Origin of the sequence: Halomonas sp. MES3-P3E, from assembly GCF_002836035.1 — a bacterium.
Classification (GTDB): Bacteria; Pseudomonadota; Gammaproteobacteria; order Pseudomonadales; family Halomonadaceae; genus Vreelandella; species Vreelandella arctica.
This window is the reverse complement of sequence record NZ_PJBT01000021.1, coordinates 115,344-171,151: the sequence shown is the minus strand read 5'-3', so window position 1 is coordinate 171,151 and position 55,808 is coordinate 115,344. Positions and strand designations below refer to the sequence as shown.

Below are 55,808 nucleotides of genomic sequence, written 5' to 3'. Positions count from 1 at the left end.
CCAGGCCCCACGATGGGGTGATACATCTGACTAGTCTGATAGCCCTTGGGCAGGTCGGGGTAAAAGTAATTCTTACGGTCAAACACCGACACTTCAGCGATATCCGCATGCACCGCCAAGCCGAACTGAACGGCCATCGCCACCGCCTGTTCATTAAGCACCGGCAATGTGCCGGGCAGGCCTAAATCGACCGCGCACGCTTGGGTGTTGGGCTCAGCGCCAAACGCCGTTGAGGCACCGGAGAAAATTTTTGAACGCGTTGCGAGCTGAACGTGGACTTCAAGCCCAATCACGGTTTCCCATTGCATTAGGCGTACTCCTCGGCAAAGGCAGGACGTTGTAGGTGCCAATCGGTCGCTTGTTGAAACTGGTGAGCGACATTTAGCAACTGCGCTTCGGCGAAGTGGGTGCCGAGAATTTGCAGGCCCACCGGCCGACCATTGGAAAAGCCAGCCGGTACGCTGATGCCGGGGATGCCCGCCAGGTTAACCGCGATGGTGTAGATGTCCTGTAAGTACATTGATACGGGATCTTTTTTAGCGCCTAGGTCGAAAGCAGGCGTGGGGGAGGCCGGTCCCATCAGCACATCCACATCTTCAAAGGCGTCTAGGAAGTCCTGGCGGATCAGGCGACGTACTTTTTGAGCCTTGGTGTAGTAGGCGTCAAAGAAACCTTCCGACAGCGTATGAGTGCCGATCAGGATGCGCCGCTTGACCTCTTCACCGAAGCCCTCAGCCCGTGAGCGGGTATACAGATCAATCAAATCGCTGGGATTGTCGCAGCGATAACCAAAGCGCACACCGTCGTAGCGTGACAGGTTCGAAGAGGCTTCGGCGGGGGCGATAACATAGTAAGCCGGAATCGCATAGTGGGTGTGCGGTAGGCTGACTTCGCGCACGGTCGCGCCCAGAGATTCGTACACTTTCACTGCTTCGCGTACGGCCTTTTCAACATCGGGATCTAAGCCATCGCCAAAATACTCTTTAGGCAGGCCAATCTTTAAGCCTGAGAGCGGAGCATTAAGGCTTTCCACATAGTCCGGCACGCCGCGGGTGACGCTGGTGGAGTCGCGTCCATCGTGACCGGCAATAACGCCCAACAGGTGTGCGCAATCTTCGGCGCTACGTGCCATGGGGCCTGCCTGATCAAGACTTGAAGCGTAGGCAATAATGCCAAAGCGAGATACACGGCCATAAGTGGGCTTCAAACCAGTGATGCCGCAAAACGCCGCCGGTTGGCGGATGGAGCCGCCGGTATCGGTGCCCATGGCGGCAGGCACCAAGCCAGCCGCGACCGCTGCGGCACTGCCGCCGGAGCTGCCGCCCGGTACTGCGTTCAAATCCCAAGGGTTTTTAACCGGACCGTAGTAGCTGTTTTCGTTGGAAGAGCCCATGGCGAACTCATCCATATTGGTTTTGCCCAGACTAATCGTGCCCGCTGCGTTCAGCTTTTCAACGACGGTGGCATTGTAGGGGGCGATAAAGCTATCCAGCATTTTTGAGCCGCAGCTGGTTTTTACATCGCGAGTACAAAAAATATCTTTAAGCGCCAGGGGGATGCCCGCCAGCGTGCCAGCGGTGCCCGCCGCCCGCGCGTTATCAGCAACTTCGGCTTGCTTCAGCGCTTGCTCAGCGGTCACGCTGATAAAACTGTTCAGTTTGCCGTCAGCTTTTTCAATGCGCTGCAAATAGTGAGCGGTCAGCTCTCGGCTTGAGAACTCGCCGCTTTTTAAGGCAGCAGCGAGTTGCGTTAATGTTTTCTCATACATGACCCGGAAGCTCCGTTCAGGGGCGAAAAAAAGAGGCGGTGTGGTTGGCTCGGGTTAGCTCGACGACGCGGTTATTCAACGACGCGAGGCACCAGATACAAGCCGTTTTCCACTGCCGGAGCACAGCGCTGAAAGGTATCACGCTGGTTAGATTCGGTGACTTCATCGGCGCGCAGTCGCTGAGTCGCATCTAACGGATGAGCGAGCGGCTTAACACCTTCAGTATCAAGGCTTTGTAGCTGATCGACCATGTCCAGAATCCGGCTTAGGTCTTCTACAAAGCCGCTGGCTTGGTCATCGCTGACGGCGAGTCGGGCCAAGTGAGCGGCCCGGCGCACATGAGATTCTTCAAGCGCCATGATCGATATTCCTCGTAAACGTAATTGAACAATATCCGCTTTAAGCGGTATACATACCGATATCAAAAAAACGTCTTGTGTAGCAGACGTGGAAAATAGCCGCAAAAGGTACCACATATTGGCCTTAACGGGCAGTATTAGGCACGACTCGTGCTTGCTGCCAGGGGGTTGCGGTGATACCGTTTGCATCCGCACAGGGTTCCCGGTCTGCACTAGGTAACAACATCCATGTTTAAACGTTTAAGGGGGCTGTTTTCCAGCGATCTATCGATTGATCTGGGTACAGCCAACACACTGATTTATGTACGCGGTCGCGGCATCGTGCTTGATGAGCCGTCCGTGGTTGCTATCCGCCAGTCAGGCAATATGCGTAGCGTCGCGGCAGTCGGTACTGATGCCAAGCGAATGCTGGGGCGTACGCCTGGCAACATTACGGCAATTCGGCCGATGAAAGATGGTGTCATTGCCGACTTCACCGTCACCGAGCAGATGCTTCAGCACTTTATCCGTAAAGTTCACCAAAGCACTTTCCTAACCCCCAGCCCACGAGTGCTGGTGTGCGTTCCTTGCATGTCAACGCAAGTCGAGCGTCGGGCGATTCGCGAGTCAGCGGAAGGTGCTGGTGCTCGCGAGGTGTTCTTGATTGAAGAGCCCATGGCAGCGGCTATTGGTGCGGGTCTTCCGGTTGATGAAGCGCAAGGGTCGATGGTGGTCGATATCGGTGGTGGTACCACTGAAATCGCGATTATTTCTCTCAATGGCGTGGTCTATTCCGAGTCTATCCGGGTGGGCGGCGACCGCTTTGATGAAGCGATCACTGCTTACGTGCGTCGTCACTACGGCAGCTTGATTGGTGAAGCGACGGCTGAGCGCATCAAAGAAGAGATCGGCTGCGCCTACCCAGGTGGCGAGCTACGTGAAATTGATGTGCGTGGCCGTAATCTGGCTGAAGGTATCCCGCGCAGCTTTACGCTCAATTCCCACGAAATCCTGGAAGCATTGCAGGAAACGCTGGGTTCCATTGTAGCAGCGATCAAAAGCGCGCTTGAACAATCTCCCCCTGAATTGGCGTCCGATATCGCCGAGCGTGGCTTGGTGTTAACGGGTGGCGGTGCTTTGTTGCGCGATTTGGATAAGCTCATTGCTGAAGAGACAGGTTTGCCGGTGATTGTGGCTGAAGATCCGTTGACCTGTGTTGCTCGTGGCGGTGGTAAAGCGCTGGAAATGATTGATCAGCACACCTTTGAGTTGCTGTCGAGCGACTAATCGCAGCGGTTAATTGCGGGGGATTGCCTATTAAGCCGCTGTTTTCGCACGGGCCACTGCCGGGCTATCGGCTGTTTTTTTGCGTATTGGCTGCCAGTGCTTTGATGTTTGTCGACCAGCGTTTCACGCGTATGGAACAAGTGCGTGCGCAACTGTCGACAGTTGTTGCCCCTATCCAATGGGTGGTTAGCGTGCCTAGTGACCTGTTGAATTGGGGGTCGCTGGCACTTTCTGATCAACAGGCCCTGGTGGATGAAAACCGTCGCCTGCGTGAGCAGATTCTTACCCTTTCCCATCGTGGTCAGCGAATGGCGAATTTAACAGCGGAAAACAGCGAGCTGCGCGAATTGCTAAGGGCCGCTGAACGTCGTGAGATTCCCTATATCACGGCGGAGCTTTTATCGCTGGATAATGACCCTTTTAGTCATCAAATGGTAGTCAATCGTGGGCACCGTAACGGCGCCTACGTGGGGCAGCCGGTTATCGACGCCTCTGGCTTGGTGGGCCAAATTACTGCTGTCTCTGCCTATTCCAGTCGCGTTTTGCTATTAGCGGATGCCAGTCATGCCTTGCCGGTCCAGCTAAACCGTAATGGGTTACGCTTTATTGTTCAGGGGGCCGGGCGTTACAGCAGTGTTAATGTGATGCATGTCCCCGATACAGCGGATATTCGTGAGGGTGACTTGCTAACCACTTCAGGGTTAGCGGGGCGTTTCCCGCCGGGGTATCCCGTCGCACGCGTAACAGAGGTTTTCCACGACCCTGGTAAGCCCTTTGCGCGTGTAACGGCCGAGCCCATGGCGCAGTTACAACGCTCGCGCCACTTTTTGCTGCTTTTCCCGCCTCCGCGTGTGGAAGTGGAAGAGCATGCGTGGGATGAAACGCTGGATATCTCGGCAGAGGCGTTACGCTCCTCGCTACGGCTTGCTAATCCCGATCAAGAGGTGCCCTGATGGCGCGTGCACCGGTTGTGCCTATTTTAGCTATTTGGCTAAGCCTGCTATTGGCGTTATGTTTGCAAGTCATGCCGCTGGCCGATGGCTGGCAGGTATATCGGCCTGAATGGCTGGGGCTTATGCTAATTTACTGGTGTATGCGAGCTCCCGACAGAGTCGGCGTTTTTCATGGCTTTGTACTAGGCATTTTGATGGATTTAATCGAAGGCACCGCGCTTGGGCAGCATGCTCTCATCTATTCGCTCTTAGCGTTCCTTTGTGCATTGGTGTACCCACGCTTCCGGGCTTATTCACTGGTACAACAGTCGGCTCTCGTGTTGGTGTTGCTCGGCTTAGTGCAGCTCGTCGCGCAGTGGCTGCGCACCATCGTGGGTGATTTTTCAATTCACCTGGCCTTTTTAATTCCCTCGCTGATCAGTGCATTTTTATGGCCGTGGTTGTCTACCATGTTCCAAGCATTCGAGCGCCGGTTGGCCGCTTCATGACCGCACCTGTTTTATGCTTAGCGTCTGCCTCACCACGCCGTCGGGCCTTGCTGGAATCTATTGGTGTGTCGGTCACGGTTAACCCCTGTGATATTGATGAGACACCACTGGTTGGTGAGTCGGCCCAAGCGTATGTACAGCGCTTAGCGATTGCCAAAGCCAAGGCGGCAGCCCCCCTAACTGACTTACCTACGTTAGGTTCAGATACCGCTGTCGTCGTTGATGGGCGAATTCTAGGTAAACCGGTGGATGCCGAGCAGGGGGCTGATATGCTGCGGCTGCTTTCCGGGAGGCAGCATGAAGTGCTGACCGCCGTGGCGGTGAGTGGGCCTGAAGGTATGCTCTCCTGCTGCGTGATCACCCAGGTGACCATGCGAGAAATAGAAGCACATGAGATTGCTGCCTACTGGCGTACCGGCGAGCCCGCTGATAAGGCAGGTGGGTACGCCATACAGGGATTAGCAGCGATCTTTGTAAAACAGATTCATGGCAGTCATTCGGCGGTGGTAGGGCTACCACTGTTTGAGACGGCACACTTGCTACGTCGACAGGGAGTCCCCATCTGGCAGCGCGTTTAACTCCCCTTGGATGAGAGCGCCGCCTAGATCGCTGGCAAGGAATACGTCAACCAACAAGGAATTTTGCATGAGCGGTGAAGTTCTCATCAATTTAACGCCAATGGAAACCCGCGTCGCGCTGGTTGAAAATGGTGTTTTGCAAGAGGCACTGATCGAGCGTTCCCGTCGGCGTGGTATCGTGGGCAATATCTACAAAGGCAAAGTAGTGCGTGTGCTGCCTGGAATGCAGGCTGCTTTTGTTGATATTGGCTTAGAGCGGGCGGCGTTTATTCATGCCCATGAAGTAATGCCGCCAGGTACGCCTCCAGATGAGCAGCAAACTATCGGTCAGTTGCTTCACGAGGGGCAGGCGCTGGTGGTACAGGCCACTAAAGATCCTATTGGTAGCAAAGGGGCGCGCTTAACCACGCACCTTTCGATCCCTTCCCGTTATTTGGTCTACATGCCGGACTCGCCGCACCATGGCGTATCGCAGCGCATTGAAGATGAGCGTGAACGCGAGCGCTTAAAGGCACTGCTGGATAGCAGCGTAGCAGAGCAAACGCTGGAAGTGACGGGTGGCTTTATTGTTCGCACCGCCGCTGAAGGGGTGGGCGATGAAGAACTGAAAGGCGATATGTATTTCTTGCTGCGTCTATGGCGCAAGGTAAGTGAGCGTAAAGTTACCGCGACGCCACAAAGCGTGATTTATGATGATTTACCGCTCTTTATGCGTACGCTACGCGACGTTATGCGCGACGATATCGAAAAAGTGCGTATCGACTCACGAGAAAACTTCGTCAAGCTGGTAGAGTTTGCTGAAGAGTTTATGCCTGCTGCGGTTGAGCGTATTGAGTACTACCCCGGCGAGCGCCCCATCTTTGATCTCTACAGCGTCGAAGATGAGATCCAGAAAGCGTTAGGCCGTAAGGTACAGCTCAAGTCTGGTGGCTATTTGGTCATTGACCCCACTGAGGCCATGACCACCATTGATGTGAATACCGGTGGTTATGTGGGGCACCGCAATCTTGAAGAGACCATTTTCAAGACCAATCTTGAAGCAGCGACGGCGATTGCCCGCCAGCTTCGGCTGCGTAATCTGGGCGGCATTATCATTATCGACTTTATCGATATGATTGATGTTGAGCATCAGCGGCAGGTATTGCGGGTGCTGGAAAAAGCCTTAGAGCGCGATCACGCCAAAACCAAGTGTACCGGCGTCACCGAACTAGGCCTTGTTCAGCTTACTCGTAAGCGTACCCGGGAAAGTTTGGAGCAGACGCTCTGTGAAGCCTGCCCCACTTGCAGTGGCCGTGGAACGCTGAAAACCCCGGAAACGGTCTGCTATGAAATCTTTCGCGAGATTCTCCGAGAGGAGCGCGCCTACAGTGCCGAAACTTACATGGTGCTTGCCTCGCAGTCAGTCGTTGATCGTCTATTAGATGAGGAGTCAGCTGCGGTAGCAGACCTGGAGACATTTATTAATAAAACGATCCGCTTCCAGGTTGAACAGCACTACTCCCAAGAGCAGTACGATATCGTACTGATGTAATCATGCAGACTAGTTCGCTGGTGCGTTGGAGTTTACTGATAGCGGCTTGGCTGCTGGGTAGCGCCGCTGTGTTGCTGCTACTGCTTCGCTTGGCTTTTAGTCAATCCGACGCTCTTACCCCCCGCATTGAAGCGCTGCTTGAAGCGCGTATTGGCGTGCCGGTTACTATTGAGCGGTTATCGCTTTCCTTCGCCCGGAGCGACCTGCTGTTACGCCTTGATGGGTTGAACGCAGAAACGCCTGATGGCCAAGCACTGTTTTCCCTGGACCATGCGGGGCTGCGTTTGGATACCTGGGCGTCGCTTGTCAATATGGCGCCGATTTTTAGCGACGCACGCATAAGCGGAACCGAGTTTCATCTCTATCAAGGCACGGGAGCCTCTTGGCAATGGCCTGAGCCGGCCGAGTTGCCGCTATTAATGGCGGCTGAACCGGAGGTCGATCTGGCCGCTATTGATGACTGGGCTGAACTCATATTGCGCCAGCGTCTATGGGTAGATGACACCCGCGTGGTGCTGCATGGTAGACACGATACCGTGATGTTGCATGCCGAGACGCTGCTGCTGACTGGCGATGAACGGCGCACACGGCTGGAAGGCGCGATCAATATTGCAGAATCCCTCCAGCAGGCGCGCAAGGTTGCCCTTCCCGCGGCTGAAATTAAGGTTGAGATGCAGCCCGGTCAACATGGCTTGAGCGACTTTTCTGCAGCACTGCAGCTGGATATTCAGCTTGACCAATTGGTAGTGTTGGCCGCTATGTTCCGTCCTGATCATGCCGCCTATTTAGAGCAGGCTGGGGGGAGTGCGCGGTTATGGGGCCGCTGGAGCGCTGGACGTCTTGAGGAAGCCCGTGTTGCCGTCAATGTGCCCCAGTTAACCCTTCGCCATAATGTTCAATACGCGGTGCTAAGGGATATTGCAGCGAATGGCTTATGGCAGCGTGACGGCGACGGGGGCGAGGCCTGGCTAAGTGGTGACGCCGAGAGCGTCGAGTGGGCGCAACCCCCCGGGGGCAGCGTTGGTCCGGCCTTGCCGCGATACTGGCACGCCACCCATCAACCAGGGATGTGGGAAGTTCGCACCAGTGCCTTTGAACTCGCCTCGCTGACAGCCTGGCGCGATTATGTATTGCTACCTGAGTCAGTAACGCGAGTATTGCAAACCCTTGCCCCCCGCGGGCAAGTGCAGGGGTTGCACGTTGGGCAGCAAGATGGTCGCTGGGGAGTCAATGCGGCCCTAACCGGTGTCGAGGTCTCGCCTTGGCAGCAGGCCCCAGGCGGTGGCCCGTTGGATGCCTGGGTGCAGGCGCGGGATTTTCGTGGCCGTGTACTGTTTAGCAGCGACGGCGACAGTACCCTCTATTTCCCCGAGTTTTTTGCCGCTCCCATGCAGTTAAGACGTGCCGAAGGAGAAGTAGAGTGGGTATACGATGGTCCCAATACCATGGTGAGTGGCAAGAACCTCAGCGTTGACTGGGATGGCGCTCAGGTGTCGGGTGGTTTTGGTTTAGTCACCGGTAATCAGCGCGGCCATTTTGGCTTAGATCTAGATTTTAGTGAGGTGGACGCGCTAGACAGACCACTGGCTCAATGGCTGCCGCTTAGCGTGATGGATGAAGGGCTACGCGATTGGCTGCTCAACGATATCGGTGGCTATGTCACCGAGGGGTCGTTACAGCTAAGCCAGCCCTTAGGAGAAACGGTAACCGTTGAGGATTTTACCGCCACACTTGCGCTGGCAATTACACAAGGCCATTTGCCGATTGCGCCAGGCTGGCCACGCCTTGATGACGTTGAGGGTCGTCTGAAATGGCAAAATAAGGTGTTAAAGGCTGAAGTTGAACATGCTCAAAGCCATGGTGTTACTGCTTCAGAGGGTGAAGTGGTGATGGAGAATGAGATACTTAATCTATCGGGCCAGTTGAAGGCGGATGGTTCGGCGTTAACGACCTTTTTACAGGCGATGCCCGATATTGATCTTTCCCCACTGAGTGATCTGCGCGTAACGGGCGATGTTAATGGCGATATTGCCTTGTCGCTACCGCTGGAAACGCCTGATGCGCTGCAACTGGAAATTAACGCCTTGCCACGCTTCTCCGAAGTGGTTTACCAGCCGCTGGGTTTACGGCTTCAGTCGGTCCAGGGTGACCTCGCTTGGCTGCAGGACGGAGAGAGCAGCGGGCTGGTGGGTGACGCCAGTGGCCAATTGCTAGGCGGACAAATAGCCGCAGATATCCACACCCAAAACGACAGAATACAGCTGCAGGGTAATGTAGCGACCTCTGCACTTTTTGAGCTTGCTGGGTTAAATGACAGCCAAGGGCGCCTGCCGTTAGAAGGGCAGCTACAGTGGCAAGGCAATGTCAGCTTAATGCCCACGCCAACCCTGCGCCTGGAAAGCCGTTTACTCGGTGTCACCAGTCATTTACCGGCACCCTTTGCCAAGTCGGCCCAGCAGCCATGGCCCTGGAGCGTGACGGCTGACATTGAAGCTGGACAGATCGAAAGCCGTTTGGCTGATATTGCTTCCGCGCGACTTCAGCAGCGCAATGGCTCTATTGCTGGGTCGCTATATCTAGGCAATGAGGCAACGCGCACGCACACTTGGCCTACGCAGGCCGGGTTAAGCATTGATGCCGATGTGCCGCGTATTGACCCGCTGGCTTGGCAGCAGGCGATTGCACCGTTAATGGCAAAAGGCGCATCTACGCCCAGCAGTGGCAACGGTCAGGTGCCCTTAACAGTAGCGTTAACGACACCCTGCGTGGTTTATCAAGATGAGTGTTTAGGCAGCCTTAGTGCCACCGGTGGTATGAACGGTGACCTCATTGATATGGATTTAAGCGGTAATCTTGTGACCGGGCGTTTGCAGTATAATGTGCAATCGCCGCAGCCTTTGGATATGACGATTGAAGCGTTGTCGCTTGATCGTTTGCTGGTGTTAGCTAACAAGCAACATGATAGTGATTCGCCTACGCCAGACTCCTGGATGCAAGCGGTTAAAACCCAGCGCGAGGCGCCAGCCGCCATTCCCGATTGGCTGGCCGATGTGCCTAATGGGCGATTACGGTTAGCCGAAATTTCCATGGGGCCCCGCCGTTTCGGTCCGTTGACCGCCTACTGGAAAACCGATGGAGAGCGCTTTTCGCTCACTCCGGTTGGTTTGACCCTGGGCCAGCTCTCCGCACGAGGCGAGCTGCACTGGGAGGGTAACGCCGCATCCAGCCACACCCGTGCGGACATCTCAATTCAAGGTGGGGATATCGGCACCGCCCTTGAGCGCCTAGACCAGCCTGTGGCCATGCGCAGCCGCAGCACCGATGTGGTGGCCTCGCTGGATTGGCCGGGCGCCCCCTGGCAACTGGCGTTAAGGCATGCCGATGGCTATATCAGCACTGACATTCGTGACGGCAGCTTTGTCACCCTGGAATCGGCACCGGCGCGGTTAATCGGCTTGCTCAATTTCGATAACATCTTACGACGGCTGCGCTTGGATTTTTCTGACGTTACCGGCCAAGGCACTGCATTTGACCGTGTCAACGGTACCGCCGATGTAACCGGTGGACTGCTAACACTTCGCGGCCCATTGCAAATTGACGCCCCGGCCACCACCCTAACGTTGACAGGCAACGTCGACCTTGTAACGCGTGAACTTGACCAGCGGCTTGGCGTCACACTGCCAGTGACGCAAAGTTTGCCGATTGCGGCCATTGCCGTTGGTGCGCCCATCGTCGGCGGCGCGCTATTCCTCGCCGATCAACTGTTTGGCGATGCCCTAGATCGCGCCACAACGCTTCATTATCGCGTGCGAGGCCCTTGGACCTCGCCGCAGGTTACTTTAGAAGGCCCCCAATGACCGCATATAAAAGTGATGTAGATACCGCTGCAGCCATCCTGTTGACTCCCGGAGGATTGGATTTAGACGCTCTGGAAACAGGGCTAGGCTACGCCATGGGCGCGGGTATTGACTACGCCGACCTTTATTTTCAGCGGACTTGGCAAGAGGGCTGGGTGCTGGAAGATAGCGAGGTAAAAGAGGCCAGTTATAATATCGATGGCGGTGTCGGCGTGCGTTCGCTGGCGGGTGAGAAGACCGGTTTTGCCTACTCCAACCAAATTACCGCTGATGCATTGATGGATACCGGTCGCACCGCGGCTGGCATTGTGCGCAGTGGTAAGCGCTTGCCTGGGCAGCTGGTTAGTCCAGTGTCCGCCATGTCGCGCTATGCAGGGATTGATCCCTTGGCCGGCCTGAGTGCTGAAGAAAAAGTCGCCATGCTGAAACAGGCTGACCGTGTGGCGCGTGCTGCCGATCCCAGTATTAGCCAGGTAAGTGCCTCCTTATCGGGCACTTATGAAGTGGTGTTGGTACGGGCTAGTGATGGCACGTTGGCGGCCGATATCCGCCCGCTGGTGCGCTTCAATGTCAGCGTGATTGCAGTTAAGAATGGGCGTCGCGAACGCGGCAGCGCCGGTGGTGGCGGTCGTTACTCCATGGCTAAACTGCGCGATGATCAAGTGGCGGAGCATTACGCCAAAGAGGCGGTGCGTCAGGCATTGGTCAACCTGGAAGCCATCGATGCACCCGCAGGGCAAATGCCTGTGGTGTTGGCATCCGGCTGGCCGGGGATCTTGCTGCATGAAGCGGTAGGGCACGGCCTGGAAGGTGATTTCAATCGTAAAGGCAGTTCCGCCTTTGCCGGCAAGATGGGCGAGCGCGTGGCCGCTAAAGGCGTCACCATTGTCGATGATGCGACGATATCGGATAGCCGTGGCTCAATGAGCGTGGATGACGAAGGGACACCGGGTCAGTATACGCCGCTTATTGAAGACGGCATTTTAACGGGCTATATGCAGGATAAGCTCAATGCCCGATTAATGGGCATGGCGCCCACAGGAAACGCGCGACGTGAATCTTTCGCCCACTTGCCGATGCCACGCATGACCAATACAGTCATGCTGGCTGGTCAGGATGAGCCTAGCGATATTATCAAAAGCGTAAAGCGCGGTATTTACGCGGTCAGCTTTGGCGGCGGCCAGGTGGATATTACCTCGGGTAAATTCGTGTTCTCCGCCAGCGAAGCCTACCTCATTGAAGATGGCAAAGTAACGGCGCCGGTGAAAGGAGCCACGTTAATTGGTAACGGCCCAGAAGCGATGCAGCGGGTATCCATGATTGGTCATGATATGGCGTTGGATACTGGTATCGGCGTGTGCGGTAAAGAGGGGCAGGGCGTGCCGGTCGGTGTCGGCCAGCCTACCCTCAAATTGGATGAGCTGACCGTTGGCGGCACGCAGTCTTAAAAAAGTTTTTTTAAAGCGCTAAGGTTTCGCGAAGGTGTTTGAAGAGCTTACGCGAGCTGGTCGGTGGTTTGCCCTGCTCGCGTTCCCGCTGGGCGTTGCGAATTAATTGACGCAGCGTTTGGCGGTCCGCATCGGGATGCTCCTCCATGAACAGGTCAACAGCATCATCGCCTTCGTCAATTAAGCGTTCACGCCATTTTTCGAGACGGTGAAACGCGTGGTCGCGCTGTTCCTGCTCTTGATCAATGGAGTCGAACACGCCTTGGATGGCGGCGAGGTCCTCTTTACGGATAAGTTTGCCGACGTACTGCATATGGCGGCGGCGGCCTTCATGAGAACGAATGCGCGAGGTTTCCTCGATAGCGCGCAGCATATCGTCAGAAAGGGGAAAGCGGGCGCGCTCTGCCGGTCGCATGGCGATTAACGTTTCCCCAAGTGCCTGTAAGGCATGCATTTCGCGTTTGAGTTGCGACTTGCTTGGGCGTTCTTCCTGCTCTTCTACTTCAACGGGGTCGGGACGTTGCTTACGCATAGTGTGGCTCACAGATAAAATTCGTTGCGGCATTATACCAGCTGCGAGTACAACATTGATTCGCCGAAGACATTCTCTTGGAGACATTCGGTTGAGAAAGGAGGCCATATGGCACAGGCATTTGATGCATCCGCGCAGCAGTCGTTACTGACCGCGCGGGCCGAAGAGGCGCTAGCGCTGGCAAAGCGCTTGGGCGCGGATGCTGCCGAAGTAGGCGCAAGCGTCGATCAGGGAATAGGTGTGAGCGTACGCCAGGGCGAAGTTGAAACGGTTGAGTTATCCCGTGATCAGGGCATCGCCGTGACGCTTTACGTAGGCCAGCGTAAAGGTAGTGCCTCATCAACGGATGCTAGCAGTGCCTCGATCCAGGCTGCGGTAGAAAAAGCGCTGGCGATTGCCCGCTATACCGGAGAAGATCCGGCCGCCGGGTTGGCCGATGCATCGTTGATGGCCACCGAGTTACCCGATCTGGAAGTGCATTACCCCTGGGCACTCACAACCGATGAGGCGATCGAGCTAGCGCTTGCTTGCGAGCAGGCGGGGCGTGATGTTGACGGTATCTCTCAGTCGGATGGCGCATCACTTTCGAGTGGCGAAGGCGTGCGCGTTTATGCTAATAGCCACGGCTTTTTAGGCACCCAAAAGGGCAGTAGTCACTCTCTTTCATGCATGCTGATTGCACAGGATGCGAGCGGTATGCAGCGCGACTACGACTACACTTCTGCACGCGATCCCAAGGCACTGCGCGACCCCGCCGAGGTGGGCCGTGAGGCCGCCGAGCGTACGCTGCGCAGGCTCGGCGCAAAACGTCCGCCCACGGGTACCTTTCCAGTGCTATTTGACCCGTCGCTGTCCAGTGGCTTGATTGGTCATTTACTGAGTGGTTTAGCCGGTGGTGCTTTATATCGCCAAGCCTCGTTTCTGTGTGATCGGCTTGGCACGCCGCTGTTTCCCGATTGGTTCAGCCTTGAAGAACGTCCAATGGAAATCGGTGCCACAGCGAGTTCGCCGTTTGATGGCGAGGGCGTGCAAACCCGTAATAATCGTTTTATCGATCAGGGTAGCATTGCCAGCTATATGCTCTCTTCCTACAGCGCTCGTCGGCTGGGTATGCAAACCACGGGTAATGCCGGTGGGGCACGAAATGTGCGTTTGGTGGCACCACTGCAATCCCGTGACAGTCTATTAAAAGAGATGGGCCGGGGTATTTGGGTAACCGAGCTGATGGGGCAGGGCGTTAACGGCGTGACCGGTGATTACTCACGTGGCGCTGCAGGGTTTTGGGTAGAGGATGGAAAAGTACAGTACCCGATCGAGGAGTTTACGATCGCTGGGAACCTGGAGCGGATGTTTGCCGGGTTAGTGGGGATTGGCGATGACACCGATACCCGTGGCAGTGTTCACACGGGTAGTTGGTTAATTGATGCCATGACCGTAGCGGGAGATTAAAAGCTACTGATCTTCCTCAAAACGAGCATCGAACAGCGCTTGAATAGCATCAAGCGCCTGTTCGGCGTCATCGCCTTCAGCGTTGATGGTTAGCTCGGTACCGCAAGGGGCCGCGAGCATCAGCAGTGACATGATGTTGGCGGCGTCAGCGACCTGTTGCTGTTTTTGAACACGTATTGTCGCCGTGAACTGTTGGCCGCATTTTACCAGTTTGGTCGCCGCGCGTGCATGCAGGCCGCGTTGATTGGTAAGTGTGAGAATTCTTTCTGGCACCCTGGTTCCTTTTCGCCGAGTGGTGTCATTAATGGATAGAAGCGCTTAAGACGTTGCTTGCTGCTCGTCGGTTTGGGATGTGCTGGCGGGCGGAGCAGCTAGCTGTTCATTTAATGTGTACTGCAAGCCTAACTCGCGATGACGTAATTGAATTTCGCCCATACTGTGTACTAATCGCTCTGCTAGCTGTTCGACCATATAGACCGAGCGGTGTTGCCCACCGGTACAGCCAATCGCGATAGTCATGTAGCTACGCTGGCTATCTTGGTAAGCGGGCAGCCAGCGCTCAAGCCAAGCCTGAATATCGTTAGTCATGGCGTCTACGATGGGATAACCGCTTAAGAAGGCCACTATGTTCGCATCGCGGCCTGTGAATTGGCGTAGCGTTGGGTCCCAATATGGGTTTGGCAGGCAGCGCACGTCGAAAACCAAATCAGCATCCAACGGTACACCGCGCTTATAACCAAACGACTCAAGCGTCAGCGTGAGCTTGTCGCGCCGCTGATGGGCGACTTGGTCGGTAATGCGACGACGCAAATCGTGAACTGATAGCCTCGAGGTATCGATCAATAAATCGGCTAGATCACGAATGTCGAGCAGCGTTTCTTCTTCTTTATTGATAGCCTCTTCAAGCGTCATTTCGCTATCGCGCGTCAGCGGGTGCCGCCGCCGTGTTGCGGAGTAACGCTCAAGTAGGATGCGCGCATCAGTGGTCAGATAGATCACTTGAAAATCAATTTTACGTTGCCGCAAATCCTCTAATAAAGAGGGCAGTCGTGCCAGGGCGCCAGGCAAGTTACGGGCATCAATACTGACCGCCAAATGGGCGCGGTCGCCCTGGTCGCGTAATTCGTCCACCAACGACCCCAGCAACATGGCAGGGAGGTTATCAATCGCATAGTAGCCAAGATCTTCAAGCGCTTGTAAGGCGATAGATTTACCTGACCCGGAGCGGCCGCTAATGATCACCAGTTGCATAGAGTCTCGCTTTGCTTAGATCAAGCTGCATTGGGGGTGGTGGGCGAAGCATCAACTTAGCGTGTAAAATACCATTAGTTGGCTTTCACAACTTAAATTGGCGTTAACGACTTAGGACGTTGAATGCTCACGCATTTTGGCGGTAATAAGCTCAAGCAGCTCGCGCTGACTGCCTGCCTTGCGCAGCTGGTGGCGAGTATCCGCATCATTCATGATGGTCGCTACCTGGCCGAGTAGGGATAGGTGCGTGTCGTCTGCCTCTTCGGGTACAAGTAGGACAAACACCAGATCAACTGGGTCGCCATCAATGGCGTCGAAATCAATCGCTTCTGACAGTTTTAAAAAACCAGCGATAGGCGCCGAACAGTGCGGGCTGCGTGCGTGTGGGATAGCCACGCCATTGCCGATACCGGTGCTGCCTAAGCGTTCTCGACCGATTAACCGGCTAAACACTTCTTGGCTGTCCAGGCTGGGCGTATTTTGTGCGATAAAGGTGCTGAAAAATTCCAGCACCCTTTTTTTGCTGCCCCCGGGGACGTCAAAGAGAACTCGTTCCGGGGGGAGTATGGTTTCCAACGTCATTGAATTAACGCACGCCTGCGCCTTGGGCGCGAGCTTGTGCTTTTTCCTTATGTTTAACGAGTTGCCGATCAATTTTGTCCGCTAATGCGTCAATAGCGGCGTACATATCACTGTCTAGGGCTTCCGCATGTAAATCAGCACCTGCTGCGTGCAGCGTACAGGCGGCCTGCTGGCGCTCTTTCTCCACAGATAAGGTGACTTGCACCGTGGTTATGTTGTCGTAATGGCGCTCTACACGTTCAAGCTTTTCGTTGACATAGTCACGCAAGGCGTCAGTCAGTTCTACGTGATGACCAGTGATATTAACTTGCATTGACGTACTCCTTATCCATCGGACTGTACTTCGATTGTAACCCTTTTTGCCGCGTTGCAAAGCCCTTGTCGAGAGTTTCCCTAAAACGTTGATTTGTGCTAGCGCAAACGACGTCGCTCGCTAGAGGAGGGAATGCCCATGGCTTCACGGTATTTAGCCACCGTTCGACGCGCTACTTGAATTCCCCCCTCCCCTAATAGCGTGACTAAGCGGCTATCAGAAAGCGGCTTGCCTGGCGGCTCCTCTTGAACCAATTTCTTCAGCCGAGCGCGGATAGCGGTGCTTGAATGGCTGTCACCATCCTGGCCGCTGACTTGGCTTGAGAAAAAGTATTTGAGTTCAAATACGCCGCGAGGCGTATGAATAAATTTCTGAGTGGTTACCCGGGAAATAGTCGATTCGTGCATTTCCACGGCCTCGGCGATATCGGCCAATATGAGCGGCTTCATGGCTTCTTCGCCGTGTTCTAAAAAGCCAATTTGCCGGGTGATAATCTCGCGGCCAACGCGCAGTAGCGTATCGTTGCGGCTAGAGAGGCTCTTGATCAGCCAGCGTGCTTCCTGCAGGTGTTCTTTTAAAAACTGATTGTCCTGACTTTTATCCGCACGCTTTATTAAGCTTGCGTAGTCGGGCTGAATGCGAAGCCTTGGCAATGCCTCAGGATTGAGCTCTAAGTGCCAGCCTTCGTGGTCATGGCGTACGACCAGGTCGGGCGTTACATAACTATCATCGGTATCGCCATAGGCGCTGCCTGGGCGTGGATCAAGGCTACGAATGAGGAGAATGACATCAGCCAGCTGGTTATCATCGAGTCCCAGACGGCGTTTAAGTAAGCGCATGTCATCTTTGCCTAGTGCTTCCAGAAACTGCCGTACTAAGCGGCGGGCAGGAACCAGCAACGGCGTATCTTCGGGAAGAATGGCCAGCTGCAGCATCAGGCACTCACGCAGGTCGCGGGCGAATATCCCTGTTGGCTCAAATTGCTGAAGCTTAAGCAGAATAGTTTCTACTTCGCGCTGGCTAAGCCCATCGACACCTTGGGCGCGAAGCCCTTCACGGATATCGTTGAGCGGCTGAGTTAAATAGCCATTAGCATCTAGCGCGTCGATAAGACTTTCTGCGACAAGTTGCTCTCGCGCGCCAAAATCAGTCATGGCGAGCTGCCACAGCAAGTGCCCATGAAGACTCTGGCCAGCCGCTTGGCGCTCAAAATCAGGTCCTTCGCTGCTGGAGCCACCGTGACTGCCTATATCTTGGTAGGTGTCAGACCAATCACTATCTACCGAGAGCTCGGTGGGAATGCTCTCTGACCACTCTTCCTCTTTGGGCTCGCTGGCAGCCTGTTCGCCAAATTCATCCTCTTGTTCCAGCATGGGGTTGGCATCTAGGGCCTGCTGAATTTCTTGACGTAAGTCCAGCGTTGATAGCTGTAACAGAGCAATGGCCTGCTGCAGCTGAGGTGTCATGGTCAGCTGTGTGCCCATGCGCAGTTGAAGAGAAGCTTTCATGACCATCTGAGAACCACTCGTTAATCAGAATGCTCCACCCTAGTGTGAGTAGGTCTCCGGTGCAAGTGCAATAAGCATGCCATTGGTAGTAAAGTTGTTGTAGAGCGCTAATTAGAAGTGAAAAATAAGCTAGAGGCGGAAATCAGCGCCTAGATAAACCTCCCTCACTTTCTGGTTAGTGAGTATCGAGGCTGGAGAGCCGCTGGCGATGATTTGACCATCGCCCACGATGTAGGCGATATCACAAATATCCAGGGTTTCGCGAACGTTGTGGTCGGTGATCAGTACGCCGATGTGGCGCTGCTTTAATGCCCGAATAATGGTTTTGATCTCGCCCACCGAAATGGGGTCTACGCCAGCAAAGGGCTCGTCCAGCAGAATGAATGCGGGTTCTGTCGCCAGTGAGCGAGCAATCTCCACACGCCTGCGTTCACCGCCTGAAAGGCTCATGCCCAGGTTGTCGCGAATATGGGTAATGTGAAAATCTTCAAGTAGCGCTTCCAGGCGCTGCTCGCGGTCGCTACGGCTGAGTTCTTTGCGTGTTTCGAGTATCGCCATAATATTATCGGCAACCGATAATTTACGAAAAATAGACGCTTCTTGCGGAAGGTAGCCGATACCCGCCGCAGCGCGTTCATGCATTGGCGCGCGGGTTAGATCTACATCGTCGATACCCACTTTGCCAGCATCGGATTTCACCAGCCCCACAATCATATAAAACGAGGTGGTTTTGCCCGCGCCGTTAGGGCCCAGTAAGCCCACGATGCTGCCTTGGGAGATCTCTAAATTGATGTCTTTTACGACTCGACGTCGCTTATAGCTTTTGGCCAAGTGATGGGCATATAGGGTTTTGATTGGCGCAGTGTCTGTAGTTGCCAAGGCTTGGCTCCCTATTGTTCAGGCTGAAGGGTCATACGTATGCGCTGGGGCTCGCTGCCGTCAACGTCAGAGCGTGCTTGAATCACTTCACGGTCAATAAAATACTCAAGGCGCCCGCCGGTGAACGTATCCTCGAGCTGGATCAGCTCGGCTTGGTCAATCAGCTCTACGCGGCGCTCAGCGACGTGATAAATAATCCGTCGCGCCCAGCCTTCAGTGGGGCCATCTTGGCCTTCAACTTGATGACGCAGGTAGGCGCGTTCGCCGGTGGATGTCGCTTTCGATAGTTCGCCAGCCTCGTTGCGTTCGATCTCTACCCGTTCGCCTCGCAACTGCATTTCGCCTTGGCGAATATCTACATCCCCGGTGTAAACGGCGGTGCCTGCCCGCTGGTCCAGATCTAAGCGGTCGGCTTCTACTTCTACAGGGGCTTGTTGTGACGTTTGGGCCATTGCCGATAACGGCATCGTGAGGGCAAAAAGAGTGGTGGAGAAAAGGGCTGTATAAATAATGGCTTTCATGGCGGCTCCTCTTAAGGTTGCGTGGCCGGGGGGTGTGTGCCGCGCACATTATCATTTAGGCGGACCTGGCTGGTGTTAAGCCACGCGTCCATACGTGAAGCGCTCATTTGCTGGGGTGGTTGCTGCAGTAATACCGGTGTTTCACTCCAAGCATGTTGATTAAGGCCATCATAATGCAATAGCTCGGTATCAAGCTGCCAGCCTTCATCCGGGGCGATCAGTCTGGCCGAGCCAGACATCAGCAGGGCCTGTGTAACAGTGTTGAGCGTGCCTACTTCGGCGCTAGCCAGCCACTGACGATTCTCACTATCATACAGTACCGCTTGTGGTTCTTCCGTCCAGGTTTCGCTTCGCTGCGGCGTATGAATAAGCCGCGGCGTTTTTAGCGACTGCATAACGTTGCCGTTATCGCCGAACAGGGTGATTTCAGCATTTTCCAGTACGTGGCCTGGCTCTTGAGCCTGCGCGTCGGGATCGATGCTAATGTCTTGAGGCCCGCGGGGGTCAAGCCATACCAATAAAGCCCCTAAGGCAATCACCAGTCCGGCTAACCAGATGCGTACTTTAAAGCGTTTAACCATTTAATTGCGGCCGTGCAGGTAGGTGTCGAGCACCGCGCTCCAGTGCCCTTGAGCTTCAAGCAGCGTATCGCAGATTTCGCGGACGGCACCGTGGCCACCTAGACGTTCCGTGGTCCAGTCGGCGTGGGTATGCATGTAATCTGGCGCATTAGGGACGGTAATGCCGACGCCGCAACGCTTAATAGCGGCCAAGTCAGGTAGGTCGTCACCACAGTAGGCCACCTGCTCTAACTCTATATCGAGACGCTGGCAAAGCCCGCGCAGGATGGCAAGCTTGTCTTCACAGCCTTGATGGACCAGGTCGATGCCCAGTGATGCGGCGCGCTGGCTCACCATGGGAGAGTCGCGGCCCGTCACCAGCGCTACATGTATACCCACTCGCTTGAGAAGCTTCAGCCCATGACCATCCTGAGTATGAAATGCTTTGATTTCGATACCGTCAGCCTGGAAGTAGAGGCGGCCGTCGGTCAGTACGCCGTCAACATCCAACGCTAATAGGCGCACGCGGCGGAGTCGATCAAGTAGCGCATTAGGTAAGGTCATAGAACCTCCTTATCATTAAATTCGTAAAGCGGGTCGGTAATATTGCTGAATGACGCCGCTGTCTTAAATAACGCCGCTGGCAAGCAGGTCATGCATATGTAGCGCCCCGATAGGACGCTGTTGTTCATCAACCACTGCTAGCGCCGTAATGCGGCTCTCTTCCATGATGCGTACCGCTTCCGCCGCCAGGATATCGGGGCCGATGCGCTTGCCCGGCCGGGTCATTACATCGTCAACGATGACATCGCGCAGGTTGTGAAACTGGTCGAGCGTGCGTCGAAGGTCACCGTCAGTGTATACCCCGGCCAGGCGGCCATCGCTATCTACCACGCAGGTAAAGCCTAGCCCTTGACGGGTGATTTCCAATAACGCGTCGCGCAGCGGGCTTCCCAGGGGGACTTGGGGCAGTCGCTCACCGTCGTGCATAAGATCTCTAACGCGCAGCAGCAAGCGTTTGCCTAAGCTGCCACCAGGGTGGGAAAGGGCAAAATCTTCAGCGGTAAAGCCGCGCGCTTCCAGCAGCGCCACAGCCAGAGCGTCGCCCAGGGCGAGCGCCGCCGTGGTGGAGCTGGTGGGGGCCAGGTCGAGCGGGCATGCCTCACGCTCTACGCCGCTGTTCAGGTGCGCATCAGCGTGTTTAGCCAGCGTGGAGTTGGGGCGGCCTGTCATACTGACTAGCGGCGTACCCAGGCGTTTAAGCAGCGGTAAGAGCGCAGTGACTTCGGCGGTTTCACCCGAGTTAGACAGCGCCAATACCACATCGGAACGGGTGATCATGCCTAAATCGCCGTGGCTGGCTTCACCAGGGTGAACGAAAAAAGCTGGTGTGCCTGTGCTGGCAAGTGTGGCCGCCAGCTTACCAGCGATATGCCCCGACTTGCCCATGCCGGTCACCACCACGCGGCCTTGGCAGGCGAGAATTAGCTCGCAGGCACGGTCAAAACTTTCGTCTAGTTTGGCTTGAAGGCCGCCAATGGCTGCCTGCTCAATTTGCAGCGTACGCAATGCACTTTCGCGTAGTAGGCTGGGTGGAGCGAGAGGCTGGCGCATAGCGTTTTCTCTTAATCCTTGAACATATAAAAAGTAGTAACCACCAAGAATAACATCTTGGCACCCTTTATAGGCAGTCGTTGAGATAGTAGTTGGAGACGTTAGCCCGGGTGCGTTTTGACGATAAGGCGGCCTGCTACCGGTTCGCTATCAATAAATGGGTAGGCCAGTAGAAACACTCAAGCGTGCCGACGTGTTTTGTAGCGTTATAGTACAATGTTTGATAATGTTTTAGAAACACTGTTTTATAATCGCGATAGCCGCAAGTAGGGTATGATGGCTAACCCAAGTGCGCCTCGTTAAGAGTCAACTGATCCATGATAGATGCTCCATTTATTGAAATTGAAGACCTCCATTTTTCACGTGGCGATCACGAGATTTTTCGCGGCATAAATATGACGATTCCTCGCGGCAAAGTAACCGCGATTATGGGGCCAAGCGGTACTGGTAAAACCACACTGCTTAAGCTAATCGGCGGGCAGTTGACCCCTGAGCGTGGGCGGATAGTGATTGATGGGCAAGATGTTCATCGGCTATCTCGTAAGGCGCTATTTACGTTACGTAAGAGAATGGGAATGCTATTTCAAAGTGGCGCGCTGTTTTCCGATTTAGATGTATTCGAAAACGTTGCCTTTCCGTTACGCGTACATACTGATTTGCCCGATACCATGGTGCGCGACCTAGTGCTACTTAAGCTTCAGGCGGTCGGGCTGCGCGGTGCGCGTCACTTGACGCCCGCAGAACTGTCGGGAGGCATGGCGCGTCGGGTCGCACTGGCTCGCGCCGTGGCGCTGGATCCGGAGTTGATCCTGTATGACGAACCTTTCGTTGGTCAGGATCCCATCTCTATGGGCGTTTTAGTGCAGCTTATCAAGCGCCTTAACCAAGCGCTGCAACTCACCTCTGTGGTGGTATCTCACGATATTAAAGAAACTCTGAGCATTGCAGACTATCTCTATTTAATTGCTGATGGTCAGGTGGTTGCCCATGGTACGCCGCAAACCTTAGATACGAATCAAGACCCCAGGGTTAGCCAGTTTATTCATGGCGAGCCCGATGGCCCAGTGCCGTTTCACTATCCCGCTGAGGCGTTTTATCGCGATATTTTGGGCGAGCCCCCGATGACAAAGACAGGCTAATGGCTTCAATGCAGGGTAAATACAGGGCAAGGACAAATGCAGTCAAAATTTTCTAACGGTACCGCGCGTATTACCCGATTGGGGCGTCGAGGGTGCGATTTAATGGAAGCATTAGGCCGTGCGGGGGTGTTTCTCTTCCAATCAGCTGTCGGTGTGCCATCCCGTGCGGGTTGGCGCTTATGGTTGCATCAGATGCATTTTGTCGGTGTGCTTTCGCTCGCCATCGTGTTGGTGTCTGGGCTGTTTATCGGCATGGTGCTGGCACTGCAGGGCTATACCATTCTGGTCGATTTCGGCGCTGAACAGGCGCTTGGGCAGATGGTGGCGCTGTCATTGCTGCGTGAGCTTGCGCCTGTGGTGGCCGCGCTGCTGTTTGCTGGCCGTGCGGGCTCGGCATTGACTGCTGAGATTGGCTTGATGAAAGCCACCGAGCAGCTCACCAGTATGGAGATGATCGGTGTTGATCCGCTGCGCCGGGTGGTCGCTCCGCGGCTATGGGCGGGCTTTGTGTCGCTACCCATTCTAACCGTAGGTTTTAGTGTGGTGGGTATCTGGGGTGGCTACTTGGTGGGCGTAGAGTGGTTGGGTGTTTTTGAGGGCTCCTACTGGAGCAACATGCAGGCCAATGTGGCTTTTGTCAGTGATATTGGCAATGGCATGATCAAAAGCGCTGTGTTTGCGCTGGTGGTGACCTGGATTGCTGTCTTTCAGGGCTACGACCTGGTGCCGACCTCAGAAGGCATCTCTCGTGCTACCACACGCACGGTAGTGTATTCGTCGCTTGCAGTTCTGGGGCTTGATTTTGTGTTGACTGCCGTCATGTTTGGCGGCCTTTAATGGGTGGAGCAGTTTCATGAGACGCAGTAAAACCATGGAGTTCGGTGTTGGCCTGTTTATGATTGCTGGCATTTTGGGACTTGTATTCCTCGGCTTGCGTGTTAGTGGACTGACACTCTCCGCACCCGCTCAGTCGTTTCAGTTGGAGGCCAATTTTGCCAATATTGGCAGCTTAAAACCTCGCGCCCGGGTCACTATGGCGGGGGTGACGGTGGGGCGCGTTGAATCTATTGAGTTGGATACGCAGTGGTTCGATGCACGGGTGGTGCTAAGCCTGGACAGCGAGCTGGAAGGCCAGCTCTCCAGAGACACGATAGCGTCTATTCTTACTGCTGGCTTATTAGGTGAGCAGTATATCGGCCTTAGCGTAGGCGGTGACCCTGAGGTGTTGGAGGAGGGTGACACGATTCGTGATACCCAGTCGGCGCTGGTGTTGGAAGAACTTATCCAGCAATTTGTGTCCAACATGGCAAGTAATTAATGTTTCAAATAATGAGACACGAACCCAGTGCGTTAACGGGTCGGGAGATAATGGTTATGAAAGGAGTAAACGGGATGGTAAGTCGTTGGTTGCTGGTGGGTATGATCATGGTGGGGTTAGTGGTGCCGTTACAGGCCCTAGCACAGAGCCAGTCCCCTGAAGCATTGGTTCGCGATAATGTTGAATCACTAATGGAAGACCTTGAGGGTCGTAAAGATTATTACGCTAATAATCTTGGTGAGCTTGAGGCATTAGTGGATAGAAATCTCGATCAAGTGGCTGATTTTCGCTATATCGGTGCCAGTGTGATGGGTAACTATTTCCGTAACGCCACCCCAGAGCAGCGCAGCCGTTTTGCCGATGTGTTTCGTCAAACATTGATTGATACCTATACCCGTGGACTGGTGACATTTGATTATGACGAGCTGCGAGTGCTGGATGCCCAGCAAGCACAGCGCTATGACGATCAAGCCAGTGTCGCGATGGAAGTGGTGGCGAATAACGGGCAAGTATATCCCGTGAGCTATAGCTTAAGGCTTTCTAATGGCGAGTGGCGGGTGGTCAATGTGATCGTAAATGGCATTAACCTGGGCTTGACGTTCCGCAATCAGTTCGACCAAGCCATGCGTGATAATAATCGCGATTATGATGTTGTCATCGACGGTTGGTCGCCTGAGGTGGGTGTTGAAGAGCTTGAGCAGGGGGGCGATGCGTGACAACCCTTTTTTCACGCCCCGGTGTCACGGTGGATGCTGAAGACGCTACCTTGCAGGTAGTCGGTGATGTGGATGTGACGTTGGCGGCCGATTTGGCCGCCAGCGGCGTTACGTGGCTCAAGCAAGCCGAGTTAACTTCACTAACACTGGATTTTAGCCGCGTTGAAAAAGCCAGCAGTGCTGCCATCAGCGTGCTGTTTGAATGGTTGCGCACGTGTCGGCAGCGTGAAATCCAGGTTCAGGCTATCCGCTTTTCAGCCCCTCTACGCCGACTGGCCTCATTAGCCGAACTGGATGCATTAATTGATCATCCATCAGCGACCTTGGCTGTTTAAAGCTACGCCATCGCCAAGCGCGTTGCTTTTCTTTATTATGTCGACCCAATTACGTTTATTAATATCGACGACCCCAAAGGAGTTTTTTGCGCCATGCAACCCAACGAGGTAAAAGCACTGCTTGAATCCCGTATAGACGGATGTCAGTTCCATATTCAGGGTGAAGGCTGTAATTTTCAGGTGATTGCGGTTGGCGATGCCTTTGAAGGTCTCTCTCCAGTCAAACGTCAGCAGCTCGTCTACGCTGCTCTCAGTGATGAGATCGCCTCTGGCGCGCTCCACGCCATTAGTATCAAAACGTTTACTCCGGCGCAGTGGCAAACTGCACCGGAAAACGTCCAGTAACGGTCGCTCCATGGATAAATTAATCATTACCGGCAATGGTTCGGTAGACGGTGAAGTGTGGGTGAGCGGTGCCAAAAATGCAGCGTTACCCATCTTGTGTGCCAGCCTGTTGGCCGACGGCCCCGTAGTGATTGGTAATTTGCCGCACCTGCAGGATATTACCACCACCTTAGAGCTGCTTGGTCGTATGGGGGTTGAGCCGGTAATGGGTGAGAAGCTGAGTATCCAGTTAGATGGTTCTCAGGTGACCCAATGCCACGCACCTTATGAGCTGGTTAAAAAGATGCGTGCTTCCATCTTGGTGTTAGGGCCACTGCTTGCCCACTTCGGTAAAGCCGATGTGTCGCTGCCAGGTGGCTGCGCGATTGGTTCGCGCCCGGTGGATTTGCACATTCGTGGTTTGGAGGCCATGGGTGCTGAGATTCGCGTTGAAGCGGGCTACATCCGTGCGCGGGTCGATGGCCGCCTGAAAGGCGCGACGATTTACTTTGATACCGTGACAGTAACCGGTACCGAAAACCTATTGATGGCGGCGACGTTGGCCGATGGCAAAACCGTTCTAGAGAACGCTGCCCGCGAGCCAGAAATCGTCGACTTGGCAGAGTGTTTGATCAAGATGGGCGCTAAAATCAGCGGCCAAGGTACTGACACTATTACCATTGAGGGCGTTGAGAAACTTCACGGCTGCGAACACGATGTCATGCCCGACCGTATTGAAACGGGCACGTTTCTGGTAGCCGCTGCCATGACAGGTGGGCGAGTGAAGGTAAAGCGCACCCGGGCGGATATCCTGGATGCGGTCATCGCCAAGTTGGAAGAGGCGGGTGCTGAGATTACCAGCGGTGACGATTGGATTGCTCTGGATATGCACGGCAAACGCCCAAAGGCGGTGAATATTCGCACGGCGCCATATCCTGCGTTTCCAACCGATATGCAGGCGCAGTTCGTAGCTATGAACGCAGTGGCCGTGGGGCACTCTCGAGTGGTCGAAACGATCTTCGAGAACCGCTTTATGCACGTTCAAGAGCTTAATCGCATGGGCGCCAATATAGTGCTGGAAGGTAATGCCGCATTAATAGAAGGAGTCGAGAAGCTTTCCGGCGCGCCTGTCATGGCGACCGATCTACGCGCTTCCGCTTCGCTGGTGATTGCAGCGATGATGGCCGAAGGCGAAACCCTGGTCGATCGTATCTATCACATTGACCGTGGCTACGAGTGCATCGAAGAAAAATTGCAGTTACTAGGCGCGCGCATTCGCCGTATTCCTGGCTAAACTATGCGACCAAACTCGCTTGCTACTAATTCTGCATGCTACTGGCGCTGCATGCTATTAACCACTGGCCTAAACGATGAGTAAGCAACTGATTTTAGCCCTCTCGAAGGGCCGCATTCTGGAAGAAACGCTGCCACTGCTGGCCGATGCGGGCATCACGCCCGTCGAGGATCTGAGCAAAAGCCGTAAGCTGCTGTTTGACACCAACTTGCCAGACGTCAAGCTGGTGATTATCCGCGCAACCGACGTGCCCACCTACGTTCAGTTGGGTGCCGCGGATGTCGGTATCGCTGGGAAAGATGTACTGCTTGAGCACGGCGCTGAAGGGTTATACGAGCCGCTGGATTTGGAGATTGCTCGCTGTAAGTTGATGACGGCGGGCGTTACTGGCCAGTTGCCTGCGCGTGCCCGGCGCCGGGTAGCCACTAAGTTTGTGAATGTGGCCCGTCGCTATTACGCCGAGCAGGGCATTCAAGCCGAAGTGATCAAGCTTTATGGCGCCATGGAGCTTGCGCCCCTGATGAACCTAGCGGACGAAATTGTCGATATCGTTGATACCGGCAATACATTGCGGGCGAATGGTATGGAGCCGCGTGAGCTAATCGCCCATATCAGCACCCGACTAGTAGTGAATAAGGCGGCCATGACCATGAAGCATGAGCGGATTAAGCCGTTACTGGCTCGCCTAGACAGCGCGGTCAAAAAGCGTCAGGCACAGCTTGCCGAATGACATGAGGTGACCCATGAGCGAACCCAATAGCAAACAACGTAATGCCACCATTTCACGCCTGTCGACAAGCGATGCAGACTTTAACCATCAGCTTGATGCGCTGTTAGATTGGGAGGGGGTGTCAGACAAAGCAGTTCAGGCACGCGTAGAAGAAATTCTTGCCAGTGTTAAACAGCGAGGCGACGCCGCAGTAATTGAAGCTACCAACCGCTTTGATCGGCTTTCTGTTAGCTCAATGGACGAATTGCAACTCACACCTGAGCAGTTGAAGCAGGCGTTTGATCACCTGCCTTCTGAACAGCGTGAGGCGCTATCCAGTGCCGCCGAGCGCATTAAGCAGTATCACGAGCGCCAAAAGCCCAGCTCCTGGCAATACGAAGAGGCTGACGGCACGGTGCTGGGGCAGAAAGTCTCACCACTGGATCGCGCCGGTATCTATGTGCCGGGTGGAAAGGCGGCTTACCCCTCTTCGGTGCTGATGAATGCGATTCCTGCCCATGTGGCCGGTGTACGTGAGATCGTCATGGTAGTACCTACGCCGGATGGCGTGCTCAATGAGTTGGTGCTGGCGGCGGCCCATCTGGCCGGGGTCGACTATGTGTTCACAATTGGTGGGGCTCAGGCGGTGGCTGCGCTTGCTTATGGCACAGAAACAGTGCCTCGCGTCGACAAGATAGTGGGCCCAGGCAATATTTATGTAGCCACGGCTAAGCGCGCGGTGTTTGGTCAGGTGGGGATCGATATGATTGCCGGCCCTTCGGAAATCATGGTGGTGTCCGATGGGCTGACTGATCCTGATTGGTTGGCAATGGATCTGTTCTCCCAGGCCGAACACGACGAAGATGCTCAGGCGATCTTGGTGAGCTGGGATAAAGCGCACTTAGCTGCCGTTGAGGCCGCGATTGAGCGCCTGCTGCCGACTTTAGAGCGCGAAGAGATTGTGCGTGAATCGCTGCGCCGACGTGGAGCGCTAGTACACTGTCAGGACGCCCAAGAAGCGATTACGCTAATTAACCGGATCGCCCCTGAGCATCTGGAGCTTTCGGTGGCTGAGCCAGGCACTTGGTTGGACGATATTCGTCACGCCGGGGCGATCTTTATGGGACGTTACACTGCCGAAGCGCTGGGAGATTATTGCGCGGGCCCCAATCACGTGCTGCCTACCTCTGGAACGGCACGTTTTTCGTCACCGCTGGGTGTCTATGATTTCCAGAAGCGCTCTTCGATTATTCACTGCTCGGCAGGCGGTGCGTCTGAGCTGGGTAAAATTGCCTCGGTATTGGCGCGGGGCGAGTCATTAACCGCCCACGCCCGCTCAGCTGAGTACCGTATTCGCGATTGATGCCCCCTAGCACCTTGTCAACGCGCTCAAGCTGTTACCGCTATGAGTCGCGTTGGCCGGGCACCTCTTCATTAATCGGAATAGCGGGAAGCGGGCGTTCGCCTACTTCCAGTGTCATTTCCATACGCTCACCGCTGCGCACAATGGTTAATGGTAGCGACGTGCCGGGCGGTATTGAGGCGATCTCGCTCATCGTGGAGCGAGCATCCAGAATGGGCTCTCCGTCCACGGCGAGTAGTACATCGCCAGGCTCTAGGCCTGCTAGCGCAGCCGGGCCGCCGCTGACGACACCGGCAACAATAACGCCTTGAGGTGTTTGCAGCCCAAAGGAGGCCGCTAGCTCACGTGACAGCGCTTGTGCCTCTATACCCAGCCAGCCACGAATCACACGCCCTTGCGTAACCAGTTCATCTAGGATGCTGTGGGCAAGGTTGGCGGGGATCGCAAACCCAATACCCTGGGAGCCACCTGAACGTGAGAAAATGGCGGTATTAATACCCACCATGGCACCGTTAGGGTTGACCAGCGCGCCGCCAGAATTGCCTGGATTGATCGCAGCATCTGTCTGAATAAAATCTTCATAGGCGTTGAGCCCTAGATGATTACGCCCCGTGGCGCTAATAATGCCCATGGTGACGGTTTGGCCGACCCCAAAAGGGTTACCAATGGCCAGCGCTACGTCGCCCACTGCTACATCGGCAGAATCGGTCAGTTCAATAACCGGCAAGTCGTCCAAATTAATGCGCAGCACGGCTAAATCACTTTCAGGGTCGGTGCCAATCACTTCGGCCAACGTTTCGCGCCCATCACGTAACGCCACCTGAATTTCGTCGGCGCCATTGATAACGTGGTGATTGGTTAATACGTAGCCGTCTTCACTCACAATAACCCCAGAGCCTAGGCTGGAAAGCATCCGCTGGTGAGTCGTCGCATCGTCGCCCTGGCTATCAAAAAATTGCTGGAAGAAGGGGTCCGACATCAGTGGGTGCTGATCGCGTTCCACAATACGTGATGAATAAATGTTAACCACGGCCGGCGCTGCTTGTTCGACTGCTCGTGAATAGCTCACCGGGCCCTTATTGCGGGATAGAGGTGCAGCTTGGTGTATTTCTGGAGCTGGGCGATTAGGGTTGGGTTCCACTGCCGCTGGGACCGTAGAGATCACCGGGGCCGGAGATTGAGGCGCCTGTGGCGGTGAATCACGAAATGGGTTGGGAAGTTGCTCGGGGAGCGCAAACAGAATCACCACAGCGAGCAGTACGCCAGTAACAACAGGCCATAGGTAAGGCAGCACATAGCGTCGCATGTAATAAATTCCTTAACGAGTCAGTCTCACTGTTCGCGATAAAAAGCCGCGAGTTTTACAATGTTTTAATGGTAACACTTTCTTAGCAAGTTCCTCACGGGTGCAGTTAAATCAATAAAAGGACGCAATATGATTCATCGTGACCAATTAGTGGCAGCCTGTGACCATCAGCTGCGCGCTGCTCAGTTTAAAGATTATACGATTAATGGTTTGCAAGTGGCGGGTAGTGAGCACGTTAAACGCGTTATGACGGGAGTGACAGCCTGTCAGGCTTTGCTGGACGAAGCCGTTGCTTGGCAGGCGGATATGGTGTTGGTCCATCATGGCTATTTCTGGAAAAACGAACCCGTTGCGATCACCGGTATGAAGCAGAAGCGGATTAAAACACTGCTTGATAACGATATCAGCCTGCTGGCGTACCACCTACCGTTGGATGCTCACGCCGAAATGGGCAATAACGCCGAATTGGCCAGGCGCCTAGGCTGGAAAGTGGAGGGGTGTATTGATGGCGAGCTAGGAGAAGGGCTTTTATGGTCAGGACGTTTAGCGCAGCCACTTTCTGTACAGGATCTCGCAGCGCAAGTTGCGCACACCCTTCAGCGTGAGCCTTTGGTCATTGAAGCCCCGCAGGTGGGTGATATTGAGCGCATTGCCTGGTGCACCGGTGGGGCGCAAGACATGATTACGGCAGCCTTTGAAGCGGGGGCGCAGGTTTTCGTGTCGGGTGAAATATCAGAGCGAACCACCCACTTGGCGCGCGAAATGGGAATCCATTACATCGCTGCTGGCCATCACGCTACCGAGCGTTATGGAATCCAGGCCATGGGTGAGTGGTTAAGCGATGAGTATGATGTTGAGCATCGCTTTGTGGATATTGATAATCCTGCTTAACACATTAAGCGCCCCGAAAGATCGTTGACGAGAATCGGGGCAGCTTACTGTGGTTTGGTTACTTAATAGCGAGGTGGTTGAGGCGTTGCCACCTCATTACTTTTCAAGCCAAAATCCTCAGATAGCGTGCCGCCTTTACCGTCGGCATAGTCGCGCGGGGTAGCGGGAGCCGCTGTATCAGCCTGTGCCTGCTGTTCAGAGGTGGAATTGATGCCAGAAAGATCAAGGCTTGGCTGAATCGCTGCATCGCGAATATCCCATTCCTCAGCGTCCTCTTTTAGCTGAAGTTCTAGTTGGTTGGCTTCATCGCGAATATTGCTGAGTCGCTGATAGATCCCGGTCAAATGGCTGCCCACGCTGTTCTTCATTTCAGCGATTTGATGTTCGCGTTCGAGTAGCTTTTGACGCATGGAAGCAGCCTCACGCTGGCTTTTGCTGAAGAGGCGGTAACTGCCCAATCCAACGATTAAGCCGACGATAAAACCGATAATGGCAAAGGTTAATGGTGAGCTTGCGTCCACAGTGTTCTCCCTGGCGCCTTGAATATAACCGCAGACTGCATTAGCCAGCAGCTTTTGAATTAAACAGGCTGCCATTATAGGCGTCAGTCTGCCAGTTGGGTCAATCCACTCATGCGCTTAGACGTCTCTACGGGTATAATCGCAGCCTTCTTAGGGTTGCCAGTCATTGTGCTGGCTGCTGCCTTACATGCTGTGGGAGGCGATTGCATGTCATCAACATCTGCGGATAGGGCAATGTCCAAAACACGCCCAGCATCGCCTATTGAGCGCTACCGCGCGGATTTAGAGCGTGAGGATTTTCAATATGATGCGGCGCAGGAATCAGCAGTAAAACATTTGCAGCGGCTTTATGATGAGCTTGTAGCTGCACCTACGACCGTGCCAAAAACCTTGATTGCCCATAAGGGCTTGAAAGCCAAAATGGCCGGCTTAATGGGTAAAAAATCTTCTTCTGCCGATAAACCGGTCTTGCCTCAGGTAAAAGGGCTCTATTTTTGGGGAGGGGTAGGGCGTGGTAAAACCTATTTAGTGGACACGTTTTACGAATCCCTTCCTTTTCCTGACAAAATGCGTACCCATTTCCATCGCTTTATGCAGCGCGTCCATAATGAGCTGACACACTACAAGGGTGAAAAAAATCCCCTCACGCTGATAGCGGGTAAATTTGCCACTGAGGCGCGTGTGATTTGCTTTGATGAATTTTTCGTCAAAGATATTACCGATGCTATGATACTTGCCAACCTGCTGGAGGCGCTTTTTGAGCGCGGGGTGGTGCTGGTGGCAACCTCAAATATCGTGCCTGATGACCTGTATAAAGAGGGTCTGCAGCGGGCCCGTTTTCTGCCTGCCATTGAGCTTGTCAACCGGCATTGCAGCGTGGTGAACGTCGATTCAGGCGTTGATTATCGTCTGCGCGCACTTGAGCGGGCTGCTATTTTTCACTCACCGCTGGAAGAAGCGGCTGAGCATGAACTTTCGCGTAGCTTTCGTGAAATAGCGGGGCAGGCGGGCGAAGTAGATGCGTCGCTAGAAATTAACCATCGTGTGCTCAAAGCCCGCCGTTTGCATGATGATATTGCTTGGTTTGAATTTCTTGAGTTGTGTGACGGTCCGCGTAGTCAAAATGACTATATTGAGCTGGCCCGTGAGTTTCACACCGTGTTGGTCTCCAATGTAATGCGAATGGATGCCAAAAAAGACGATCAGGCGCGACGTTTCATCAATATGGTCGATGAATTTTATGACCGCGGTGTGAAGCTGCTAATGTCGGCAGAAGTGCCGATTGAGCAACTTTACAGCGATGGCAAGCTGACGTTTGAGTTCCAGCGTACGCTTTCCCGGCTACAGGAAATGCAGTCAAAAGAATACTTGGCGTTGGCGCATAAACCCTAGAAGGCAAAGAGTCTATCGGGCAAGTAAAAAAGTCACGATACGGCTTAACTTGTCGCTGTCCTTACTGTAGAATGCCGCCTCGCTACATGTTGCTTGCGTAAGCTGGCAACCAAAAAGAATAGGGATGGTGCTTCGCCGTATAGCGGTGTGAGTCACCCAATACATTTAATCTGGTGATTTTATCCATGAAGACGTTCAGTGCTAAGCCGCAGTCCGTCCAGCGCGACTGGTATGTTGTCGACGCTAAGGACAAAACGCTCGGTCGCCTGGCAACCGAGATTGCTCGTCGCCTACGCGGCAAGCATAAGCCCGAATTTACCCCTCACGTTGATACTGGCGACTACATCGTTGTTATCAACGCAGAGAAAGTCCATGTGACCGGCAACAAGGCGAAGGCTAAAACCTACTACCGCCACACTGGTTACCCGGGCGGTCTGCGCTCTATGACATTCGACAAGATGCTTGATCATGCGCCTGAGCGCATCATTGAGTCTGCCGTTAAAGGCATGTTGCCGAAAGGTCCTTTGGGTCGCGCCATGTACACTAAGTTAAAAGTGTACGCCGGTGCCGAGCATCCGCATGCTGCCCAACAGCCGCTTGAACTAGACATCTGAGGAAATCTTCGCCATGACACAGCAGTATTACGGTACCGGGCGCCGCAAGACTTCCACCGCTCGCGTGTTTATGAAGCCAGGCTCTGGCAAAATTACTGTCAATAACCAAGACCTAGACCTTTACTTTGGTCGCGTTACTGGTCGTATGGTTGTTCGTCAGCCGCTTGAGTTGACCGAAACGCTAAGTCAGTTTGACATCTTCGTGACTGTCGCTGGCGGCGGTGGTTCATCTCAAGCAGGTGCTATTCGTCACGGCATTACACGTGCCCTGATGAACTACAATGAAGACCTGCGTCCTTCGCTACGTGCCGCTGGCTACGTAACGCGTGATGCACGTCAAGTTGAACGTAAGAAAGTCGGCCTGCGCAAAGCACGTCGTCGTCCGCAGTTCTCTAAGCGTTAATTCTTTACGCTATGCGGCAAAACGCCCAGGTCATCGACCTGGGCGTTTTTTATTGAAATATCATAAAATTATATTGCTCGTACCACTATGGTCACGGGCGGTTGTTCTTGTGCATAGCGCTTTGTTTTTTTACCATAGAGCGTATTTGATATTCGTCGCCGCAAGACGCCTTTGCGGCGAAGCGGGTAAGCTGATGGGAGAAACCTGAAATGGCAGATAACGGCGTAAACAAAGGCCGACGCCGTTTCCTCGTAGGCGCCACCTCCGTTGTGGGTGCGGTAGGTGCTGTCGGGGTTGCGGTACCCTTTGTGGCTTCTTGGCAGCCTAGTGCCAGGGCAAGAGCGGCGGGTGCTCCTGTTCAAGCGGATATATCGAGGCTTGAACCAGGACAGCGTATGACCGTTGAGTGGCGTGGTCGTCCTATATGGATTATCAATCGTACACCAGAGATGATTGAGCGCACTGAATCGCTGGGTAGTGACCAGTTAGCTGATCCTGATTCGGAAGTGCCGCAACAACCTGCGTACATTGATGGTGGGTTGCGGTCGATTCGACCTGAGATTGGGGTGCTGATTGGTATCTGTACGCACTTAGGTTGCTCGCCACTTTTTCGCCCTGAGCCTGATGCAGAGGGCGTAGGCGTCGATAATTGGCCGGGTGGTTTCTTCTGTCCTTGCCATGGTTCTCGCTTTGACTTAGCTGGTCGTGTGTTCAGTAACGTTCCTGCGCCGACTAACCTCGAGGTTCCACCCTACCGCTTTGAGAATGACGACATCATTGTCATCGGCGAAGATGAGGAGAGTGCCTAATGGGTAACCCGAATAAAGCCAAAGCGGAAAAGGGCGTCATGCGGTGGGTAGATGATCGCTTTCCTGCGACTCAAATGTGGCAAGAGCATCTATCTAAATATTACGCGCCAAAAAACTTCAACTTCTGGTACTTCTTTGGCTCGTTAGCGCTGCTGGCGCTAGTTAACCAAATCCTAACCGGGGTTTGGCTGACGATGAGCTTTAATCCCTCGGCTGAAGGTGCGTTCGATTCTGTCGAATACATCATGCGCGATGTGGAGTGGGGCTGGTTGATTCGCTATATGCACACCACCGGCGCCTCTGCTTTCTTCCTCGTTGTTTACCTGCATATGTTCCGTGGCCTGTTATACGGTTCTTACAAAGCCCCCCGCGAGTTAGTGTGGGTCTTTGGCATGACGATTTACCTGGTGCTAATGGCGGAAGCCTTTATGGGCTACCTGCTTCCTTGGGGCCAAATGTCCTATTGGGGCGCGCAGGTTATCATTTCGCTATTCTCTGCCATTCCCGCTATTGGCCCTGATTTAGCGCAGTGGGTGCGCGGTGACTTCCTGATCTCAGGGATTACCCTTAACCGTTTCTTTGCGCTGCACGTGGTGGCCCTGCCCATCGTTATTTTGGCGCTTGTAGTGCTGCATATCATTGCCCTGCATGAAGTCGGTTCAAATAACCCCGACGGTATTGATATCAAGCAGAAGAAGGATGAGGCCGGTGTTCCGTTGGACGGGATTCCTTTCCATCCCTACTACACGGTTAAAGACTTGGTAGGTGTTGCGGTATTCCTGTTTGTTTTCTGTGTGGTGGTGTTCTACTTCCCAGAAGGCGGAGGTTACTTCATTGAACGGCCTAACTTTGATCAGGCTAACCCACTGCAAACACCTGATTACATTGCGCCCGTTTGGTACATGACGCCGTTCTACGCCATTCTTCGCGCTATAACTTTCTCGGTGTTTGGCTTAGACGCCAAGTTCCTGGGCGTTATCTTTATGGGCGCGGCGATTGCCATATTGTTTGTGCTGCCTTGGTTGGATCGTAGTCCGGTGCGCTCTATGCGTTATAAAGGCTGGATGTCGAAAGTGATGTTGCTGCTGTTTGCCATCAGCTTCGTTATTCTCGGTGTTTTAGGTGTGTTGCCATCAACGACAGGGCGAACCATTCTGGCGCAAACATGCACCGTGATTTATTTCGCCTTCTTTGTCTTGATGCCTGTCTACACCAAGCTTGAGAAGACTAAACCCGTTCCAGAAAGGGTGACTGGCTAATGAAAAAGCATCTATTAGGACTCCTTTTCGCCTTAGTGCCAGTAACCGCGATGGCTGCAGGGGGTGCAAGTGTGCCTCATTCGATGGAGCCTGATCTTCACGATCAAGCCTCGCTGCAAAACGGCATGAAGCTCTACGTTAACTACTGCATGGGTTGCCACTCGCTTCAGTACCAGCGTTTTGCCCGTGCGGCTGACGACTTGGGGATGCCTCAGGATTTGGTGGAAGAGAATCTGATTTTTTCACCTGAGTTGGCCTATAACGATCAAATGCACATTGCTATGGACAGTGGCGATGCAGAGGGTTGGTTTGGTGCGCCGCCGCCTGATCTGTCGCTGAAAACACGTGTGCGAGGAACCGATTGGATCTACTCCTATCTGCTCGGTTTTTATAAAGATCCCAGCCGTCCAACCGGCGTCAACAACACGGTATTCGATTTGGTAGCAATGCCTAACGTGTTGGAGCCTCTGCAGGGCGTGCAAGAGCTGGTGTGCGCTGAAACGGATCATCCGGTAGAAGGGCAAGAGCCGGATGCGCTATCAGGTAAGTATCAGTCTTGTGACGTGCTGCAAGTCACAGAGCCTGGTGAGCTCGAGCCTGCTGAGTTTGAGGAAGCGGTGTATGATCTTACTAACTTCCTGGCTTATGTAGGCGAGCCCTCCAAGCTCCAGGCCCAGGCACTGGCGCCTAAGGTGCTGATCTTTATTTTCATTTTTGGTGTGATTGCTTACCTGCTCAAGCGTGAGTATTGGCGAGATATCCACTAATTAGTAGTAGCTGATCGTCAGTAGGGCGCACGGCGTGAGCTGTGCGCCTTTTTCTTGTCAGCTTGACAATAAAGCAAAGCAAGCTAGCTTCCCCTAAGGGTGTGCTGGCGTGTTATTATCCAAGATTGTTTTGAAGTGAGGATGCTTTCATGGGTGTTGTGGCCAAGCGGTCGTCGATGATCTTTTACTCAGGTGGTGATGATCATTTCAGTCATCGTGTGCGCATTGTGCTGGCCGAGAAGGGGGTCGCCGTTGATATCGTCGATGTTCTCGACGAAAAACCACCAGAAGAGCTGGCAGACCTCAATCCGTACAACAGTGTACCGACACTGTTAGATCGTGACCTGGTGCTTTATGAGTCCAAAGTCATGATGGAGTATCTGGATGAGCGTTTCCCGCATCCTCCGTTATTGCCTGTTTACCCAGTGGCTCGGGCGCAAAGTCGTCTATGGATGCACCGCATTGAGCGTGAGTGGTGTCCAATGGTTGATCAGATTCGCAGCGGTGGAAAGAAAGAAGCGGATAAAGCGCGTAAAGAGCTACGCGAAAGCTTAATTGGTATATCACCAATTTTTGAAGATATGCCGTATTTCATGAGCGAAGAGTTTACGCTAGTGGATTGCTGTTTGGCGCCTGTGTTGTGGCGTTTGCCGGATCTCAATATTGAACTGCCTGAAAAGCAGGTTAAGCCGTTGCTGGCATATATGTCACGTGTATTTGAGCGTGAAGCGTTTAAGGCATCTTTAAGTGAGCGTGAAAAAGAGATGCGCGCTTGAATTCATTCGGCTCCCGTTCGCTTGTTAGAGGCAGGGAGCCTTACTTGTAAGGAGGAGGGAGTCTAGATGAAATCGAGTCGCCCCTATCTCGCCAGAGCGCTTTATGAGTGGCTGCTGGATAATGAGCTAACGCCTTATCTGGTGGTGGATGCTACTTTGCCAGGCGTCGAGGTGCCTCGCCAGTTTGTTCAGAATGGCCAGATCGTTTTGAACGTGGCACCTACTGCCGTGCGCGATCTTTTTATGGAGAATCAGGCAATAGGCTTTAATGCCCGCTTTGGTGGGCAGCCGATGCAGGTGATGATTCCGACGTCGGCTTTGATTGCTATCTATGCCCGGGAAAATGGCGCTGGAATGGTTTTTGGCCATGAGCCTGAGCTGGGTGAAGACGCCGAATCTTTTGGGGATATTGAGGACGACGAGAAAGCCTCTGGTAAGCCTGAGCTTTCAGTCACTGAGCCAGTTCATGATGAACATGGCGATCCCAAAACTTCAGCCGAAACCTCTGATAAAGCTTCTAAAGCTAAGAAAAAACCAACGCTACGGGTTGTTAAATAACGTGAGTTAAATAACGCCAGTGGAGTGGATTAAAAAGCCTCGCTTTTATCAAGCGAGGCTTTTTTATGCGAGTTGGCAATAAAAGTACGTACAGATTAGTCGATGTAGTCAAACACCTTGACGATTCGTTGTACGCCGCCAACTGCGGAGGCTGCATTGACGATGCGGTCGGCTTCTGCGCGCGTCACGGTACCCATCAGGTAAACGCTGGCGTTTTCTGTAGTCACTTTTAGTTTAGAGGAATCAATGTGGTCATTAGTTGCCAGGTGGCTGATGACGTTGGTGGTTAGCCATGTGTCCGTCAGGCGCTGGCTGGCCGGTAAGCGAGCGGCAATGGTGAGTTCGTTATGAACTTCATTGACCCCGCGTAAGCTGCTGGTGACTTCGCCCGCCATCGCGCGTAACTCTTCACTAGGCACTTGTCCCACCAATAGCACCACACCGTTATAGGCATGGGCGCGGATACGAGCGTCGCCGAGTCGCGCATCGGCACGCTCAAGTGCGTCGTCAACTTCACGCTCTATGGTGGCATCAATGGCTTCAACGTCGTCGCTACGTTGGGCATAGTTTGACTGATTGGAAGCGGAGTTATTGGCACAGCCGCTGATAAACATTACCGCGCAAAGCGCAGCAGCGATAAAACCGCGAGAGGAGAGGTGCTGGGGCATCGGTATGACTCCTTGGTGCTAGCTAGCTGTTAAAAATTTATCAAAGTCCGTTTATGTTAACGCTATAAACAAGGACTGCTGGTGTTTAAGCGCTGCCAAACAGTTGTTCGTCGATAAGGTCGCATAGGCAGTGAATGACCAAAAGATGAACCTCTTGGATGCGCGCCGTCGAGGTGGCAGGAACGCGGATTTCACAATCATCCTGGCCTAGCAGCGAGGCCATATCGCCGCCATCGCGACCGGTAAGAGCGACAACGGTCATATCACGATCATGCGCCGCCTGGATAGCTTGCACAATATTGCCTGAATTGCCGCTAGTTGAGATAGCCAGCAGCACGTCTCCCGGTTGGCCCAGTGCCCGGATCTGCTTTGAAAATACCTCATTATAGCTATAGTCGTTAGCGATAGACGTTAGCGTGGATGTGTCGGTGGTAAGCGCTAACGCAGGCAGGCTTGGCCGTTCGCGTTCGAAACGGTTGAGCAGTTCAGAGGAGAAGTGCTGGCTGTCGCCTGCACTGCCGCCATTGCCGCAGCTAAGTATTTTTCCTTCGCTAACAAGGCACTGCACCATCATTTGGCTTGCCACTTCAATAAAGGGCGGAAGCACTTCGCTGGCATACGTTTTAGTGTCGATGCTGGCGTTAAAGTGGCCGAGTATCCGAGATTGAAAGTCCATCAGGGCTTCCTGGTTAAATTAAAGTGTAAAGACCGTTTTTAAAGACAGTCAAAAGGCATCAAAAGCAGCTTTCACCCAGTGAAACTCAAGATCGGGGGGCTTGCCGGTAATCGCCAGGATATCAAAGCGGGATGGCGATGAAAGTCCACCGCGAGCGATATATAACCTAGCTGCACGAACCAATCGCTGCTGTTTCTGGTGGGTGACCGTTTCTAGAGGATGTCCATAGCGCGTCGTCGTGCGATGTTTAACTTCGACAAAGACGAGAATATCGCCATCTCGCATTACCAAGTCAAGCTCACCCCCTTTCACGTGATGATTTTGCGTGACGAGGGTGAGTCCCTGTTGGCGCAGCCATTGAGCAGCTATCTGCTCAATGGCTGCGCCGCGGGCACGAGCGGTATGGGCGTTATTCGTCACTGACGTTACGGTTAGGGATCAAAATAGGCGATGGAACACCGTTTTGGAATTTTGCCCAAGGCAGCTCACGGTAAATGCGGCCGTCGTCGTTTAAGTAAAGCATGCCGGTACTGCCGTTCAAGCCGTTGAGCTCGTTAAGATTTGAGAAGCGAATTGCCAGCTCGTAAGCATCAACACCCATGGCCATTAGGCGGAACATAGACGCATCCGATTCATCGCGTAGGCTCTGATAGGTGGATGCAAAAGGAAGCGCTTCTTCACCACCAACCGCAGCATCGGGGATTTGCCAGGGGATATCCATAAACATGACATCGTTTAAATCTTGATCAAGGCGCGTTTGCAAGCGGCCTTCATGTAAATGCGATGTGGCATAAATTGGCAGATCGGGGGCGTAATAATAGTCCATGGTGGGCGGCACTTGGCGCGCATATTCCGGTAACGCGAGTAGGAAAAGTGCGTCAATATTGTTTAGGCGGGCGCGTTCGCCGCTGACATTGAGAGCGGTTTGTACCGCATTAGAGACTGAGCTATCAGGGTTATAGCGTACGGCGTTGGCAACTTCACCGCCTTGGCTATGCCACTCATTCCAAAAGGCTTCACCTACGCGGCGCCCCCAATCGTTATCAGGCACCATCATGGACATTTGGCGGTGGCCATCCTGCCACGCACGGCGAGCCGCTTGGCGTGCTTCATCTTCAGCGGAGAGGCCGTACTGGAATAGCCGCTGTGCTTGGTTGTTATCGCCACTGCCATAGTTGAGCGCCAGCGTAGGAAGGGGAACACTATCGCGTTGCTCTAGCTGGGTGACTTGGCTTTTATCTAATGGGCCAATCATTAGTTGCGCGTTCATTTGCTGGGCGCGGTCATAGAGCTCATCAAGTGAGTAGCGCGACGCGTCGAGAAAGCTGAGTTCGGTATTGCCCCCTTTAACATCATGGTGCTGACGCATGGCGGTAGCGATGGTGTTAGCGACGCTGCTAAGTGGGCCAGATTCGGGCAGTGCAACCACGATACGGCGTATTGCCTGACCTTCAAGCTCAGGCAGTGCGACCGTTACCGCGCCAGGTTGGTCAAGCGCTTCACGAGCCCAGCGCTGACGCTCTGCAAGCCTCTCTTGCTGGCTAGCCTGCATTGGTAGTTCGTCGTCGAGTACTTGTGTGGCGCGTAACACGGCGCGTGGTTCGTCCAGTGCGCGGGCAAGTTCGGAAAATAGCAACGCCCAGCGCACACGATCAGGCTCTGATAGCAGGCTTTCATCGATTCCGTCGGCGGTTTCAAAGGCTCTGTCGCGCTCACCCTGCCTCGCCAGAATGTTGGCTGCTTCCAGGCGCGTTTTAGCTGCTTGTTCGGGTGCCTGCTGTTCCGCTTGGTTGAGTAATTGACCTGGGTCTTCAACAGGCACGCGGTCTACCACGCTTGGCGACTGCATCGCACAGCCAGCAACGAGAAATGCCACAAGGGCAGCGGCGAGTAAGCCACGTAATGACTGTTTCATGTATCCTTCCTTAAGTTTCCATTTGCGCTGTCGCTGCTTGCCAGCGTTTGCCGAGGCTACGGCACAAGCATAGCGCACCGATAGAGCAAGCCATCAACGAATTGAGAGTCAACAATGCCAGACCATAATCCGGGTACATTGTACGTGGTTGCCACGCCAATTGGGAATTTGGACGACTTAACCGCACGTGCCGCTCGGGTATTAGGGCAAGTCGCGCGGGTTGCAGCTGAAGATACCCGCCATAGCGGCCGCCTGTTGGCGCACTTAGGCTTGAATAAGCCGATGGTCTCCTTACACGAACACAATGAAGCGCGTCGTGTGGATACCTTGGATAGCTATCTCGCCGCAGGAGAAGATATTGCCTTAATCAGCGATGCAGGAACACCGTTGATTAGCGATCCAGGTTTTGTGTTGGTTCGGGAGCTGCGGGCGCGAAACCGCCATATCGTGCCGATTCCTGGCCCCTGTGCGCTGATCACCGCGCTGTCAGGAGCCGGGCTGCCCACCGACCGATTCGTATTTGCTGGCTTTTTGCCCGCTAAGCCAGGTGCTCGACGTCAAGCACTAGAAGGCTGGAAAACCCGTGAAGAGACGTTGGTGTTTTACGAGTCGCCTCACCGTATTGTGCACACCCTTGAGGCGCTGCAGGAGCAAATGGCCGGGCGGGATGTGGTATTAGCGCGTGAGCTAACCAAAACTTTTGAGACGTTTTTGCACGGAACGCCTGAGAGTTTGCTTGAGCAGTTGGCGGCTGACCCTAATCAAGCTCGCGGCGAATTCGTCATTATTGTGGCTGGCGCTCCGCCGGTTGAGCAGAGTGAACATCAGAATATATCAGCGGAGGCCTTGCTAGAGGCACTGCTGGCAGAGGGCGTGGGCGTTAAGCAGGGCGCTGCGATTGCCTCGCGAATGCTCGGTGGGCGTAAGCAAGCTTGGTACGCTCGTTTGCAAGCAATTAAAGGCGAGCATTGAGGCAAGTCGAGGGCGCTGGTATGCTTGCCGCCGGAGTTGGCCAGACAGTCGCCGCTAATACCCCTTAAAAGGTGTTGGGGGAGGAAAGTCCGGGCTCCATAGGGCAGAGTGCCAGGTAACGCCTGGGCGGTGTGAGCCGACGGAAAGTGCAGCAGAGAGTAGACCGCCTAAGCCCCTGAAATAAACCTCTGGGGCCGGTAAGGGTGAAAGGGTGCGGTAAGAGCGCACCGCGCGCCTGGTAACAGTGCGTGGCATGGTAAACCCCACTCGGAGCAAGACCAAATAGGGACCCAATGGCGTGGCCCGCGCTGGGTCCGGGTAGGTTGCTTGAGCGCTGTGGTAACGCAGCGCCTAGAGGAATGGCTGTCCACGACAGAACCCGGCTTATCGGCCGACTCCCCCATTTCCACATCAGGGCGTGCATGCACGCTCTTTATTACGTTGTCTCTAACATCTTGTGTGAGAAAAAAATGCCTTCTCCTGACGCTGAACAGGTTGCTTCCCGCTTTCGCCATACCAGCGTACTACTGGAAGGTGCTATTGATGCCCTGGTGCATGACGATCAAGGCGTTTATTTAGACGGTACTTTCGGGAGAGGCGGTCACTCAAGGGTAATTCTTGACCGTCTGAGCGAGCAAGGTCAGCTGCTCGCCATGGATCGCGACCCCCAAGCCATTGCCGCAGCGGCTGACATTGATGATTCGCGTTTCCAGATTACCCAGCGTGAGTTTGCCCAGCTTGCCGAGTTTGCTCGTGAGCAAGGCGTGTTCGGTAAGCTTTCAGGGGTGCTGCTTGATGTAGGCGTTTCCTCCCCTCAGCTTGATGATCCCGAGCGCGGTTTTAGTTTTATGCGTGATGGCCCGCTGGATATGCGCATGGATCCTACCCAGGGACAAAGTGTTGCTGAATTCTTGGCGCGTGCCAGTGAAGCTGATATTGCCTACGTGTTTAAAACCTATGGTGAAGAGCGTTATGCCAAGCGTTTAGCCCGGGCGGTGGTCACTCGTCGAGTCGAGAAGCCATTCACCCATACGGTGGATTTGGCTGAAGTACTTAAAGTTGCTCACCCCGCCTGGGAAAAAGGGCGTCACCCAGCCACCAAAGCGTTCCAAGGGCTGCGTATATTCGTCAACGGTGAGCTTGAGCAGTTAGACAGTGCGCTTGATGCGGCGCTTGAGGCGCTTGCCCCCGGCGGTCACTTAGTGGTGATCAGTTTTCACTCGCTGGAAGATCGCCGCGTGAAGCGTTTTATCCGTCATCATGTGCGCGGTGACACTGACCTTCCGCGTGGGGTGCCTATTCGCGACGATCAAATGAATCGGCGTCTTGAGGCGTTAGGCAAAGGCGTGCGGCCAAGTGAGGAAGAAGTGGATGCTAATCCTCGCGCACGAAGTGCCGTCATGCGGGCTGCACGCAAACGGATGTAATCACGGATGTAATCATGAGCATGGATCGGATTGAGCAGTGGGCAACCACGCTACGCACCGAATGGCCTTTCAAGCTACGTCTGCGCGCCTGGCCAGTGGTTATTAGCCTGTTATTTTTACTCTGCATGGCCTCTGGGTTAGCTGTTGTCATTACTACGCATATGACGCGGGTGCAATTTGCTCAGCTGCAACAGCTAGAGCAAGAAGAGAACCAACTGCAAACAGAGTGGGGGCAGCTGCTGCTTGAAGAGGGCGCATGGTCAACGCCCGCCCGCATTGAGCAAATTGCCACCGAGCGCCTGGGCATGCGAATCCCCGATGTCCATGATGTTGAGGTGATTAGGCCATGAGAAGCGAGCGTCGCGGAGGCACCTCTCGTCAGGCCCCGATTGCACCTCCTCTTGGAGGCGGCCGGTTCGTATTTATTTTATTGGCGATTGGTTTGGCATCCGCTATTTTAATCGGCCGCATTACGCTGCTTCAGGTTATTGACCGTCCGTTTCTGCAAAGCCAGGGGGATGCACGGACCCTCCGCCATGAAGCGATTCCCGCCCACCGCGGCATGATTACCGATCGTAATGGAGAGCCACTGGCTATTTCTACGCCGGTCGTCACACTCTGGGCGAATCCCCAGGAGTTGCCCGAGGATGCCATACAGCGCGTTATGCTAGCCCAGGCGTTAGGGATGACGCTGGATGACTTTGAGTCGCGTGTAGCACGCTTTAGCGAGCGTGAATTTATGTATTTACGCCGCCAAATGACACCCGCCGCGGCCCAGCAGATCCTTAACCTACGAACCCCCGGTGTTTATCCCCAGCGTGAATACAAGCGCTACTATCCTGCTGGCGAAGTGGCGGCGCAATTATTGGGCGTCACCAATGTTGATGACATTGGACAAGAAGGTTTAGAGCTCTCCTATCAGCCCTATTTGGCTGGCCACCCTGGACAGCGACGGGTAATTAAAGATCGCCGTGGGCGTCTGGTGCGTGAGCTTGGCGTGATTAACGAAGCCCAGCCGGGTGGCGAGCTCACTTTGGCTATCGATCAACGTATTCAGTATATGGCGTACCGTGAGCTGCGTGCGGCAGTCGCTGAGAATGAGGCTGATGGTGGCGTACTGGTAATGATGGATGCGCGCACGGGGGAGGTGCTGGCAATGGCGAACTTGCCCTCCTATAACCCTAATAACCGGGCAGGACTCGATCCGCGTGGGTTGCGTAACCAAGCACTGGTGGATGTATTTGAGCCTGGTTCGGTCATGAAGCCGCTGGCCATGGCGGCTATTTTGGAGAGCGGGGTGGTTGACCGCGATGTCATAGTGGATACATCACCCGGTTGGATGCGGCTGGATCAATTTACGATTCGCGATTTCCGTAACTATGGCGAGTTGGATCTGGCCGGTATCCTGGAGAAGTCATCGAATATCGGTATGTCACGCTTAGCACTGCAACTGAGCGATACTGCCCTTTGGGAAAAATATAACCAGTTAGGGTTAGGGCAAGCGCCCGGCACAGGCTTTCCTGGTGAGTCGACGGGTAGTTTGCCCGCACCGGTGCGCTGGTCGCGCAGTGAGCGAGCGGCGCTCTCTTATGGCTATGGACTCTCTGTTTCCGCGGTGCAGCTAGCGAGTGCTTACACAGCGTTAGCTAATGATGGTGTTCGTTTGCAGCCCTCTCTTTTACGCCTTTCTGAACCCCCTCAGGGCATTCCTGCTATATCGCCTACGGTTGCGAATGATCTGCTCAATATTTTGGAAACCTCGGTAGCCGCTTATACCGGTGGTCGGCGAGCCCGTGTGGAAGGTTATCGCGTGGGAGGGAAAACGGGCACCGTGCGTAAGACCGGACAGCAAGGCTATACCACCGATGCTTATCGCAGTGTGTTTGCAGGGATTGCGCCTATTTCTGATCCGCGTATCGTCACTGTAGTCATGATTGATCACCCCAAGGCCGGCGAATTTTATGGTGGTGCTGTCGCCGCCCCGGTTTTTTCCAGCGTAACGGGTAATGCTTTGCGCTTGTTGGATGTTCCGCCGGATCACGATGCCGAGTAGTTTTTCTAAGGAGTTTGCATGACGCTGAGTTCAGTCGATGTGGTGTCGGCGCTTGCGCACGTATGGCCTAATTCACCACTGCCCGCCGACCTGCCTGAGCTGCCGGATCTAGTACGCATAGAAATGGATTCCCGCAAGCTACAAACGGGCGATGTTTTTGTGGCAGTACCGGGCAGCCAGCGTGATGGTCGCGATTTTATCGAGCAAGCGCTCGAGGCGGGTGCTGTGCTTGTGTTAGCGCAAGGCGAGCCCGGTCAGGTGTTGCTTGAAGGCCGCGTGCTGAAACTGCCGCATCTTTCGGTGCGCTTGGGTGAGTTAGGGCGCGCCATGTTTAAAGTGCCTAATGATCTTGAAGTGATTGGCGTGACCGGTACCAACGGTAAAAGCTCCGTCACTCACTATATCGCTGCACTTAGCGAGACATTAGGAACGCCCACCGGATTGATTGGTACGTTGGGTGTAGGGCGCCCCGGTGAGTTGCGCGATGGCGGCTTAACCACGCCTGGCGCCTTAACGCTGCAGGCGACATTGGGTGAGCTTGCCAGCCAGGGTGTGCGGCGTGTGGCGCTTGAGGCCTCTTCCCATGCGCTGGATCAGTACCGCTTGGAAGCGGTAAACGTAAGCGTAGGCGTGTTTACCAATCTGACTCGCGACCATTTGGACTACCACGGCAGTATGGCCGCCTATGCGGCATCCAAAGCGAAGCTTTTCCGGCGCTCTGAGCTCCGTCTAGCGGTAGTCAATGGCGATGACCCCTTAGCACGCTTAATGCTGGCAGGTTGCAACAGTAATGTACGGGTGCTGGCGACGGGTAAAGATGAAGCCGTTACCTTGCGCGTGCTGGACTGGCAGGCATCTGAGCAGGGGCAGCAGGCAATGATTGCGACACCCGATGGCGAGAAAATGCTCAGCTTAGGCTTAATGGGGCGTTTTAATTTAGATAACGTGCTGTTAGCGATGGCTGTGTTGTACGGATTAGGCGAATCACTCGACGACCTCTTCTCCGCCGCCTCTTCGCTGACACCGGTGCCGGGCAGGATGGAGCGCTATGGTGATGACAGCACGCCTACCGTGGTGGTGGATTATGCGCACACGCCGGATGCGCTTCATAGCGCGCTACAAGCGCTGCGTGCCCATCTGGGTGATGCTGGCAAATTGTGGTGTGTATTCGGCTGCGGGGGGGAGCGTGATACGGGTAAACGAGCCGAAATGGCTAAAGCTGCCGAGGCGCTGGCCGACCACATTATCGTTACCGATGATAATCCTAGGCACGAGTCCGCTGAGCAAATCCGCCAACAGATTTTGTCTGGGTTCTCTGATACCGCGCACCCTATTGAAATAGGGGGCCGCCAGAAGGCCGTGGCCACCGCTATTCAGCAGGCGGCTGTTCAGGATGTCGTGCTTATCGCCGGAAAAGGCCATGAGGCGTATCAGGATATCCAAGGGGTTCGCCATGCCTATGCCGATAGCGAAGAGATCCAGCGTGCCTTCGCTGGGCGGAGAAGCGACTAATGCAGTGGACACTTGGCCAGCTCGCCTCAGTGCTGGGTATTGAGACGCTTGTTGATAGGGCGCAGCTGCTAGTCAGTTCAGTCGTAACCGATAGCCGCAAGATCGAGCCTGGCTGCCTGTTTGTTGCCCTTAAAGGCCCCCGCTTTGACGGTCATGATTTTGTTGCGCTTGCCCACGAGCTCGGTGCCGTAGCGGCATTGGTAGAGGCGCCCGTTGCTGTCGACTTACCCCAGCTGGTATGTCCGGATACACGTTTGGCCCTGGGGCTGATTGCCGGTGCGCACCGGCGCGCATGGCATGGTCCCGTGGTAGCCGTCACCGGCAATAGCGGTAAGACGACCGTCAAAGAGATGTGTGCTGCTCTGCTAGCGCCTTTAGGCGACGTATTAGCCACTCAAGGTAATCTGAATAACGACTTTGGCGCGCCGCTGACCTTATTACAATTGCGGCCGCATCATCAAGCCGCGGTGATTGAGCTGGGCGCTAATCATTTAGGTGAAATCGCCTGGACAGCCCCGCTGTCCAAGCCCGATGTGGCGATTATTACCAATGTCACCGGTGCCCATGTGGGCGAGTTCGGTGGCATGGGGCAGATTGCCCAGGCGAAAAGTGAGCTGCTGGTCGGGCTGGGCGAGCAGGGTACTGCTGTTCTGAATAGGGATGATCACTATTTTACGTTTTGGGCTGCTCGTGCGGCTCCGCGGCGGGTGGTGAGCTTTGGTTTTCACCCCGAGGCGGATGTGAGCGCCGCAGCGCTTTCCTGTGATTCGCAAGGGCGGTATGCTTTCACGCTATTGCAGCATGGTCGAGCGCTGGGCCAAGTGCGTTTGCCTTTACTGGGCAAGCACAATGTCAGTAATGCGTTGGCCGCTGCAGCTGCGGCATTAATGCTCGGCGTGCCGGAAGAGCAAGTTATATCACGCCTGGAATCGCTGCAAGCGCTTGCCGGTAGGTTGGTCGTGGTATCCGGATTGCGGGGTGTCACTGTGCTGGATGACACTTATAATGCCAATCCTGGCGCGGTCAAAGTGGCCCTGGATACCTTGGCCAGCTTTCCTCCGCCACGCTGGTGTGCGTTAGGGGCGATGGGCGAACTGGGGGAAGCATCGGCTGCGCTGCACGCCGATATCGGCCACTACGCCGCCGAGCTTGGTATTGATGAGCTGTTAACGCTGGGCGAGGCCGCACGTCCCGCCAGCGAAGCCTTTGGTCGTGGGCTGCACTTTAACGATCACGAGACGCTAACGCGTTATGTCACTCATACTTTGCCGCCTGACACTACGTTGCTGGTGAAAGGGTCGCGCAGTGCGGGCATGGAACATGTCGTTAATGCACTGCGTTCGGATAAATAAGGTAAACGCCGTTCATGTTACTTCACTTGGCGAATTTTCTGTCGCAGTACCAATCTGATTTTCAGGTCGTTAACTATTTAACCCTTCGCGTAATTTTAGGCGCTCTCACGTCGTTAATGCTCTGTTTATGGCTGGGGCCATGGATGATTCGGCGCCTCGTGGAAGGCCAGATCGGGCAATCCGTGCGTGACGATGGGCCGCAATCCCACCTCTCAAAAGCGGGCACCCCCACCATGGGGGGGGCAATGATTTTGCTGGCCATTGCCATCAGCACCTTGTTATGGGGTGACTTAACCAATCTCTATATCTGGGTGGTGCTGGGTGTCACGCTCGGCTTCGGCGCCATCGGCTGGGTCGATGATTACCGCAAAGTAGTGGAAAAAAATCCACGCGGTTTACCCGCTCGCTGGAAGTATTTCTGGCAGTCGGTGGTGGGTTTGGGGGCGGCGCTGTTGCTCTATTTAACCGCCTCCACGCCGGTCGAGACCAGCCTGCTGGTGCCGCTGTTCAAAGAGGTGGCGCTGCCGCTCGGGGTCTTCTATATCGTGCTTACCTATTTCGTGATTGTAGGGAGCTCCAACGCCGTCAATCTAACTGATGGCTTAGATGGCCTAGCTATTATGCCGACGGTGCTCGTGGCCATGGGCTTGTCGGTATTCGCTTATGCCAGTGGCAACACCGTTTTCGCCGAATATCTGCATATTCCGTTTATTGCCGGAACCGGTGAATTAGCCGTGTTCTGCGCAACGATTGCTGGCGCTGGGCTGGGGTTTTTATGGTTTAACACTTATCCCGCCCAGGTCTTTATGGGCGACGTAGGTGCCTTGGCGTTAGGGGCTGCGCTGGGTGTGGTGGCCGTGATCGTACGCCAGGAGATTGTGCTGTTTATCATGGGCGGTGTTTTTGTCATGGAAACGGTGTCGGTCATCCTTCAGGTGGGATCCTACAAGCTCACCGGGCGTCGTATCTTCCGAATGGCGCCTTTGCATCATCACTATGAATTGAAAGGCTGGCCTGAGCCGCGGGTCATTGTCCGCTTTTGGATTATTACCGTGGTGCTAGTGCTGCTTGGCCTCGCAACGCTCAAAGTTCGTTAATGCATCTGACCATGAGTGCGTCGACTGATCGTTGGCATGATGCGAGAGGGAGCTTGTAATGGTTCAAGTAGCTAAGGGAGTAACGCTGGTTGTCGGGCTGGGGCTTTCCGGTCGGGCGATCTGCCGTCATTTAAGTCGCTTAGATGTACCTTACATGGTAGCGGACACGCGGGCCGAACCGCCGGGGCTTGATGATTTTCGCGCCGCGCATCCGGGGGTGGAAATTCACTGCGGCTCGCTTACTGAGCTGGACCTGCGCGATGTGGAAGAGGTGGTGGTAAGCCCTGGGCTTGACCCAAGAATGCCGGGCTTAAAAGAGCTGGCGGATCAGCTAAATCCTCGCACTGGGGAGCCGATGGTGGTGGGTGAGATGGCCCTGTTCGTGCGTGCCGCGAAGGCGCCCATTGCTGCTATCACCGGTTCTAATGCGAAGTCGACGGTGACCACACTGCTCGGTGAAATGGCAGCGGCGGCAGGCGTGAATGCGGCAGTGGGCGGTAATTTGGGCACCCCCGCGCTGGACTTGTTGGCCAGCCACCCGGATGCCGCGCTCTATATCCTTGAACTCTCGAGCTTTCAGCTGGAGACGACTCCTTGTCTGGGGGCGAGCTGTGCCGCGTTCCTGAACCTGTCCGAAGATCACCTTGATCGTCACGGTGATATGCACGGTTATCGAACTGCAAAACAACGTATCTTTATCGGTGCCCAGCACGCGGTGGTGAATGGGGATGACCCTCTAACATGGCCTGACTATCCCGTTGACCAAGTGGCCTACTTTTCCCATGACGCTCCGGTGGAGGGCCAGTGGGGGCTGGCGCGTGATCAAGATAAATTAATGCTGATGCAGGGTGACACGCCCTGGTTGTCCATTGATGAGTTATGCATGACTGGGCAGCACAATTACCTTAATGCACTGGCTGCACTGGCGATGGGGCAGGCATTAGGGTTTGCAGCGGCGCCCATGTGTCGCGCACTGCGTGACTTTAAAGGGCTGGCACATCGCAGCGAAATGATAGCGCGTATCAACGATGTTACCTGGGTTAACGACACCAAGGGCACCAATGTGGGCGCTACTCTGGCGGCCATCAATGGCATTGGCGCTATGCTGGGAGGACGCTTGATTCTATTGGCCGGCGGGGTTGGTAAGGGCGCGGACTTTACCCCGTTGGCCGAGCCTTTGAAGAAGTGCGCGCGTCATGTGCTGCTGTTTGGGTTGGATGCTCCGCGATTGGCAGAGGCGTTGGATGGTCACGTGACGACTCAGCAAGTAGACGATCTAACTCAGGCCATGCAAGCAGCGTTTGAAATCGCTCAGCCTGGAGACTGCGTGCTGCTATCACCTGCCTGTGCAAGCCTGGATCAGTTTGCTAATTACCAAGAACGCGGCGAGGTATTTCGCCGCTGGGTGCATCAACAGGCAGAGTCCACTACTGGGGGAGCGTCATGAGCCGACTTCAGCGTCTGCGTACTGTTCTTACCACGCGGGATCTGCCCTGTGATATCTGGCTGGTGATGGCGGCAGTAGCCTTAGCGGGTTTGGGCTGGGTAATGGTGAGTTCGGCATCAATTGGCTTACTGGAAGATACCTACCACTACTCCCGCCAGCACGGCATTTTCCTAGTACTCGCTATCATGGCATGTGTATTTATGCTCTGTGTGCCGCTGGAAGCCTGGCGCCAGAATGCTGCGCTTATTCTGCTTGCCTCTATCTTTCTGTTGGTTCTAGTACTGATTGTTGGCCAGGAAATTAACGGCAGTAAGCGCTGGATAGCGTTGCCGGGGCCATTGCCTAGTTTGCAGGTCTCTGAATTTGCCAAAATTGGGCTGATTTTTTATATGGCGGCATTTATGTCGCGTTTCACCTACGATTTGCGCCGGCGCGCATTCAGCATGTGGCGCCCCTTAGCGGTGCTGGCGGTGCCTGCCGGGCTGCTTTTTTTAGCACCGGATTTTGGCGGCATGGTGGTCTTTACCGTTTGTGTCATCGGTATGTTGATGATGAGTGGCGCTTCGCTAGTGCTGCTCGTGGGCAGTGGAGCGCTGCTTGGCTCAGGGGCAGTGATGATGGTGGTGATAGAGCCCTATCGACTGGCGCGTTGGACGAGTTTTCTTGACCCCTGGGCGGATCAATTTGCGACAGGTTACCAATTAACCCAGGCGCTGATTGCCTTCGGGCGGGGGCACGTGACCGGTACCGGGCTGGGCAACAGCGTGCAAAAACTACACTACCTGCCGGAAGCGCATACCGACTTTATATTTGCGGTGATCGCCGAGGAGTTGGGAATGATCGGTGCGATTATTGTCGTGCTGCTGTTTACGCTATTTATTGCACGCGCTATGTGGGTAGGACGCAGAGCGGAGGTGGCCGGGCATCTTTTTGGCGCTTATGTAAGTTACGGCATTGGGTTTATTGTGGCAGCGCAGGCGTTTATTAATATGGCGGTCAGTTCCGGGCTATTGCCGACCAAGGGGTTAACATTGCCGCTAATGAGCTATGGCGGTTCTAGTCTATTGGTGACTGGCGTGATGGTGGGGCTGCTGCTGCGCACGGATGCCGAAACGCGCCATCGTCCCCGGCGTGCGTCCACCCCGTATAAATCGCGCCATGAACCGCGGTTATCGTAACGTTATGCGGCTTGGTGCTATCAGGAGTTTGATGTGAAGACTAATGTTAGGCGGCGAGTGCTGATAATGGCAGGTGGCACCGGCGGCCATGTGTTTCCAGCGCTTTCGCTCGCCAACGCACTGCAGGCGCAGCAGGTAGACGTTGAGTGGCTGGGAAGCCCCAGGGGTATTGAAAACCGTCTGGTACCTGAGGCGGGTATTAAATTGCATACTATTGCCATCAGCGGTCTGCGTGGCAATGGCATAACCGGCTGGCTAAAGGCGCCGTTGAATCTCTCCCGTGCAGTCTTAGAGGCGCGTACGGTGATTCGAGAGTTCAAGCCGCATGTTGTGGTAGGCCTGGGTGGCTTTGCCAGTGGCCCTGGCGGGTTGGCAGCTTGGTTGACACGCATTCCTCTGGTTATCCATGAGCAGAACGCGGTCGCAGGGCTGACAAATCGCGTTTTATCGCGACTGGCTAAACGTACCTATGCCGCTTTCCCAGAAGCATTTGGCTCACGCGCCGAAGTGATTGGTAATCCCGTGCGTGACGATATCGCCGCCTTGGGTAGCACGCCACGAAGTGCCGACGCGCTCACTGCTCGGCCACTGCGTCTGCTAGTGGTGGGGGGCTCGCTTGGCGCAGTGGCGCTAAACGAACGCTTGGCGCCAGCGCTTGCTGAACTGCCTGTTGAGCAGCGACCCGAGGTCCGCCATCAGGCGGGTAAGGATCGTGATGTTGCGACTGCCGAAAATTATCAGCAGCACGGCGTAAACGCTGAGGTTAGTCCCTTTATTGATGATATGGCTGCTGCTTATGAGTGGGCCGATTTAGTGGTATGCCGCTCTGGTGCGCTCACCGTGGCCGAGCTGGCCGCCGCCGCCAAGCCTGCATTGCTGGTGCCTTTTCCCTTTGCGGTCGATGACCATCAGCGTATCAACGCGCAGGTGTTGGTTAAGGCGGGGGCCGCCAAGTGCGTTGTACAGTCTGAGCTGACGGTTGAGCGGTTAAGTGAATTTTTAAATGAATTGCTCGTCCCCAATACCCTGGCTGCGATGGCGGCGAAAGCACGTCAGGCCGCGCATTTGGATGCGACTCAGCGCTTGGCTGAAGGGTGTTTGGCGATGATAAAGCTAGGAGACTCTGCGTGATCGATAAAGACAAACCCATGACTCCCTCACGTGGCACTCCCGCTGGCCCAGGCATGCGTCGCATTCGGCGCATTCATTTTGTGGGTATTGGTGGCGCAGGTATGTGCGGTATTGCAGAGGTGCTGGCTAACCAGGGCTATATCGTCAGCGGTAGCGACATGAAAACCTCTTCAGTCGTAGAGCGGCTGCGCCAATGCGGTGTATGCGTGGCGATCGGTCATGCTGAAGAAAACGTGGAAAATGCTGACGTGGTGGTGGTGTCCAGCGCCATTGATGAAACCAACCCTGAAATTCGCTGGGCCCACGAGCATCGTGTACCGGTCGTGCGCCGGGCTGAGATGCTCGCCGAGCTGATGCGCTTTCGTCACGGGATTGCCGTGGCGGGTACCCATGGCAAAACCACCACGACCAGTTTGACGGCGACCCTGCTGGCCGAGGGAGGATTAGACCCGACCTTTGTGATCGGCGGTAAGCTAACCAGCGCCGGTACCAATGCTCGCCTGGGCGAGGGCGACTACCTCGTTGCCGAAGCCGATGAGTCCGACGCCTCGTTTCTGCACCTGCAGCCAATGGTATCCATCGTTACCAATATTGATGCTGACCATATGGCGACCTATGGTGGTGACTTCGAGCGGCTGAAAAGTACCTTTATCGAATTTCTGCATAATCTACCGTTTTATGGCCTAGCGGTACTGTGTATTGATGACCCGCATGTCCGCGTACTGTGCGATCAGGTGAAGCGGCAGTTTGTGACCTATGGTTTTGATAGCGATGCTGACTATCGCATTGTCGATTTTGCCCAGCGCGAAGGAGAAGTTTCGTTTACTGCGTTACGCCCAGGCGGCGCTGAGCCGTTAACGGTACGTTTGGCCATGCCGGGTCGCCACAATGCTCTTAACGCCATGGCGGCGATTGTTGTGGCTACTGATGCGGGTGTCAGCGATAGTGCGATTTTGAGTGGGTTGGCGAGCTTTGCAGGCGTGGGTCGGCGGTTTCAGGTGCATGGGCATTTCCCTGCACCAAAAGGCGGCGGCGACATCATGCTGGTGGATGACTATGGTCACCACCCACGTGAAGTCGACATGGTTATTCAGGCCGTTCGCGCTGGGTGGCCCGAGCGCCGTCTGGTGATGCTTTACCAACCCCATCGCTATAGCCGTACCCGCGATTTGTATGAAGACTTTGTACGCGTACTTTCCCAAGTCGATACGTTGGTGCTGCTTGATGTTTACAGCGCCGGTGAAGCTATTATTCCTGGTGCCGAGGGGAGAACCCTGGCTGGGTCGATTCGCCAGCGTGGAGAAGTCGATCCGCTCTTTGTCGAGCATAAGCACGAGTTGCCGGTGCTGTTAGCCAATGTGTTACGGCCAGGCGATATTTTAATTACCCAGGGTGCTGGTGATGTGGGAGGGATTTCCCAGCGTCTTGCACAGGCACAGCTAGCGATGAACGAGGTAGATCTGTGAGCGTTGACGTAACAAACCCTGAGTCGCACGGAAAAGTCGTTGTCGTTTACGGCGGTACGTCTGCTGAACGCGAGGTATCGCTTAAAAGCGGGGCGGCAGTACTTGAGGCCCTTCAGCGTAAGGGCATCGATGCCTGTGGTTATGACCCCCGCGACAACGGCCTGGTGGGATTAGAGCAGCTGGCTCCTTCGGTGGTCTTCGTTGCCTTGCATGGACGCGGCGGTGAAGACGGCACGCTTCAGGGGGCGCTGGAGCTGCTCAATATTCCCTATACCGGCAGTGGCGTGCTTGCCTCAGCGTTGGGTATGGATAAGCAGCGCACCAAGCAAGTATGGAGTGCGGTTGGCTTGCCGACGCCAGAGAGCATCATGCTGGATGCCGGTTCGGATTGGTCAGCCGTGGTCGCTCAGCTTGGCTTGCCGCTGATTGTGAAACCCGTGCATGAAGGCTCAACGCTAGGTATTAGCATTGTCAAAAGTCAGGCGGCGCTTGAAGCTGCGTATCACGAGGCGGCGCAGTTCGACGCACGCGTAATGGCAGAGCGCTTTATCGTCGGCGACGAGTACACGGTCGCGCTGCTTGGTAGCCAGGTATTGCCAGCGATTCGCGTTGAAGTGCCGGGCGGTTTCTACGACTACGAAGCGAAATATATCGCTAATACCACTCAATATCATTTGCCGTGTGGACTGCCCTCGGAGCAGGAAGCTGCGCTTGCGGATCTATGCCAACAGGCGTTTGCCGCGATTGGCGGCGTTGGCTGGGGGCGGGTGGATGTCATGCGCGATAGCGAAGGACGTTTCTGGCTACTGGAAGTTAATACGGTGCCTGGGATGACCGACCATAGCTTGGTTCCTCAGGCAGCGGCACATGCGGGTATCTCTTTTGACGAGCTAGTGATGGAAATATTGAATACCGCTGGCAGGCAGTTATCGCTATGACGAGTTTGTTATGAAGGGTGCCTTA

General features: G+C 54.6%; 59 protein-coding genes and 1 other RNA gene (2 of these 60 cut by a window edge). 40 read left to right on the top strand and 20 right to left on the bottom strand.

The window, feature by feature from the left end:
• The 3 genes from gatB to gatC all read right to left on the bottom strand — a co-directional run.
• Positions 1 to 308 carry the 5' portion of an Asp-tRNA(Asn)/Glu-tRNA(Gln) amidotransferase subunit GatB gene (gene gatB, locus CXF87_RS08005; RefSeq protein ID WP_101146249.1) on the bottom strand. The gene continues 1,147 nt to the left of window position 1, outside the view, so 308 of the gene's 1,455 nt are visible here — the first part of the coding sequence; the start codon lies at positions 306 to 308; its stop codon lies beyond the left edge, outside the window.
• Positions 308 to 1,768, bottom strand: a complete 1,461-nt coding sequence (gatA, locus tag CXF87_RS08000; RefSeq protein ID WP_101146248.1) for an Asp-tRNA(Asn)/Glu-tRNA(Gln) amidotransferase subunit GatA — start codon at positions 1,766 to 1,768, stop codon at positions 308 to 310. The genes gatB and gatA overlap by 1 nt, the downstream gene beginning before the upstream one ends.
• A 71-nt stretch (positions 1,769 to 1,839) precedes the next feature.
• Positions 1,840 to 2,127 carry an Asp-tRNA(Asn)/Glu-tRNA(Gln) amidotransferase subunit GatC gene (gatC, locus tag CXF87_RS07995; protein WP_008958637.1) on the bottom strand — a complete coding sequence of 96 codons (288 nt, stop codon included), beginning with the start codon at positions 2,125 to 2,127 and terminating at the stop codon, positions 1,840 to 1,842.
• A 228-nt stretch (positions 2,128 to 2,355) separates the two neighbouring features.
• Here gatC and CXF87_RS07990 point away from each other — a divergent pair, with 228 nt between their 5' ends.
• From CXF87_RS07990 to tldD, 7 genes are all read left to right on the top strand, one after another.
• Entirely contained in the window at positions 2,356 to 3,393 is a 1,038-nt protein-coding gene (locus CXF87_RS07990) for a rod shape-determining protein (RefSeq protein WP_008958638.1), read from the top strand.
• 23 nt (positions 3,394 to 3,416) lie between these two features.
• Positions 3,417 to 4,346 (top strand): rod shape-determining protein MreC, encoded by a 930-nt coding sequence (mreC, locus tag CXF87_RS07985; RefSeq protein ID WP_101146247.1) that lies wholly within the window; start codon positions 3,417 to 3,419, stop codon positions 4,344 to 4,346.
• Positions 4,346 to 4,834 (top strand): rod shape-determining protein MreD, encoded by a 489-nt coding sequence (gene mreD, locus CXF87_RS07980; RefSeq protein WP_008958640.1) that lies wholly within the window; start codon positions 4,346 to 4,348, stop codon positions 4,832 to 4,834. The genes mreC and mreD overlap by 1 nt, the downstream gene beginning before the upstream one ends.
• Positions 4,831 to 5,412: a Maf family protein gene (locus CXF87_RS07975; RefSeq protein WP_101146246.1), complete on the top strand. Its 582-nt coding sequence runs from the start codon at positions 4,831 to 4,833 to the stop codon at positions 5,410 to 5,412. Before mreD ends, CXF87_RS07975 begins: the two co-directional genes overlap by 4 nt.
• Before the next feature lie 67 nt (positions 5,413 to 5,479).
• Positions 5,480 to 6,943 carry a ribonuclease G gene (rng, locus tag CXF87_RS07970; RefSeq protein WP_008958642.1) on the top strand — a complete coding sequence of 488 codons (1,464 nt, stop codon included), beginning with the start codon at positions 5,480 to 5,482 and terminating at the stop codon, positions 6,941 to 6,943.
• Positions 6,944 to 6,945: 2 nt separating this feature from the next.
• Positions 6,946 to 10,800: a YhdP family phospholipid transporter gene (locus CXF87_RS07965; protein WP_101146245.1), complete on the top strand. Its 3,855-nt coding sequence runs from the start codon at positions 6,946 to 6,948 to the stop codon at positions 10,798 to 10,800.
• Positions 10,797 to 12,248: a metalloprotease TldD gene (gene tldD / locus CXF87_RS07960; RefSeq protein ID WP_008958644.1), complete on the top strand. Its 1,452-nt coding sequence runs from the start codon at positions 10,797 to 10,799 to the stop codon at positions 12,246 to 12,248. Before CXF87_RS07965 ends, tldD begins: the two co-directional genes overlap by 4 nt.
• 10 nt (positions 12,249 to 12,258) lie before the next feature.
• On the opposite strand, the gene yjgA is transcribed toward tldD, so the two are convergent.
• The gene (gene yjgA, locus CXF87_RS07955) at positions 12,259 to 12,780 is read right to left on the bottom strand and encodes a ribosome biogenesis factor YjgA (protein WP_101146244.1); all 522 of its coding nucleotides are present in this window, start codon (positions 12,778 to 12,780) and stop codon (positions 12,259 to 12,261) included.
• Between the two features lie 108 nt (positions 12,781 to 12,888).
• Between yjgA and pmbA the strand changes: the two genes are divergently transcribed.
• Positions 12,889 to 14,229: a metalloprotease PmbA gene (gene pmbA / locus CXF87_RS07950; protein ID WP_101146243.1), complete on the top strand. Its 1,341-nt coding sequence runs from the start codon at positions 12,889 to 12,891 to the stop codon at positions 14,227 to 14,229.
• A 3-nt stretch (positions 14,230 to 14,232) separates the two neighbouring features.
• Here the strand turns inward: pmbA and CXF87_RS07945 are convergent, their stop codons facing one another.
• The 10 genes from CXF87_RS07945 to CXF87_RS07900 form a co-directional block, all read right to left on the bottom strand.
• Complete coding sequence (locus CXF87_RS07945) at positions 14,233 to 14,502, bottom strand: HPr family phosphocarrier protein (protein WP_008958647.1); 270 nt, start codon at positions 14,500 to 14,502, stop codon at positions 14,233 to 14,235.
• A 45-nt stretch (positions 14,503 to 14,547) separates the two neighbouring features.
• Positions 14,548 to 15,480: an RNase adapter RapZ gene (gene rapZ / locus CXF87_RS07940; protein WP_008958648.1), complete on the bottom strand. Its 933-nt coding sequence runs from the start codon at positions 15,478 to 15,480 to the stop codon at positions 14,548 to 14,550.
• 111 nt (positions 15,481 to 15,591) lie between these two features.
• A complete protein-coding gene (locus CXF87_RS07935; protein WP_101146242.1) occupies positions 15,592 to 16,062 on the bottom strand; it encodes a PTS sugar transporter subunit IIA in 471 nt (156 codons plus the stop codon).
• A gap of 4 nt (positions 16,063 to 16,066) precedes the next feature.
• The gene (hpf, locus tag CXF87_RS07930) at positions 16,067 to 16,375 is read right to left on the bottom strand and encodes a ribosome hibernation-promoting factor, HPF/YfiA family (RefSeq protein ID WP_007114683.1); all 309 of its coding nucleotides are present in this window, start codon (positions 16,373 to 16,375) and stop codon (positions 16,067 to 16,069) included.
• A 98-nt stretch (positions 16,376 to 16,473) separates the two neighbouring features.
• Complete coding sequence (locus tag CXF87_RS07925) at positions 16,474 to 17,889, bottom strand: RNA polymerase factor sigma-54 (protein ID WP_101146241.1); 1,416 nt, start codon at positions 17,887 to 17,889, stop codon at positions 16,474 to 16,476.
• A gap of 123 nt (positions 17,890 to 18,012) precedes the next feature.
• The gene (gene lptB / locus CXF87_RS07920) at positions 18,013 to 18,762 is read right to left on the bottom strand and encodes an LPS export ABC transporter ATP-binding protein (protein WP_008958651.1); all 750 of its coding nucleotides are present in this window, start codon (positions 18,760 to 18,762) and stop codon (positions 18,013 to 18,015) included.
• Between the two features lie 11 nt (positions 18,763 to 18,773).
• Entirely contained in the window at positions 18,774 to 19,283 is a 510-nt protein-coding gene (lptA, locus tag CXF87_RS07915; RefSeq protein ID WP_008958652.1) for a lipopolysaccharide transport periplasmic protein LptA, read from the bottom strand.
• 11 nt (positions 19,284 to 19,294) lie between these two features.
• Complete coding sequence (lptC, locus tag CXF87_RS07910) at positions 19,295 to 19,864, bottom strand: LPS export ABC transporter periplasmic protein LptC (protein WP_008958653.1); 570 nt, start codon at positions 19,862 to 19,864, stop codon at positions 19,295 to 19,297.
• Positions 19,865 to 20,407, bottom strand: a complete 543-nt coding sequence (locus tag CXF87_RS07905; protein ID WP_008958654.1) for a KdsC family phosphatase — start codon at positions 20,405 to 20,407, stop codon at positions 19,865 to 19,867.
• Positions 20,408 to 20,470: 63 nt separating this feature from the next.
• Positions 20,471 to 21,457: a KpsF/GutQ family sugar-phosphate isomerase gene (locus CXF87_RS07900; RefSeq protein ID WP_101146240.1), complete on the bottom strand. Its 987-nt coding sequence runs from the start codon at positions 21,455 to 21,457 to the stop codon at positions 20,471 to 20,473.
• A gap of 317 nt (positions 21,458 to 21,774) precedes the next feature.
• Between CXF87_RS07900 and CXF87_RS07895 the strand changes: the two genes are divergently transcribed.
• The 9 genes from CXF87_RS07895 (at position 21,775) to hisD (ending at position 28,655) form a co-directional block, all read left to right on the top strand.
• Entirely contained in the window at positions 21,775 to 22,596 is an 822-nt protein-coding gene (locus CXF87_RS07895) for an ABC transporter ATP-binding protein (protein WP_101146239.1), read from the top strand.
• Between the two features lie 36 nt (positions 22,597 to 22,632).
• Positions 22,633 to 23,433, top strand: coding sequence for a lipid asymmetry maintenance ABC transporter permease subunit MlaE (mlaE, locus tag CXF87_RS07890; RefSeq protein ID WP_035587056.1), 801 nt, complete (start codon positions 22,633 to 22,635; stop codon positions 23,431 to 23,433).
• 16 nt (positions 23,434 to 23,449) lie between these two features.
• Positions 23,450 to 23,914, top strand: coding sequence for an outer membrane lipid asymmetry maintenance protein MlaD (mlaD, locus tag CXF87_RS07885; protein WP_008958658.1), 465 nt, complete (start codon positions 23,450 to 23,452; stop codon positions 23,912 to 23,914).
• 74 nt (positions 23,915 to 23,988) lie between these two features.
• Complete coding sequence (locus CXF87_RS07880; RefSeq protein WP_008958659.1) at positions 23,989 to 24,630, top strand: MlaC/ttg2D family ABC transporter substrate-binding protein; 642 nt, start codon at positions 23,989 to 23,991, stop codon at positions 24,628 to 24,630.
• Positions 24,627 to 24,965, top strand: a complete 339-nt coding sequence (locus CXF87_RS07875) for an STAS domain-containing protein (RefSeq protein WP_008958660.1) — start codon at positions 24,627 to 24,629, stop codon at positions 24,963 to 24,965. Before CXF87_RS07880 ends, CXF87_RS07875 begins: the two co-directional genes overlap by 4 nt.
• Before the next feature lie 93 nt (positions 24,966 to 25,058).
• Positions 25,059 to 25,310 (top strand): BolA family protein, encoded by a 252-nt coding sequence (locus CXF87_RS07870; protein ID WP_007114696.1) that lies wholly within the window; start codon positions 25,059 to 25,061, stop codon positions 25,308 to 25,310.
• A 10-nt stretch (positions 25,311 to 25,320) separates the two neighbouring features.
• On the top strand, positions 25,321 to 26,583 hold the full coding sequence (gene murA / locus CXF87_RS07865; protein ID WP_101146238.1) for a UDP-N-acetylglucosamine 1-carboxyvinyltransferase: 1,263 nt from the start codon (positions 25,321 to 25,323) through the stop codon (positions 26,581 to 26,583).
• A gap of 76 nt (positions 26,584 to 26,659) precedes the next feature.
• Complete coding sequence (hisG, locus tag CXF87_RS07860; protein ID WP_008958662.1) at positions 26,660 to 27,313, top strand: ATP phosphoribosyltransferase; 654 nt, start codon at positions 26,660 to 26,662, stop codon at positions 27,311 to 27,313.
• Positions 27,314 to 27,326: 13 nt separating this feature from the next.
• Positions 27,327 to 28,655 carry a histidinol dehydrogenase gene (gene hisD, locus CXF87_RS07855; protein WP_101146237.1) on the top strand — a complete coding sequence of 443 codons (1,329 nt, stop codon included), beginning with the start codon at positions 27,327 to 27,329 and terminating at the stop codon, positions 28,653 to 28,655.
• A gap of 40 nt (positions 28,656 to 28,695) precedes the next feature.
• Here the strand turns inward: hisD and CXF87_RS07850 are convergent, their stop codons facing one another.
• Positions 28,696 to 29,961, bottom strand: a complete 1,266-nt coding sequence (locus CXF87_RS07850) for a Do family serine endopeptidase (RefSeq protein ID WP_101146236.1) — start codon at positions 29,959 to 29,961, stop codon at positions 28,696 to 28,698.
• 129 nt (positions 29,962 to 30,090) lie between these two features.
• Here CXF87_RS07850 and CXF87_RS07845 point away from each other — a divergent pair, with 129 nt between their 5' ends.
• Entirely contained in the window at positions 30,091 to 30,852 is a 762-nt protein-coding gene (locus tag CXF87_RS07845; protein ID WP_008958665.1) for a Nif3-like dinuclear metal center hexameric protein, read from the top strand.
• A 62-nt stretch (positions 30,853 to 30,914) separates the two neighbouring features.
• On the opposite strand, the gene CXF87_RS07840 is transcribed toward CXF87_RS07845, so the two are convergent.
• A complete protein-coding gene (locus CXF87_RS07840) occupies positions 30,915 to 31,373 on the bottom strand; it encodes a ZapG family protein (protein WP_035587068.1) in 459 nt (152 codons plus the stop codon).
• A 207-nt stretch (positions 31,374 to 31,580) separates the two neighbouring features.
• On the opposite strand from CXF87_RS07840, the gene zapE reads away from it, so the two are divergent.
• From zapE to CXF87_RS07800, 8 genes are all read left to right on the top strand, one after another.
• Entirely contained in the window at positions 31,581 to 32,765 is a 1,185-nt protein-coding gene (gene zapE, locus CXF87_RS07835) for a cell division protein ZapE (protein WP_101146235.1), read from the top strand.
• 185 nt (positions 32,766 to 32,950) lie between these two features.
• On the top strand, positions 32,951 to 33,379 hold the full coding sequence (rplM, locus tag CXF87_RS07830) for a 50S ribosomal protein L13 (protein ID WP_008958668.1): 429 nt from the start codon (positions 32,951 to 32,953) through the stop codon (positions 33,377 to 33,379).
• Positions 33,380 to 33,392: 13 nt separating this feature from the next.
• Complete coding sequence (gene rpsI / locus CXF87_RS07825) at positions 33,393 to 33,782, top strand: 30S ribosomal protein S9 (RefSeq protein ID WP_008958669.1); 390 nt, start codon at positions 33,393 to 33,395, stop codon at positions 33,780 to 33,782.
• Positions 33,783 to 33,991: 209 nt separating this feature from the next.
• Positions 33,992 to 34,591, top strand: a complete 600-nt coding sequence (gene petA / locus CXF87_RS07820) for a ubiquinol-cytochrome c reductase iron-sulfur subunit (RefSeq protein WP_008958670.1) — start codon at positions 33,992 to 33,994, stop codon at positions 34,589 to 34,591.
• Positions 34,591 to 35,850, top strand: coding sequence for a cytochrome b (locus tag CXF87_RS07815; RefSeq protein ID WP_101146234.1), 1,260 nt, complete (start codon positions 34,591 to 34,593; stop codon positions 35,848 to 35,850). The genes petA and CXF87_RS07815 overlap by 1 nt, the downstream gene beginning before the upstream one ends.
• Entirely contained in the window at positions 35,850 to 36,617 is a 768-nt protein-coding gene (locus CXF87_RS07810) for a cytochrome c1 (RefSeq protein ID WP_008958672.1), read from the top strand. Before CXF87_RS07815 ends, CXF87_RS07810 begins: the two co-directional genes overlap by 1 nt.
• Positions 36,618 to 36,766: 149 nt before the next feature.
• Positions 36,767 to 37,393: a stringent starvation protein SspA gene (gene sspA, locus CXF87_RS07805; RefSeq protein ID WP_008958673.1), complete on the top strand. Its 627-nt coding sequence runs from the start codon at positions 36,767 to 36,769 to the stop codon at positions 37,391 to 37,393.
• A 66-nt stretch (positions 37,394 to 37,459) separates the two neighbouring features.
• Positions 37,460 to 37,951 carry a ClpXP protease specificity-enhancing factor gene (locus CXF87_RS07800; protein ID WP_101146233.1) on the top strand — a complete coding sequence of 164 codons (492 nt, stop codon included), beginning with the start codon at positions 37,460 to 37,462 and terminating at the stop codon, positions 37,949 to 37,951.
• A 95-nt stretch (positions 37,952 to 38,046) separates the two neighbouring features.
• Here CXF87_RS07800 and CXF87_RS07795 read toward each other — a convergent pair whose 3' ends face one another.
• The 4 genes from CXF87_RS07795 to CXF87_RS07780 form a co-directional block, all read right to left on the bottom strand.
• Positions 38,047 to 38,619: a BON domain-containing protein gene (locus tag CXF87_RS07795; RefSeq protein ID WP_101146232.1), complete on the bottom strand. Its 573-nt coding sequence runs from the start codon at positions 38,617 to 38,619 to the stop codon at positions 38,047 to 38,049.
• Between the two features lie 85 nt (positions 38,620 to 38,704).
• A complete protein-coding gene (locus CXF87_RS07790; RefSeq protein ID WP_008958676.1) occupies positions 38,705 to 39,295 on the bottom strand; it encodes a phosphoheptose isomerase in 591 nt (196 codons plus the stop codon).
• A gap of 48 nt (positions 39,296 to 39,343) precedes the next feature.
• Positions 39,344 to 39,715: a YraN family protein gene (locus tag CXF87_RS07785; RefSeq protein WP_101146231.1), complete on the bottom strand. Its 372-nt coding sequence runs from the start codon at positions 39,713 to 39,715 to the stop codon at positions 39,344 to 39,346.
• Positions 39,705 to 41,210 (bottom strand): penicillin-binding protein activator, encoded by a 1,506-nt coding sequence (locus tag CXF87_RS07780; RefSeq protein ID WP_101146230.1) that lies wholly within the window; start codon positions 41,208 to 41,210, stop codon positions 39,705 to 39,707. Before CXF87_RS07780 ends, CXF87_RS07785 begins: the two co-directional genes overlap by 11 nt.
• Before the next feature lie 114 nt (positions 41,211 to 41,324).
• Between CXF87_RS07780 and rsmI the strand changes: the two genes are divergently transcribed.
• From rsmI to CXF87_RS07710, 14 genes are all read left to right on the top strand, one after another.
• Entirely contained in the window at positions 41,325 to 42,182 is an 858-nt protein-coding gene (gene rsmI / locus CXF87_RS07775; protein WP_008958679.1) for a 16S rRNA (cytidine(1402)-2'-O)-methyltransferase, read from the top strand.
• A 32-nt stretch (positions 42,183 to 42,214) separates the two neighbouring features.
• Positions 42,215 to 42,585: RNase P RNA component class A (gene rnpB / locus CXF87_RS07770), an RNA gene on the top strand.
• 67 nt (positions 42,586 to 42,652) lie between these two features.
• Entirely contained in the window at positions 42,653 to 43,609 is a 957-nt protein-coding gene (rsmH, locus tag CXF87_RS07765; RefSeq protein ID WP_157826477.1) for a 16S rRNA (cytosine(1402)-N(4))-methyltransferase RsmH, read from the top strand.
• A gap of 14 nt (positions 43,610 to 43,623) precedes the next feature.
• Positions 43,624 to 43,959, top strand: a complete 336-nt coding sequence (ftsL, locus tag CXF87_RS07760) for a cell division protein FtsL (RefSeq protein ID WP_101146228.1) — start codon at positions 43,624 to 43,626, stop codon at positions 43,957 to 43,959.
• On the top strand, positions 43,956 to 45,662 hold the full coding sequence (locus CXF87_RS07755; RefSeq protein WP_101146227.1) for a peptidoglycan D,D-transpeptidase FtsI family protein: 1,707 nt from the start codon (positions 43,956 to 43,958) through the stop codon (positions 45,660 to 45,662). The genes ftsL and CXF87_RS07755 overlap by 4 nt, the downstream gene beginning before the upstream one ends.
• 18 nt (positions 45,663 to 45,680) lie before the next feature.
• A complete protein-coding gene (locus CXF87_RS07750; protein WP_101146226.1) occupies positions 45,681 to 47,174 on the top strand; it encodes a UDP-N-acetylmuramoyl-L-alanyl-D-glutamate--2,6-diaminopimelate ligase in 1,494 nt (497 codons plus the stop codon).
• Complete coding sequence (locus CXF87_RS07745) at positions 47,174 to 48,526, top strand: UDP-N-acetylmuramoyl-tripeptide--D-alanyl-D-alanine ligase (RefSeq protein WP_101146225.1); 1,353 nt, start codon at positions 47,174 to 47,176, stop codon at positions 48,524 to 48,526. The genes CXF87_RS07750 and CXF87_RS07745 overlap by 1 nt, the downstream gene beginning before the upstream one ends.
• Before the next feature lie 14 nt (positions 48,527 to 48,540).
• Positions 48,541 to 49,623, top strand: coding sequence for a phospho-N-acetylmuramoyl-pentapeptide-transferase (gene mraY, locus CXF87_RS07740; RefSeq protein ID WP_008958685.1), 1,083 nt, complete (start codon positions 48,541 to 48,543; stop codon positions 49,621 to 49,623).
• A 58-nt stretch (positions 49,624 to 49,681) separates the two neighbouring features.
• The gene (murD, locus tag CXF87_RS07735; RefSeq protein ID WP_101146224.1) at positions 49,682 to 51,070 is read left to right on the top strand and encodes a UDP-N-acetylmuramoyl-L-alanine--D-glutamate ligase; all 1,389 of its coding nucleotides are present in this window, start codon (positions 49,682 to 49,684) and stop codon (positions 51,068 to 51,070) included.
• Entirely contained in the window at positions 51,067 to 52,248 is a 1,182-nt protein-coding gene (ftsW, locus tag CXF87_RS07730) for a putative lipid II flippase FtsW (RefSeq protein WP_101146223.1), read from the top strand. The genes murD and ftsW overlap by 4 nt, the downstream gene beginning before the upstream one ends.
• A gap of 33 nt (positions 52,249 to 52,281) precedes the next feature.
• Positions 52,282 to 53,379 (top strand): undecaprenyldiphospho-muramoylpentapeptide beta-N-acetylglucosaminyltransferase, encoded by a 1,098-nt coding sequence (gene murG, locus CXF87_RS07725; RefSeq protein WP_269801095.1) that lies wholly within the window; start codon positions 52,282 to 52,284, stop codon positions 53,377 to 53,379.
• A 17-nt stretch (positions 53,380 to 53,396) separates the two neighbouring features.
• Complete coding sequence (gene murC / locus CXF87_RS07720) at positions 53,397 to 54,845, top strand: UDP-N-acetylmuramate--L-alanine ligase (protein WP_101146289.1); 1,449 nt, start codon at positions 53,397 to 53,399, stop codon at positions 54,843 to 54,845.
• On the top strand, positions 54,842 to 55,783 hold the full coding sequence (locus CXF87_RS07715; protein WP_101146221.1) for a D-alanine--D-alanine ligase: 942 nt from the start codon (positions 54,842 to 54,844) through the stop codon (positions 55,781 to 55,783). Before murC ends, CXF87_RS07715 begins: the two co-directional genes overlap by 4 nt.
• A gap of 24 nt (positions 55,784 to 55,807) precedes the next feature.
• Position 55,808, top strand: a 1-nt sliver of a protein-coding gene (locus CXF87_RS07710) for a cell division protein FtsQ/DivIB (protein ID WP_101146220.1). 713 nt of this gene lie beyond the right edge of the window; a 1-nt sliver of its 714-nt coding sequence is all that appears in the window; the start codon is cut by the window's right edge — 1 of its three bases falls inside, at position 55,808; the stop codon falls past the right edge of the window.

Excerpts from the sequence above, each read along its gene's own strand:
- CXF87_RS07870 (WP_007114696.1), top strand. The coding sequence starts at position 25,059 with ATGCAACCCAACGAGGTAAAAGCACTGCTTGAATCCCGTATAGACGGA.
- mlaD (WP_008958658.1), top strand. The coding sequence starts at position 23,450 with ATGAGACGCAGTAAAACCATGGAGTTCGGTGTTGGCCTGTTTATGATT.
- CXF87_RS07905 (WP_008958654.1), bottom strand. The coding sequence starts at position 20,407 with ATGACCTTACCTAATGCGCTACTTGATCGACTCCGCCGCGTGCGCCTA.
- CXF87_RS07900 (WP_101146240.1), bottom strand. The coding sequence starts at position 21,457 with ATGCGCCAGCCTCTCGCTCCACCCAGCCTACTACGCGAAAGTGCATTG.
- CXF87_RS07790 (WP_008958676.1), bottom strand. The coding sequence starts at position 39,295 with ATGGACTTTCAATCTCGGATACTCGGCCACTTTAACGCCAGCATCGAC.
- lptC (WP_008958653.1), bottom strand. The coding sequence starts at position 19,864 with ATGGTTAAACGCTTTAAAGTACGCATCTGGTTAGCCGGACTGGTGATT.
- sspA (WP_008958673.1), top strand. The coding sequence starts at position 36,767 with ATGGGTGTTGTGGCCAAGCGGTCGTCGATGATCTTTTACTCAGGTGGT.
- ftsL (WP_101146228.1), top strand. The coding sequence starts at position 43,624 with ATGAGCATGGATCGGATTGAGCAGTGGGCAACCACGCTACGCACCGAA.
- CXF87_RS07845 (WP_008958665.1), top strand. The coding sequence starts at position 30,091 with ATGATTCATCGTGACCAATTAGTGGCAGCCTGTGACCATCAGCTGCGC.
- rplM (WP_008958668.1), top strand. The coding sequence starts at position 32,951 with ATGAAGACGTTCAGTGCTAAGCCGCAGTCCGTCCAGCGCGACTGGTAT.
- CXF87_RS07925 (WP_101146241.1), bottom strand. The coding sequence starts at position 17,889 with ATGGTCATGAAAGCTTCTCTTCAACTGCGCATGGGCACACAGCTGACC.
- CXF87_RS07975 (WP_101146246.1), top strand. The coding sequence starts at position 4,831 with ATGACCGCACCTGTTTTATGCTTAGCGTCTGCCTCACCACGCCGTCGG.
- hisG (WP_008958662.1), top strand. The coding sequence starts at position 26,660 with ATGAGTAAGCAACTGATTTTAGCCCTCTCGAAGGGCCGCATTCTGGAA.
- gatC (WP_008958637.1), bottom strand. The coding sequence starts at position 2,127 with ATGGCGCTTGAAGAATCTCATGTGCGCCGGGCCGCTCACTTGGCCCGA.
- ftsW (WP_101146223.1), top strand. The coding sequence starts at position 51,067 with ATGAGCCGACTTCAGCGTCTGCGTACTGTTCTTACCACGCGGGATCTG.
- CXF87_RS07755 (WP_101146227.1), top strand. The coding sequence starts at position 43,956 with ATGAGAAGCGAGCGTCGCGGAGGCACCTCTCGTCAGGCCCCGATTGCA.
- CXF87_RS07800 (WP_101146233.1), top strand. The coding sequence starts at position 37,460 with ATGAAATCGAGTCGCCCCTATCTCGCCAGAGCGCTTTATGAGTGGCTG.
- CXF87_RS07880 (WP_008958659.1), top strand. The coding sequence starts at position 23,989 with ATGGTAAGTCGTTGGTTGCTGGTGGGTATGATCATGGTGGGGTTAGTG.
- CXF87_RS07745 (WP_101146225.1), top strand. The coding sequence starts at position 47,174 with ATGCAGTGGACACTTGGCCAGCTCGCCTCAGTGCTGGGTATTGAGACG.
- mreD (WP_008958640.1), top strand. The coding sequence starts at position 4,346 with ATGGCGCGTGCACCGGTTGTGCCTATTTTAGCTATTTGGCTAAGCCTG.
- CXF87_RS07795 (WP_101146232.1), bottom strand. The coding sequence starts at position 38,619 with ATGCCCCAGCACCTCTCCTCTCGCGGTTTTATCGCTGCTGCGCTTTGC.
- rapZ (WP_008958648.1), bottom strand. The coding sequence starts at position 15,480 with ATGCAACTGGTGATCATTAGCGGCCGCTCCGGGTCAGGTAAATCTATC.
- CXF87_RS07810 (WP_008958672.1), top strand. The coding sequence starts at position 35,850 with ATGAAAAAGCATCTATTAGGACTCCTTTTCGCCTTAGTGCCAGTAACC.
- CXF87_RS07895 (WP_101146239.1), top strand. The coding sequence starts at position 21,775 with ATGATAGATGCTCCATTTATTGAAATTGAAGACCTCCATTTTTCACGT.
- rpsI (WP_008958669.1), top strand. The coding sequence starts at position 33,393 with ATGACACAGCAGTATTACGGTACCGGGCGCCGCAAGACTTCCACCGCT.
- lptA (WP_008958652.1), bottom strand. The coding sequence starts at position 19,283 with ATGAAAGCCATTATTTATACAGCCCTTTTCTCCACCACTCTTTTTGCC.
- petA (WP_008958670.1), top strand. The coding sequence starts at position 33,992 with ATGGCAGATAACGGCGTAAACAAAGGCCGACGCCGTTTCCTCGTAGGC.
- CXF87_RS07935 (WP_101146242.1), bottom strand. The coding sequence starts at position 16,062 with ATGACGTTGGAAACCATACTCCCCCCGGAACGAGTTCTCTTTGACGTC.
- hisD (WP_101146237.1), top strand. The coding sequence starts at position 27,327 with ATGAGCGAACCCAATAGCAAACAACGTAATGCCACCATTTCACGCCTG.
- zapE (WP_101146235.1), top strand. The coding sequence starts at position 31,581 with ATGTCATCAACATCTGCGGATAGGGCAATGTCCAAAACACGCCCAGCA.
- yjgA (WP_101146244.1), bottom strand. The coding sequence starts at position 12,780 with ATGCGTAAGCAACGTCCCGACCCCGTTGAAGTAGAAGAGCAGGAAGAA.
- rng (WP_008958642.1), top strand. The coding sequence starts at position 5,480 with ATGAGCGGTGAAGTTCTCATCAATTTAACGCCAATGGAAACCCGCGTC.
- CXF87_RS07780 (WP_101146230.1), bottom strand. The coding sequence starts at position 41,210 with ATGAAACAGTCATTACGTGGCTTACTCGCCGCTGCCCTTGTGGCATTT.
- mraY (WP_008958685.1), top strand. The coding sequence starts at position 48,541 with ATGTTACTTCACTTGGCGAATTTTCTGTCGCAGTACCAATCTGATTTT.
- CXF87_RS07815 (WP_101146234.1), top strand. The coding sequence starts at position 34,591 with ATGGGTAACCCGAATAAAGCCAAAGCGGAAAAGGGCGTCATGCGGTGG.
- CXF87_RS07990 (WP_008958638.1), top strand. The coding sequence starts at position 2,356 with ATGTTTAAACGTTTAAGGGGGCTGTTTTCCAGCGATCTATCGATTGAT.
- CXF87_RS07750 (WP_101146226.1), top strand. The coding sequence starts at position 45,681 with ATGACGCTGAGTTCAGTCGATGTGGTGTCGGCGCTTGCGCACGTATGG.
- murA (WP_101146238.1), top strand. The coding sequence starts at position 25,321 with ATGGATAAATTAATCATTACCGGCAATGGTTCGGTAGACGGTGAAGTG.
- pmbA (WP_101146243.1), top strand. The coding sequence starts at position 12,889 with ATGGCACAGGCATTTGATGCATCCGCGCAGCAGTCGTTACTGACCGCG.
- gatA (WP_101146248.1), bottom strand. The coding sequence starts at position 1,768 with ATGTATGAGAAAACATTAACGCAACTCGCTGCTGCCTTAAAAAGCGGC.
- hpf (WP_007114683.1), bottom strand. The coding sequence starts at position 16,375 with ATGCAAGTTAATATCACTGGTCATCACGTAGAACTGACTGACGCCTTG.
- murD (WP_101146224.1), top strand. The coding sequence starts at position 49,682 with ATGGTTCAAGTAGCTAAGGGAGTAACGCTGGTTGTCGGGCTGGGGCTT.
- tldD (WP_008958644.1), top strand. The coding sequence starts at position 10,797 with ATGACCGCATATAAAAGTGATGTAGATACCGCTGCAGCCATCCTGTTG.
- rsmI (WP_008958679.1), top strand. The coding sequence starts at position 41,325 with ATGCCAGACCATAATCCGGGTACATTGTACGTGGTTGCCACGCCAATT.
- mlaE (WP_035587056.1), top strand. The coding sequence starts at position 22,633 with ATGCAGTCAAAATTTTCTAACGGTACCGCGCGTATTACCCGATTGGGG.
- CXF87_RS07965 (WP_101146245.1), top strand. The coding sequence starts at position 6,946 with ATGCAGACTAGTTCGCTGGTGCGTTGGAGTTTACTGATAGCGGCTTGG.
- CXF87_RS07850 (WP_101146236.1), bottom strand. The coding sequence starts at position 29,961 with ATGCGACGCTATGTGCTGCCTTACCTATGGCCTGTTGTTACTGGCGTA.
- murC (WP_101146289.1), top strand. The coding sequence starts at position 53,397 with ATGACTCCCTCACGTGGCACTCCCGCTGGCCCAGGCATGCGTCGCATT.
- rsmH (WP_157826477.1), top strand. The coding sequence starts at position 42,653 with ATGCCTTCTCCTGACGCTGAACAGGTTGCTTCCCGCTTTCGCCATACC.